Origin of the sequence: Pseudomonas nitroreducens, from assembly GCF_024170165.1 — a bacterium.
GTDB classification, from domain to species: Bacteria; Pseudomonadota; Gammaproteobacteria; order Pseudomonadales; family Pseudomonadaceae; genus Pseudomonas; species Pseudomonas nitroreducens_C.
On record NZ_JALJXP010000016.1, the window covers coordinates 113,387 to 162,178 of the forward strand.

The 48,792-nt window shown below is 65.6% G+C and carries 40 protein-coding genes and 1 pseudogene (1 of these 41 running past the window's edge); 16 read left to right on the top strand and 25 right to left on the bottom strand.

All coding sequences use genetic code 11. The annotated features are described in order from the left end of the window. From J2T47_RS25925 to J2T47_RS25935, 3 genes are all read right to left on the bottom strand, one after another. Positions 1 to 1,668: the 5' portion of a translocation/assembly module TamB domain-containing protein gene (locus J2T47_RS25925; RefSeq protein WP_253453233.1), read on the bottom strand. Its footprint begins 1,998 nt before the window's first position; 1,668 of the gene's 3,666 nt are visible here — the first part of the coding sequence; it begins with the start codon at positions 1,666 to 1,668; its stop codon lies beyond the left edge, outside the window. A 14-nt stretch (positions 1,669 to 1,682) separates the two neighbouring features. Further along, on the bottom strand, positions 1,683 to 3,410 hold the full coding sequence (locus J2T47_RS25930) for an autotransporter assembly complex protein TamA (RefSeq protein WP_437181016.1): 1,728 nt from the start codon (positions 3,408 to 3,410) through the stop codon (positions 1,683 to 1,685). 80 nt (positions 3,411 to 3,490) lie between these two features. After that, the gene (locus J2T47_RS25935; RefSeq protein WP_253453169.1) at positions 3,491 to 4,138 is read right to left on the bottom strand and encodes a GNAT family N-acetyltransferase; all 648 of its coding nucleotides are present in this window, start codon (positions 4,136 to 4,138) and stop codon (positions 3,491 to 3,493) included. A 129-nt stretch (positions 4,139 to 4,267) separates the two neighbouring features. On the opposite strand from J2T47_RS25935, the gene xthA reads away from it, so the two are divergent. Further along, positions 4,268 to 5,080 carry an exodeoxyribonuclease III gene (gene xthA, locus J2T47_RS25940; protein ID WP_253453171.1) on the top strand — a complete coding sequence of 271 codons (813 nt, stop codon included), beginning with the start codon at positions 4,268 to 4,270 and terminating at the stop codon, positions 5,078 to 5,080. A gap of 57 nt (positions 5,081 to 5,137) precedes the next feature. Here the strand turns inward: xthA and J2T47_RS25945 are convergent, their stop codons facing one another. Further along, positions 5,138 to 5,806 (bottom strand): hypothetical protein, encoded by a 669-nt coding sequence (locus tag J2T47_RS25945; protein ID WP_253453173.1) that lies wholly within the window; start codon positions 5,804 to 5,806, stop codon positions 5,138 to 5,140. 520 nt (positions 5,807 to 6,326) lie between these two features. On the opposite strand from J2T47_RS25945, the gene J2T47_RS25950 reads away from it, so the two are divergent. Beyond that, positions 6,327 to 6,563, top strand: a complete 237-nt coding sequence (locus J2T47_RS25950) for a hypothetical protein (protein ID WP_253453175.1) — start codon at positions 6,327 to 6,329, stop codon at positions 6,561 to 6,563. Between the two features lie 122 nt (positions 6,564 to 6,685). Here J2T47_RS25950 and J2T47_RS25955 read toward each other — a convergent pair whose 3' ends face one another. From J2T47_RS25955 to J2T47_RS25965, 3 genes are all read right to left on the bottom strand, one after another. Then, positions 6,686 to 7,309: a response regulator transcription factor gene (locus J2T47_RS25955; RefSeq protein WP_253453177.1), complete on the bottom strand. Its 624-nt coding sequence runs from the start codon at positions 7,307 to 7,309 to the stop codon at positions 6,686 to 6,688. 230 nt (positions 7,310 to 7,539) lie between these two features. Further along, positions 7,540 to 8,643, bottom strand: coding sequence for a hypothetical protein (locus J2T47_RS25960; RefSeq protein ID WP_253453179.1), 1,104 nt, complete (start codon positions 8,641 to 8,643; stop codon positions 7,540 to 7,542). A gap of 653 nt (positions 8,644 to 9,296) precedes the next feature. Further along, positions 9,297 to 9,539 (bottom strand): hypothetical protein, encoded by a 243-nt coding sequence (locus tag J2T47_RS25965; RefSeq protein ID WP_253453181.1) that lies wholly within the window; start codon positions 9,537 to 9,539, stop codon positions 9,297 to 9,299. A gap of 197 nt (positions 9,540 to 9,736) precedes the next feature. Here J2T47_RS25965 and J2T47_RS25970 point away from each other — a divergent pair, with 197 nt between their 5' ends. Beyond that, the gene (locus tag J2T47_RS25970; RefSeq protein WP_253453183.1) at positions 9,737 to 11,119 is read left to right on the top strand and encodes a substrate-binding domain-containing protein; all 1,383 of its coding nucleotides are present in this window, start codon (positions 9,737 to 9,739) and stop codon (positions 11,117 to 11,119) included. Positions 11,120 to 11,192: 73 nt separating this feature from the next. On the opposite strand, the gene J2T47_RS25975 is transcribed toward J2T47_RS25970, so the two are convergent. Beyond that, positions 11,193 to 11,591, bottom strand: coding sequence for a hypothetical protein (locus J2T47_RS25975; RefSeq protein WP_253453185.1), 399 nt, complete (start codon positions 11,589 to 11,591; stop codon positions 11,193 to 11,195). A 19-nt stretch (positions 11,592 to 11,610) separates the two neighbouring features. Continuing rightward, a complete protein-coding gene (locus J2T47_RS25980; RefSeq protein ID WP_253453186.1) occupies positions 11,611 to 12,507 on the bottom strand; it encodes a hypothetical protein in 897 nt (298 codons plus the stop codon). Positions 12,508 to 12,858: 351 nt separating this feature from the next. On the opposite strand from J2T47_RS25980, the gene J2T47_RS25985 reads away from it, so the two are divergent. Continuing rightward, positions 12,859 to 13,902 (top strand): TerC family protein, encoded by a 1,044-nt coding sequence (locus J2T47_RS25985; RefSeq protein ID WP_253453188.1) that lies wholly within the window; start codon positions 12,859 to 12,861, stop codon positions 13,900 to 13,902. Beyond that, positions 13,868 to 14,068, top strand: coding sequence for a hypothetical protein (locus tag J2T47_RS25990; protein WP_253453190.1), 201 nt, complete (start codon positions 13,868 to 13,870; stop codon positions 14,066 to 14,068). The genes J2T47_RS25985 and J2T47_RS25990 overlap by 35 nt, the downstream gene beginning before the upstream one ends. A 218-nt stretch (positions 14,069 to 14,286) precedes the next feature. Here J2T47_RS25990 and J2T47_RS25995 read toward each other — a convergent pair whose 3' ends face one another. Next, positions 14,287 to 15,516 carry an acyl-CoA dehydrogenase gene (locus J2T47_RS25995; RefSeq protein ID WP_253453192.1) on the bottom strand — a complete coding sequence of 410 codons (1,230 nt, stop codon included), beginning with the start codon at positions 15,514 to 15,516 and terminating at the stop codon, positions 14,287 to 14,289. Between the two features lie 167 nt (positions 15,517 to 15,683). On the opposite strand from J2T47_RS25995, the gene J2T47_RS26000 reads away from it, so the two are divergent. Beyond that, entirely contained in the window at positions 15,684 to 16,616 is a 933-nt protein-coding gene (locus J2T47_RS26000; RefSeq protein ID WP_081516660.1) for a LysR family transcriptional regulator, read from the top strand. 282 nt (positions 16,617 to 16,898) lie between these two features. On the opposite strand, the gene J2T47_RS26005 is transcribed toward J2T47_RS26000, so the two are convergent. The 8 genes and pseudogenes from J2T47_RS26005 to J2T47_RS26035 all read right to left on the bottom strand — a co-directional run bounded on the left by J2T47_RS26005 (position 16,899) and on the right by J2T47_RS26035 (position 27,200). Continuing rightward, entirely contained in the window at positions 16,899 to 18,026 is a 1,128-nt protein-coding gene (locus tag J2T47_RS26005; protein WP_192295091.1) for an acyl-CoA dehydrogenase family protein, read from the bottom strand. A 10-nt stretch (positions 18,027 to 18,036) separates the two neighbouring features. Next, positions 18,037 to 19,221 (bottom strand): acetyl-CoA C-acyltransferase, encoded by a 1,185-nt coding sequence (locus J2T47_RS26010; protein ID WP_253453194.1) that lies wholly within the window; start codon positions 19,219 to 19,221, stop codon positions 18,037 to 18,039. A 16-nt stretch (positions 19,222 to 19,237) separates the two neighbouring features. Continuing rightward, positions 19,238 to 20,008, bottom strand: coding sequence for a 3-hydroxyacyl-CoA dehydrogenase (locus J2T47_RS26015; RefSeq protein WP_253453196.1), 771 nt, complete (start codon positions 20,006 to 20,008; stop codon positions 19,238 to 19,240). Between the two features lie 18 nt (positions 20,009 to 20,026). Beyond that, a complete protein-coding gene (locus tag J2T47_RS26020; RefSeq protein WP_253453198.1) occupies positions 20,027 to 21,691 on the bottom strand; it encodes an acyl-CoA synthetase in 1,665 nt (554 codons plus the stop codon). Positions 21,692 to 22,222: 531 nt separating this feature from the next. Further along, a complete protein-coding gene (locus tag J2T47_RS29525) occupies positions 22,223 to 22,978 on the bottom strand; it encodes a methyl-accepting chemotaxis protein (RefSeq protein WP_401035584.1) in 756 nt (251 codons plus the stop codon). A gap of 102 nt (positions 22,979 to 23,080) precedes the next feature. Next, positions 23,081 to 24,370 (bottom strand): annotated as a pseudogene (locus tag J2T47_RS29530) (PDC sensor domain-containing protein); the annotation flags it as partial. Positions 24,371 to 24,452: 82 nt separating this feature from the next. Next, the gene (locus tag J2T47_RS26030) at positions 24,453 to 25,469 is read right to left on the bottom strand and encodes an AraC family transcriptional regulator (RefSeq protein WP_253453202.1); all 1,017 of its coding nucleotides are present in this window, start codon (positions 25,467 to 25,469) and stop codon (positions 24,453 to 24,455) included. 51 nt (positions 25,470 to 25,520) lie between these two features. Then, on the bottom strand, positions 25,521 to 27,200 hold the full coding sequence (locus tag J2T47_RS26035; protein ID WP_253453204.1) for an AMP-binding protein: 1,680 nt from the start codon (positions 27,198 to 27,200) through the stop codon (positions 25,521 to 25,523). A 501-nt stretch (positions 27,201 to 27,701) separates the two neighbouring features. Between J2T47_RS26035 and pbpG the strand changes: the two genes are divergently transcribed. The 4 genes from pbpG to J2T47_RS26055 all read left to right on the top strand — a co-directional run bounded on the left by pbpG (position 27,702) and on the right by J2T47_RS26055 (position 31,266). Next, entirely contained in the window at positions 27,702 to 28,634 is a 933-nt protein-coding gene (pbpG, locus tag J2T47_RS26040; protein WP_253453206.1) for a D-alanyl-D-alanine endopeptidase, read from the top strand. Between the two features lie 175 nt (positions 28,635 to 28,809). Beyond that, positions 28,810 to 29,349 carry a PaaI family thioesterase gene (locus J2T47_RS26045; protein ID WP_437181017.1) on the top strand — a complete coding sequence of 180 codons (540 nt, stop codon included), beginning with the start codon at positions 28,810 to 28,812 and terminating at the stop codon, positions 29,347 to 29,349. Positions 29,350 to 29,367: 18 nt separating this feature from the next. Further along, complete coding sequence (locus J2T47_RS26050) at positions 29,368 to 30,501, top strand: thiolase family protein (RefSeq protein ID WP_253453208.1); 1,134 nt, start codon at positions 29,368 to 29,370, stop codon at positions 30,499 to 30,501. A gap of 198 nt (positions 30,502 to 30,699) precedes the next feature. Next, complete coding sequence (locus J2T47_RS26055; protein ID WP_253453210.1) at positions 30,700 to 31,266, top strand: TetR/AcrR family transcriptional regulator; 567 nt, start codon at positions 30,700 to 30,702, stop codon at positions 31,264 to 31,266. Between the two features lie 287 nt (positions 31,267 to 31,553). On the opposite strand, the gene J2T47_RS26060 is transcribed toward J2T47_RS26055, so the two are convergent. After that, a complete protein-coding gene (locus tag J2T47_RS26060; RefSeq protein ID WP_253453212.1) occupies positions 31,554 to 32,360 on the bottom strand; it encodes an SDR family NAD(P)-dependent oxidoreductase in 807 nt (268 codons plus the stop codon). 337 nt (positions 32,361 to 32,697) lie between these two features. Between J2T47_RS26060 and J2T47_RS29285 the strand changes: the two genes are divergently transcribed. After that, positions 32,698 to 32,835: a PSPA7_2676 family Cys-rich small protein gene (locus J2T47_RS29285; protein WP_277873433.1), complete on the top strand. Its 138-nt coding sequence runs from the start codon at positions 32,698 to 32,700 to the stop codon at positions 32,833 to 32,835. Positions 32,836 to 32,917: 82 nt separating this feature from the next. On the opposite strand, the gene peaD is transcribed toward J2T47_RS29285, so the two are convergent. From peaD to ccsA, 5 genes are all read right to left on the bottom strand, one after another. After that, complete coding sequence (gene peaD / locus J2T47_RS26065; protein ID WP_253453213.1) at positions 32,918 to 34,051, bottom strand: quinohemoprotein amine dehydrogenase subunit beta; 1,134 nt, start codon at positions 34,049 to 34,051, stop codon at positions 32,918 to 32,920. 44 nt (positions 34,052 to 34,095) lie between these two features. After that, positions 34,096 to 34,419: a quinohemoprotein amine dehydrogenase subunit gamma gene (qhpC, locus tag J2T47_RS26070; RefSeq protein ID WP_015477047.1), complete on the bottom strand. Its 324-nt coding sequence runs from the start codon at positions 34,417 to 34,419 to the stop codon at positions 34,096 to 34,098. 1 nt (position 34,420) lies between these two features. Continuing rightward, positions 34,421 to 35,851, bottom strand: coding sequence for a quinohemoprotein amine dehydrogenase maturation protein (peaB, locus tag J2T47_RS26075; protein ID WP_081516648.1), 1,431 nt, complete (start codon positions 35,849 to 35,851; stop codon positions 34,421 to 34,423). Positions 35,852 to 35,927: 76 nt separating this feature from the next. Further along, the gene (gene peaA / locus J2T47_RS26080; RefSeq protein ID WP_253453215.1) at positions 35,928 to 37,499 is read right to left on the bottom strand and encodes a quinohemoprotein amine dehydrogenase subunit alpha; all 1,572 of its coding nucleotides are present in this window, start codon (positions 37,497 to 37,499) and stop codon (positions 35,928 to 35,930) included. Positions 37,500 to 37,696: 197 nt separating this feature from the next. After that, complete coding sequence (gene ccsA / locus J2T47_RS26085) at positions 37,697 to 39,877, bottom strand: cytochrome c biogenesis protein CcsA (protein WP_253453239.1); 2,181 nt, start codon at positions 39,875 to 39,877, stop codon at positions 37,697 to 37,699. A gap of 491 nt (positions 39,878 to 40,368) precedes the next feature. Here ccsA and J2T47_RS26090 point away from each other — a divergent pair, with 491 nt between their 5' ends. Next, entirely contained in the window at positions 40,369 to 42,042 is a 1,674-nt protein-coding gene (locus J2T47_RS26090) for an MFS transporter (protein WP_253453218.1), read from the top strand. 383 nt (positions 42,043 to 42,425) lie between these two features. Continuing rightward, positions 42,426 to 43,919 carry an aldehyde dehydrogenase family protein gene (locus J2T47_RS26095; RefSeq protein WP_253453219.1) on the top strand — a complete coding sequence of 498 codons (1,494 nt, stop codon included), beginning with the start codon at positions 42,426 to 42,428 and terminating at the stop codon, positions 43,917 to 43,919. 168 nt (positions 43,920 to 44,087) lie between these two features. Here J2T47_RS26095 and J2T47_RS26100 read toward each other — a convergent pair whose 3' ends face one another. Then, on the bottom strand, positions 44,088 to 44,747 hold the full coding sequence (locus tag J2T47_RS26100) for a glutathione S-transferase family protein (RefSeq protein ID WP_253453221.1): 660 nt from the start codon (positions 44,745 to 44,747) through the stop codon (positions 44,088 to 44,090). A gap of 308 nt (positions 44,748 to 45,055) precedes the next feature. Here J2T47_RS26100 and gabP point away from each other — a divergent pair, with 308 nt between their 5' ends. The 3 genes from gabP (at position 45,056) to J2T47_RS26115 (ending at position 48,611) form a co-directional block, all read left to right on the top strand. Next, positions 45,056 to 46,468: a GABA permease gene (gene gabP / locus J2T47_RS26105; protein WP_253453223.1), complete on the top strand. Its 1,413-nt coding sequence runs from the start codon at positions 45,056 to 45,058 to the stop codon at positions 46,466 to 46,468. A 63-nt stretch (positions 46,469 to 46,531) separates the two neighbouring features. Beyond that, positions 46,532 to 47,536 (top strand): GlxA family transcriptional regulator, encoded by a 1,005-nt coding sequence (locus J2T47_RS26110; RefSeq protein ID WP_253453241.1) that lies wholly within the window; start codon positions 46,532 to 46,534, stop codon positions 47,534 to 47,536. A gap of 838 nt (positions 47,537 to 48,374) precedes the next feature. Continuing rightward, positions 48,375 to 48,611: a hypothetical protein gene (locus tag J2T47_RS26115; protein WP_253453225.1), complete on the top strand. Its 237-nt coding sequence runs from the start codon at positions 48,375 to 48,377 to the stop codon at positions 48,609 to 48,611. Positions 48,612 to 48,792 lie beyond the last annotated feature (181 nt).

The window sequence follows — 48,792 nt, forward strand, 5'->3', positions numbered from 1 at the left end:
CGGCACCTGCAGCGTGCCGGCGAGATCGAGGCGACCGCTGACCTGCCCCATCAGCTGCGGCCACAGCTGGCCGAGACGATTCAAGGCAATGTCGAGGCGACCGGACAGCCGCTGGTCCAGCGCGGCCTGCCCGCTGATGCGGTTGTCGCCCAACTGCAGCGCCAGGCCATCGATCTTCCACGCCTGCCCCGCCGCCGTGGCGTTCGCCTTGAAGATGGCCGGCTGGCCCCGCAGACGCCCCTGCAGATCAAGGTTGGCGTCGAGGTTCAAGGCCTCGCCCTTGAGCGAACCCTTGCTGCGCAACGGCCCGCCAAGGCGGCCGGGCATCTCTTCCAGCCAGTAGGCCGGGTCCAGGTCGGACAGGTCGAGGGCGGCATCCCAGGTCACCGCGTCGGCGAACCCGACCTTCAGGTGCCCTTCGGCCTTGCCCTGCCCCGCCACCAGTTTCAGCGACGGCAGGAAGACTTCCGCCAGGTTGCCCGACACCGGGCTGGCCAGGGTGAAGTCACCGGCCGGCCCCTTGAAGGCGCCGTCGAAGTTTCCCAGGTAGGCACCGTCGCTGTAGCTGATTTCGGCCTTGAAGGTGTGCACGCTCACCGGCGGTTCGTCGATGACCGGGTACAGGCGGCGCCAGGGGAAGTCCAGCCAGTCGAGCTGGGCATTGGCGGCGAAGGCGTCCTTCCAGTCGAGGCGACCGGTCAGCGCCACGCGCTGGTCCTTGGCGGCGCTCAGGTCCAGAGCGGCGATGTCCGCACCCTCGGCGTCGACGCGCCCGCGCAGGGTCAGCACCACCGGGCTTTCCTCGGCGGGCAGCACGGCGGCGCCGGCCAGCTGGTAGCCGTCCTTGAGGTTGCCGCTGGCATTCAGGCGCAGCTGGTTCAGTGTCAGGGTATCGGGCAGCGAGGCGTCGGCCTTGAAACCATCGGCGATGACCAGTGCGGTGGCCGGCAGGTTCTCCGCCAGCGGTTGCAGGTCGCCCTCCAGCTTGCCGTTCAGATAGCCGCTGCTCTGTGCTTGCAGTTTGAGATGCCCCATCAGCTCGCCCCTGGCCTGCAATTGCAGGGTCCAGGGCTTCTCGCCCGGCGCGGGCAGGCCGAGCGTCCCCTCGGCTTCCAGCGGCCAGCCCTGCGTGGGTTTCAGCAGCCCCTTGAGCGACAGGCTGAGGCCATCGCGGGCGAGCTTCACCGAGTCGATGTGCAGGCCTTCGTGGTCCCAGTGCGCGGCCAGTTCGGCGTCGCGCAGCTGTTCCTGGCCATCGAGCAGGAAGCGGCCGATGCGGATGTCGCCCAGTTCCAGCGACAGCGGCAGGTTCAGATCGGGCAACTCAACGGGGCCGGAGGCTTCGCTCGGCTCGCTCGGCGGCAGGGTCAGCAGCACCTCATTGGCCACGACCTTGTGCAGGCACAGGGTCATGCGCAGCAGACAGGCCGGCGACCAGTCGATCTGCGGCTGGTCGAGCACCAGGTGGGTCGCGCCGTCGGTCCACTCCAGGCGTTTGGCACTGAAGCCACCGGCCAGGCGGCCATCGAATTCATCGACGCTCAGGCCCGGCACCCAGCTCAGCAGCGCCCGGCTGCCCGCCGGCGTGCCGATCAACGCCGCGACAGCGATCACCAACAGCAGAACCAGCCCGAGCAGGCCGGCCAGGCACCAGCGCAGCGTGCGCATCCAGCCCGCGCGGGTCACAGTTCAGGCCCCATGGAGAAGTGCAGGCGGATGCCGCCGTCCTCGTCCAGGCCGTCGGCGAGGTCCAGGCGCAACGGGCCCACCGGCGAAATCCAGCGTATGCCGATACCGACGCCGGTCTTGATCGAGGGGAAGTCCAGCGAGTTGAACGAGTTACCCTGATCGACGAAGGCCGCGATGCGCCAGCGCTCGGCGATGGGATACTGGTACTCGACGCTGCCGGCGACCATGTAGCGGCCGCCGATGCGGTCGCCGTCGGAGTTCTTCGGCGACAGCGTCTGGTAATCGTAGCCACGCACGCTCTGGTCGCCGCCGGCAAAGAAGCGCAGCGACGGCGGGATCGCGCTGTAGTCGTTGGTGGCGATGCCGCCGACCTGGATGCGTCCGAGCAACCGCTGCCCTCCCCAGAAACTGGTCACGCCCTTGGCCATGGCGTTGATATGGGCGACGTCGGCGTCTGCCAGCAGCCCTTCCTTGGCGCCTTTCACCTCGAATTGCAGGCGATAGCCCTTGCCCGGGTCGATCTTGTTGTCGGCTTCCAGGATCGAGTAGCCGATGCCCGGCATCAGGAAACTGCTCAGCCCCGAATCGTCGCCCAGCTTGTACTCCTCGCGCTGCCAGTTCAGCGAGACGACCCGTTGCCAGCCGCTGTCGAGCTTGTGGTGCCACTCACCGCCCAGGGTCAGCAGCTTGCTTTCGGTGTCCACCAGGTCTTCGTACTGGTAGCCGCTGGTGAAACGCAGTTTGTCGGTGAGCGGCGGGTCCAGCGGGATTTCGTACCAGGCGCCGACGTTCTGCCGGGGCGCGGACACCTCGGCCTCGAAGCCGAGGCTGTGGCCCTGGGGGTTGACCCAGTGGCGGGTCCAGGTCGCTCGCGCGCGCGGCCCGACGTCGGTCGAGAAGCCCAGGCCGAGGCCCATGGTGCGCGGCTTGCGCGCCTCCAGATGAACGTTCACCGGCACCACTTCGCCATCGGCGTTGGTCGGCGCGGCATCCACCCGCACGCCATCGAAGTAACCACTGGACTGCAGGGCCTGGTTGAGGTCGGCGATCTGTTCGGAGTCGTAGTCGGCGCCTTCCTTGAACGGCACCATGCGCTGCAGCAGGTCCTCGTCGAAGGGGAAATCGCCGGCGAATTCGACCTTGCCCAGGCGATAACGTGGCCCGCTGGCGTACACCAGTTCGATGTCCGCCACGCCGGCTTCGGGGTCGATGCGCAATTGCTGCTGGGTGAACTGGCCGCGGAAGAAACCGAAGCGCGAAGCCTGATTCTGGATCAGCCGCTTGGCGTCCTCGTAGGCACCATGATTGAGCTGCGCACCCGGCTTCAGCGCGTCGCCGCCGGGCACCCGGAAGCTCTTGAGCCTGGCTGCCGGGCCTTCGACGCGCACGGTGACGTTGCGCAGGTGAATGGGCTCGCCGGGACGCACGTTGATACGCAGCGTGGGCTCCTTGTCATTGGTCACCCGGCCACGGATGCGCGCCTGGTAGTAGCCCAAAGCCTGGGCGGCCTTCTGCGCCTGCTCCACGGCGTTGCGCCGGAATCTTTGCAGGGCCGCCTGATCACGCTCGCCAAGGCTGCCCACATAGGCCTCGATATTGGCCTTGAGCGCAGCGTTGGCGGGGGTGACACGAACGTCGAGATGGGCTTCGGCCGCCAGGGCTCTCTGCAAGCAGAAGGCCATTACCAGCAGCAGCCCAAGCAATCCTTGGACAACTCTCATGGCGCGAAATGCTAGCACGGGTTTTCCCCGTGTTGCCTTCCTTCAGGCCGCTGGAAGCGTCTGAGGATTCAAAGCACCGGCTATCCCGCAGAAACTTTCACTGCCTCGCGCCCCTGGGTGGGATGGAACAGCACATGCTCCCGAATCGGTCCCAGCGCCACCTCTCCCAGCTCCTCGTAACCGTGGCGCCGGTAGAACTCCAGGTAGCGGGCATTGCCCGTATCCAGCACCAGCCCCTGGGAACCACCGTCCTCGGCGCACCAGGCATGCAGTGCATCGAGCAACTGCTCGCCCAGGTGCTTGCCCTGGAACTCCGGGTGCACGCCGATCAGCGGCAGGATGTGGTAAGGCCCCGGCGGCAGGCAGCCGAGCACCGCGGCGTGGTAGTCCAGATAGCGCCGGGTGCAGCCCAGGCCGGTGGTGAGCAGCATGCGCATGCGCCAGAACCAGCTCTCGGTGACATCCAGGCGACGTTGTGGTGGAACCACCAGTGCAACGCCCACCAGACGATCCTCGATCAGCAGACCGATCGCCGGCAGCTCCTCGAGGAAGTGCTGGTTGACCAGCTCGCGGACGGTCGCCCGCACGCGCTGATCGAAACCGGCGCGGTCGGATTCGAACAGGTAGGCGAAGGTGGGTTCGTGGCGGTAGGCGTGGTAAAGCAGCGAGCGGACTTCACGGCTGTAGTTGCCGTCCAGCAGACGGACTTCGGCGAGGGTATCAGGCATGCGGACGCCTCTTCGGGTGAGCTCTTCTTATGGTTATGAGTCCAGCCAGAAAACCCTAGCAGCGCCGCGCCGGGGTCGCCAGGGCCGGCCTACCTGGGCTAGCATCGTGCTTTTGCCAGGGCGCCCAGGATGAAAATCGTCTCCTTCAATATCAACGGTTTGCGCGCACGTCCCCACCAGCTCCAGGCGATCATCGAACGCCACCAGCCGGACGTGATCGGCCTGCAGGAAACCAAGGTCGCCGACGAGCAGTTCCCCCGCGAGGAGATCGAAGCCCTCGGCTACCACGTGCACTACCACGGGCAGAAAGGCCACTACGGCGTCGCCCTGCTCTCCCGCCAGGAGCCGCTGGAGCTGCAACGCGGCTTCCCCAACGACGGCGAGGACTCCCAGCGCCGCTTCATCTGGGGCACCTTCAAGGATGCCGACGGCCAGCCGATCACCGTGATGAACGGCTACTTCCCCCAGGGCGAGAGCCGCGACCATCCGGTGAAGTTTCCGGCCAAGCAGCGTTTCTATGCCGACCTGCAGGACCTGCTGGAAACCCGCTTCCAGCCTGACCAGCCGCTGGTGGTGATGGGCGACATCAACATCTCGCCGGAGGACTGCGACATCGGCATCGGCGAAGAGAACCGCAAACGCTGGCTGAAGACCGGCAAGTGCAGCTTCCTGCCGGAAGAACGCGAATGGCTGGCGCGCCTGAAGGGCTGGGGCCTGGTGGACAGCTTCCGCCTGCAGAACCCGAGCGTGGACGACCGCTTCAGCTGGTTCGACTACCGCAGCCGTGGTTTCGAGGACACCCCAAAGCGCGGCCTGCGCATCGACGTGATCCTCGCCTCCGAGGCCCTGCGCGGCCGCATCGTCGAGACCGGCGTGGACTACGACATCCGTGCTATGGAAAAGCCCTCGGACCATGCGCCAATCTGGCTGCAGCTGAAATAATCAGCCTGCACGAAAAAGCCCGGCCAATGCCGGGCTTTTTCATTTCCAGGCAAGCGATCAGGCTTCTTCCGCACCGGTCCCGACCGTCTTGCTGATGGCACTGTAGGTCGTGTTGAAGCGAACGGTCTCGTTGAATCCCTTGACGATGGCGCCAAAGCGCTCCTTGGCGTCGAGCAGTTGCTTGAATCGGTCCGCCAGCTCGCCGCTCTGACGCTGCAGGCCAGCCTCGCGGTCGTCCAGCTCCTGAACCCGTGCACGCAGCTGGTTCTGCTGGCGGTCGATACTTTGCTGCTCCTGGTTCAGTACCTCGGCGCGCTTGGTCGTGGCGCGGTCGCGGCTGTCCACGGTCTCCGCCAGGGCCTGCAGAGCGCTGCTGCGCTCCACGAGCACGGCAGCGTTCTGTTCGGCGACTCGCTCGATACCGTGCCTTTCCTCCTGCACGCGCTGCTCCTGCTGGTTCAGCCGCTCCTCCCGCTCCGCCAGTTGACGCTCACGCTCCAGCGCCGCCAGACGGCGCTCCTCGAGCACTTCGCGCATCTTCACGATTTCCAGCTTCTGCTGCGACAGGTCGTGGGCCATGCCGGCCAGCGAATCGAGGGTGGACTGTACGTCGTGCAGGACGCCTTCGGTTTCGATAGCAGAGGACTGATAGGCAGTCACTGCGGACTCCACCACTGGACGAGGGGCAGCGGCGTCAGCTTGGGCAGTTTGGACTTGGGCGTTCATGATGGGGGCTTCCTCATGGAAATAGTGGGGATCTGGCTGGCTGGACATCACAGGTGGGCGGGGCTCGGCCGGACTTTCTGCGGGCAACAACAGGGGTTCGATCGGCCCGGCGGATTCCGAGCCAACCTCGGTCAACTCAGCGGGCGCTCTGCAGGCCGCCAGCACTGCTGGATCAGTTGCTTCGACACGGGAGGATTCGGATTCCCTCAGCCCCGAACAGGTTGACGCCAGCTCGGCAAGGTCCCGCTCGAGAGTTTCAAACGCATTGGCCGTTTTCGGATCAGCGGGGGCGGCGAAACGCAGAGACTCACGTCCCTGAAGGAGGCCGCTCTCCCACGACATGGTGGAGTGCGAAACACTCTCGGCAGCATTGGGCGGCGAGTCCGCCAGGCGAGACGGCCCAGGAACCTCCGTGCTGTCGAAAGATCGTGGTCTGGCTGCGTGTACGGCCGTTTGAAAGGCAGTCATGGAAGACGAGCCTTCCTCGTGATGTCCTTCGAAGCCCTTCGCATCTGAAGTCATGAAACGTCCTACCCTGAAGGTGGCCAGCCATACCTCACCGCGCTTCGCTCGGGCATTCGAACGAAATCTGGAGCTGGAGAGCGAAGCCGCGTCGAAATCAACGGCTGGTCGGCTGACTGGAATTTCCTATGGGCTGTCCCGCGCATCCAAGACGGCGGAAGTGCAAGACAGGTTGCAGATGAAATTCTTACAACCTGAAGCCTTCATGGATGTCAGTAATTTCCTGCACGCGTGAAGGAAAACTATGCAGATGCTCTGACCGAAGCGGCGGGATTCCTTTTCAAGCCGCGCCATCGACAACCGGAGGAACCAGCCAAGGCATCACTAATAGTGCGAAGGAAAGGCCGCCCCGGCAGGCTATAGGAGGCCTATTTCCTCACTGAAGCTGAACAATTCATCCAGCGAACCGGCGGACAACTTTCGCATCAGCTGCCTTTTGTGCTGGCCGATGCTGGCCCCAGACAGCGCGAGCGCCTCGGCCAGCGAGGCCACTGAGCGCCCTCGGTGCAAACCATGGAGCACAGCGATCAGATGAGTCGGAAGGACCAGCGCAGTCTCGACTCTCGGGTCGCCCTCCAGCGGCAGCGGCCCATGCTCGGGGAATACCTTGCCGCCAGCGAGGACCGCATCGACAGCCCTTCCGATCAAGGTCGAGCGATCGTCCATGAGAAGAAACCCGGAAACACCGACTCGAATCGCTCGTTGAATATTCAACGCAGAGCCCAGGCTGGAGCAAACCAGTACGGGCGTCGTTGGCTTGATCCTGCCATCACGACGTAGCAGGTTGACCAGCTCCATTCCATGGATGTCTGCCAACTCAAGTGTCACCACCAGAAGATCGCAATCACCTGCGTCCATATGATTCAGGGCCTGCCGAGCGAACTTGAAATGCCGGTCGCACTGGTGCCCTTGCTCGCGGAGAAATCGACGGAGCGTAATGTAATCGCGGCGTGACGGCTCGATGAGCACTATGCGGGCCATGCTCCTCCTTACTGCAAAGGACCCGCGGGCTGCATCCAGGATGGCTTGGCGCCAAGGACCACAGCAGCAGACGCCCCGTAGAGGAACGCTGGACTCCGATGTCCTCGGAAGTCCGGGCCGGCAAAACGGGGACACTGGATATTCTGTGGCTTGGATACGCCCATTGCGCCGGCACCCACTGAGACAAGCGCTATTGGCCGCAGCATCTACCGACGCAGCGACCACCCCGGTTATTCGGTTGCCACCTTGGAGATCGCCGACAGGGTACTGTTGAACTGTACCGTCTCATTGAAGCTCTTCACGATGGCACTGAACTTATCCTTGGCGCTCTGCAGTTGCTTGAGTCGCACGTTCAATTCTTCGTTCTTGCGCTTGAGCAAGCTTTCACGCTCGTCCAGATCATTGACTCGGTTGCGCAAGCTGACCACTTGCTCGTCGATGCGTTGCTGCTCCAACTGGATAGCTTCAGCCCGCTTGATCGTGGCCTTGTCTCTTAAATCGACTGTCTGGGCCAGTTCCTTGAGTGCTTCGCTGCGTTCTGCCAACAGTCGGCTATTCTCGGCGGCCATTCGATCCAGGTTGGTCTTGGCCTCCTTGAGATGACTCTCCAGTTGCTGCAGGCGCTCCTCCTTGTCTCCAGCCAAGCGCTCGCGCTCCTGTAGCTGCTGGTTCAACTCCTCCAACTCTTCCTGCAGACGCACAGCAGCCTGTTTCTGCTGAGTCAGCCCCTGGGCCATACCCGCAAGCGAGTTCAAGGTGCTCTGGACATCGGAAAGCACATCATCCGGGTCCGCCTCGTTCTGCGGAACGCTCAGCGCGGCGGCAACCTCCTGCAACTCCGCAGAAGTAACGGGAGCCGTGTCTCGCACATCGGCTTCAGGTAACTCAACGTACACTTCGGTCATAACTGTTTCCTTCTGGATAAAGTGTCCCTGAAGCGCTGCCTCTTCAGAGTTGCTGTCGCTTGCCTGGCTTACTGCGACTGCAGGTGATGCGTATGGGGCCTCCGATTCGGCCTGGACTCCGGCTGGTTCGGCCGACGCAATCGGGACCTGATCGTGAGTACCGCTGGCCGCTGCCAGCACAGCCAAGGCATCTTCCAGGCTTGCGATGACGGGTTCGAAAGCAAAGGCGCCATCGTCAGGTGCGCTCGCTTCCCGATCATCTGCCGGGAGGCCGGCCGTGACCTGACCGAGTGGCCGAGCCAGCGTTCCAGAGTCCCCTTGCATGGCTGTCGCCGGCGTACCCGATTCATGTTCATCGGCAACTACCACAGGGCTCGGCCGCTCGGCGGCGGCCTCGCCAGCAGGCGCGTACACTGAGGCAACTTGCACCACAGCTTCCGACGCGGCTGCGTCAGGGGCTCCCTGCTCGGAGGGATCGAGCGCGCCGGGCACTGGCGGTAATGACAGTTCTGCAGCGGTGGGAGATACGACTGCCTGCGACTCGGCGTGCTGCACTCTCTTCGAGTGGGGGCCTTCAGTGGCAGCGACTCCATGCCGCTCATCCCTGCGTAGAGTCTCCGAAATGCCCATCACCTGAGGCCTGGCGCTATCCGTTGCGGCATCGGGACCGCACGCCTGGGCGGGCGTGCCGCCGGTCGACGGAGAGTCACCCAGCCTGCTGGATCCGGGCAAAAGGCTCGCCCAGGAACGAAATGCTTGTGGAGGCAGCCTGATGCCCTGGAATTTCAAGTCCCGAGGAACCGGCAGATTCAGCGCGCTTCGCCGCCACGGACGCCCCCAGGCAGCAGCGGAGGTAATCTGAAGTGCCAGATCAACGGGTTTGAAGCGATGCCCAGGATCGACCGGGGCTGGCGCACTATGGTTTTGAGTCATGGTCACATTCCGGCGGGACGTTGAAACGGCGCAAGTTTCGCTCGACCGGAGCGCTGGTGTTATCAGCCTTTGCCTATGCCTCTGAAGAATTTTCCCATCACGTGATCCCGCGCTGGGCATAGCCGCCTGCCCCACCGGCAAAGGTACGATCAGTCATGGTTCCAACGACTCGAGTTCCTTGTCGCCACACGGCCTGCGCTCAGACGGCGCAGGAGGCCGGCCAGGTCCAATACCATCGTCAGGACGAACAGCGGTCCCCCCAGGAAGAGCATCGAAGGGGCGAGCGCAATGGCCTTGTCCGGTGCGATGACCAGAAAGCCGGACAGGAGGGCGACCGAAAGTATGAGCACCAGCTTTATCAGAATCGACGCAAAATCGAAGATGTCGTCCATTTCGTGCTCCGGCACATCAGGTTCAAGCGGCTTGTATAGCCCCGCCCGAAAGGCATGGAAATCGGAAATATCCTGCTATCCACCCGTCAAGTCTGAAGGCAGCTACAAGCGCCCGCCCCTGCAGACAAGCGTCATATCGATGCAATGATTCCGACTTAATCTGCCGCGCCAACGATGTCTCAAATGGAAGTTGACCCATGCAGTACAAGTCGAGCCCCAGCGACGCCCAACCCTGGCCTGTCACCATCGCCTGGCTCACCATCGCGTTCATCTGCTACGCGTTCCCCTGGTCGGCCTTTGCCGCCCTGCCCTCGTCCCAGGGCGGTGAGCCGGTACTGCGCATCCAGGGCTCCAACACCATCGGCGCGCACCTGCTGCCGGAGCTGGTGAAGGGCCTGCTGGTCAGCGAAGGCTTCAGCGAGGTCAGCGCCAAGCCGGGCAAGGCGGAAAACGAGCAGCGCATCATTGGCCGCACCGCGGACGGCAAGGAGGCCATCATCGACCTCGCTGCCCACGGCTCCAGCACCGGTTTCGTCGCGCTGAAGGACAACACCGCCGAGCTGGCCGCCGCCTCGCGCCCGATCAAGGATGCCGAGGTCGCGGGCCTGTCGGCGTCGGGCAACCTGCGCAGCGCCAAGGCCGAACAGGTAATCGGCATCGACGGCCTGGCGATCATCGTCAACGCGGCCAACCCGCTGGACGAACTGACCAGCGATACGCTGGCGAAAATCTTCTCGGGCGAAGTCAAGACCTGGGAGGAACTCGGTGGTCGCGGCGGCGCCATCCGCCTGTACTCCCGCGACGACAACTCCGGCACCTTCGATACCTTCAAGGAACTGGTGCTCGCCAGCCACGGCAAGGCGCTGGCCAGCGGCGTGCAGCGTTTCGAGTCCAGCGACCAGTTGTCCGCCGAGGTAAGCAAAGACCCGCAGGGCATCGGCTTCGTCGGCCTGTCGTCGATCCAGAAGTCCAAGGCACTGCGCATTGCCGATGGCGATTCCCAGGCCATGCCGCCCTCCACCACCCTGATCGCCACCGAGGACTACCCGCTGTCGCGCCGCCTGTTCCTCTACATGAAACCCGAGGAGCCGAACCGTTGGGCCCGCGCCCTACTGCAGTTCGCCCAGGGCGACAAGGGCCAGGCGCTGGTCAGCGCCAGCGGATTCGTCGGCCAGCGCGTGCAGGCGGTGAAGATGGCTCCGCGCGCCAGCATGCCGGAGAACTACCAGGCCCTGGCCCGTGACGCCGAGCGTCTGTCGGTGAACTTCCGCTTCCGCGAAGGCAGCGCCACCCTGGACAACAAGGCCCAGCGCGATATCGACCGCCTGCTCGCCTACCTGCAGCAGAACGGCAAGATGAACAAACAGGCGGTACTGGTCGGCTTCGGCGATCCGAAGCAGGACCCGGCCCGCGCCGAACTGCTCTCCAAGCTGCGCGCCATGGCCGTGCGCCGTGAACTGGCAAAGGATGGCGTGATGTTCCGCGAGATCAGCGGCATGGGAGACGCCTTGCCAGTGGCGGCCAACAGCGACAACGACGGTCGGGTAAAAAACCGCCGCGTGGAAGTCTGGGTTTACTGACTACCGGGCCGCCAGATCGCGCCATTCCATGAGGCAATGAAAAGCCCGGCCAATGGCCGGGCTTTTCATTGCCTCATGGGATCGAGCTCAGTGCTTGGCCGGCACCAGCAGTGGCTGCACCGAAGCGTCGAAATTCCCAGGCGCGTTCCAGCGCGAAACAGGCAACCGGCGATTGGTGATTGCCGATCAACTGATTACGCCCCAGGTAGAACCACCCCTGCCAGCGCTCCGGAAAGCGCTCCGTGGCGCGGCGCGCGACGGCTGTCGAGATCGCGTTGAAATAGGTATCGGCGCTGACCTGTTCGAGCAGTGCCAGCGCCTGGTCAACCAGCAGGCAGTCGAATGCTTCCAGGATCCGGGCAAATATCTGCCACAGACTCTGGCATTCGAACGACAGCGAGCGCAGCTCATTGGCGTGCTGCATCGCCTGGGCGAAACCGGACATCACCGGATTCTGCAAAGCTGCGGTCATGATCGATCTCCCGCTCCCGTCAGCGCTTCGCCGCGTTCAGCAACTGCGCAACTTGCGGTTGGAAGTACGCGACCGGAACACGGTAGTCGTTGCCCAGCAACTTCCCCCGGCCGTACCAGAGCACGCCCTTCTGGGTGAGGACCAGGCCCTTGTCGACGGAGAAGTCGTAATGCACACCGGTGTTGCTGATGAACTCCAGCCGGTCCGCGTCTGCGTGGAGCAGCTGAAACTTCGCGTCGGCCCCGGGCATCCTGGCGGGAACGAGTGCCAGATAGGAAGGTGCCAGGCGACCGAACAGCTCTCGGGCACGCTCCTGATACTGGGATGGCGACAGACCAGGTTTGCCTTGCAGGTCCCGGGCGATCAGAGCGAAGACTTCAGCGTTGGCTCGCGACTGAGCGATTCTGATTGGCAGCATGCGTGACAGTAACTGAGTGTCGAGCTGCCGAGCAGCAGGCGATTCTTCCGTCGCCTTGTCCGCGGACTTGCCGGCGGAGGGAGCGGCCTTGTAGAACTCTTGAGGATCAGCCGCGGTCAGCACAGCAGCGGCCTGGAAGGCCGCACAGGCAGTGGCCTGGGCAGCCCTGTCGGTATTCACCAGCAGCGCGCTGGCATCCTGACTCTGGCGTGGAATGCGGTCGACATTGATCCCCATTCCGGCCAACCGCGCATTGACTTGAATCTGAGAGACTTCGCCCCGGGCCAGACCGCAGATCAACGGCATGAACTCCATGGCGCGCTTACCCTGGAAGGATGGGGATAACGACAACACCGCGTCCTCGATGAACAGCAACGTGGGCACCTTGACCCAATTGACGGGAGTGGTGGCCTTCGCCTGCGGTACCTGCGAGGGGAAATTGCAGCCGGCAAGCGTTGCGCCAATGAGCAATGCGGCAGAAAGGGCTTTGAGTCTCATGATTGAACCTGGTGGAAGGAATGGCATGGACGCCGGGCCAATGGGCGTTCGGCTACTGGTTGCGCCATGCTAGGTTTCCGCTGTCCTGGGCACGTTCATCGAACCCTGAGACGAATGTAGGAATATTCCTGATAGCTACTATTTCAGTGCGAGTTACCTGTACGGGTGTGGACTAGACTTCCCACAAGCAGCAGGCGTGCCTCCCTGCCAATGTAGGAACTTGTTACGTTCCATCGCTTGCCTGCGGCGCCCGCTCTGCTATTTTCCCGCCAGTGACGCCGGGCCCCTCTGACGGTTGCCAACCGCCATGTCGGAGTCACTTTTCGACAACGACACTAAGGGAGGGGCCACATGACAGCTCTGCACGCCTTTTTGACCGAACCATTCCTCGGAACCGCCACCTGGTTCTGGCTGGCCTTCCTGGCCATCGTGATTCTTCTGCTGGTACTCGACCTGGGCGTCCTGCAACGCGACCACCATGAAATCGGTGTGCGCGAAAGCCTGATGCTGTCCGCCGGCTACTTCGCCTGCGGCCTGGCCTTCGGTGGCTGGGTCTGGTACGAGTTCGGCGCTACCAGTGCGGTGGAGTACTACACCGGTTTCCTCGTCGAACAGTCGCTGTCCATGGACAACGTGTTCGTCATGGCGATGATCTTCGGCTTCTTCGGCATCCCCCGCCGCTACCAGCACCAGGTCCTGTTCTGGGGCATCCTCGGGGCCATCGTCATGCGCGCGCTGATGATCGGCCTGGGCGCCGCGCTGGTGAAGGAATTCGAGTGGATCATGTACGTGTTCGGCGCCTTCCTGCTGTTCAGCGGCGTGAAGATGCTGTTCAGCAAGCATGACGCCGAGCCGGACCTGGCCAACAACGCGGTGCTGAAGTTCCTGCGCAAGCGCATCCGCATGACCGACACCATCCATGAGCACCACTTCTTCGTGAAGATGCCGGATGCCTCGGGCAAGCTGGTGCGCTACGCCACCCCGCTGTTCCTGGCGCTGATCCTGATCGAACTGGCCGACCTGGTGTTCGCCGTGGACAGCGTGCCGGCGATCTTCGCCATCACCCAGGACCCGTTCATCGTCTACACCTCGAACATCTTCGCCATCCTCGGCCTGCGCGCCCTGTACTTCTCGCTGGCGGCGATGATCCACCGCTTCGTCTATCTGAAATACGCCCTGGCGCTGGTCCTGGTGTTCATCGGCACGAAGATTTTCCTCCACGGATTCATCGGCAAGGTTCCCGCAGCCCTGTCCCTTGGCGTAACCTTCGGCCTTTTGGCGGGTGGCATACTGCTATCCTTGCTCAAGACCCGCCGATCCAGCGAGGAACCGCTGGAAGTCGTCAGCCAGGAGAGGATCCATGCAAGCGCTGGAGGTGAGGATCGAAGCCGTTGAGTTTCGCGGCCGGGCCTATTGGCAGGTCCGTCTCGGTCGTCGCGCGCTGCGCTTCCCCCATGAGGCCGCCGCGCGCGCCTTCGCCGCCCAGTTGCACACGCGGCGGGAATGGCTGATCGAGCAACGGGCGAACGCCGATGGGCCGGAACCGGCTCCCTCGCCATGAACGAACAAGGCCAGCGCAAGCTGGCCTTGTTCATGGGGGCGGCTGTTCGCGAGCAAGCTCGCTCCTACGAAAAGCCGGCCCACGTCTCTACAGCAGGCGCCCTCCTGTAGGAGCGCGCCCTGCGCGCGATCGCGGGCATGGCCGCGCCTACAAAAAGCGTCACGACCCGCCCATGAAAAAGGCCCGCATCAGCGGGCCTTTTTCATGGGAGCTTGCGATCAGTGGCTGCTGCGCAGCGCGTCACGCGGTACGTACTTGCCGATTTCGAACTTGCCGATAGCCGCGCGGTGCACTTCGTCCGGGCCGTCGGCCAGGCGCAGGGTGCGCTGCATGGCGTACCAGTAGGCCAGCGGGAAGTCATTGGAGACGCCCGCACCGCCGTGCATCTGGATGGCGCGGTCGATCACCTGCAGGGCAACGTTGGGCGCCACCACCTTGATCTGGGCAATCTCGCTCTGGGCGATCTTGTTGCCGGCGGTATCCATCATGTAAGCGGCATTGAGGGTCAGCAGGCGGGCCTGGTTGATCTCGATGCGCGAGTTGGCGATGTGGTCGATGTTGCCACCCAGACGGGCCAGCGGCTTGCCGAAGGCGGTACGGCTGACGGAACGCTTGCACATCAGTTCCAGCGCGCGCTCGGCCATGCCGATGGAGCGCATGCAGTGGTGGATACGGCCCGGGCCGAGGCGACCCTGGGCGATCTCGAAACCGCGACCTTCGCCCAGCAGCACGTTCTCGTAGGGCACGCGGACGTTCTCGAAGAGCACTTCGGCGTGGCCATGCGGGGCGTCGTCGTAGCCGAACACCGGCAGCGGACGGAGGATCTTCACGCCGGGGGCGTCGGTGGGCACCAGGATCATCGAGTGCTGCTGGTGACGCGGCGCGTCCGGGTTGGTCAGGCCCATGAAGATCATGATCTTGCAGCGCGGGTCGCAGGCGCCGGAGGTCCACCACTTGCGGCCGTTGATGACCCACTCGTCACCATCACGGACGGCGTTGGCTTCCATGTTGGTGGCATCGGACGAGGCCACGCCCGGCTCGGTCATGGCGAAGGCGGAGCGGATCTCGCCGCGCAGCAGCGGCTCCAGCCAGGTGCGCTTGTGCTCTTCGCTGCCGTAGCGGACCAGCACTTCCATGTTGCCGGTGTCCGGTGCGGCACAGTTGAACGGCTCGGAGCCGATCAGCGAGCGGCCCATGATCTCCGCCAGCGGCGCGTATTCCATGTTGGTCAGGCCGGCACCCAGCTCCGAGTCGGGCAGGAACAGGTTCCACAGGCCTTCGGCCTTGGCCCTGGCCTTGAGGTCTTCCATGATCTGCGTGGGCTGCCAGCGGTCGCCCTGGGCCACTTGCTCCTCGAATACCTTCTCGGCGGGATAGACGTAGGCTTCCATGAACGCGGTGAGGCGCTCACGCAGATCCTGAACCTTGGCGGAATAAGCGAAATCCATGGGGGCTAACCTTCTGGCGGCGGTTGTTTGTGTGGTGATGATGCTAGAACAGCGAAAGGCATTTACCCAGCCTATTATCCGAATCAATGAACATTCATAACCCGTATGGACCTGAGCGTTCGTTCGGGTATGATCGGCCGCAGAACAAATACAAGCGGAGCCCTGGAATGAACCTCAGCAAGGTCGATCTGAACCTGTTCATCGTCTTCGACGCGATCTACACGGAAGCCAACCTGACCCGCGCCGGGCAGATAGTCGGCATTACCCAGCCCGCCGTCTCCAACGCCCTGGCCCGCCTGCGGGAAACCTTCAACGATCCGCTGTTCGTGCGGACCGCGCAGGGCATGGTGCCCACGCCGATGGCGCAGAACATCATCGGGCCGGTGCGCAACGCGCTGCAGTTGCTGCGCGTCTCGGTGCAGGAGAGCCGCACCTTCACGCCGACCCAGGCGAGCAAGACCTACCGCATCAGCATGACCGACCTCACCGAGGCCATCGTCCTGCCGCCGCTGTTCCAGCGCCTGCGCCGCCTGGCGCCGAACGTGCACATCGAGAGCTTCCTCTCCAAGCGCCGCGAGACCACCAAGGAACTGGCCGCCGGCCGCCTGGACTTCGCCGTGGATGCGCCACTGAACACCGACCCGCAAGTGCGCCACGTCAAGCTGATGGAAGACCGCTACGTCTGCGCCATGCGCCAGGGCCACCCACTGGCCAAGGACAAGCTGAGCCTGGACGAGTACCTGTCGGTGGCGCACATCCAGATTTCCAGCCGCCGCAGCGGCCTGGGCTACGTGGACCTGTCGCTGGGCAAGATGGGCCTGCAGCGCAAGATCGCCCTGCGCTCGCAGCACTACCTGATGGCTTCGACCGTGGTGCAGCAGACCGACATGGTGGTCACCGTACCGGAGCGCTTCGCCCGCCACCACGGCCTGCATTTCGTCGACCTGCCGGTGAACGACGTGCCCAAGCTGGAAACCCACCTGTACTGGCACGAAAGCACCGACCAGGACCCGGCCAACCGCTGGATGCGCGAGCAGATCATCGAGCTGTGCCAGCAGGTGACGGCGCGGGAAGCGCGCGAGGCGGCGGAGCGCGCCTGATGCTTCGAGCGATGCCCATCGATGGGTATCGCTGCGCTCCGCGCCATCCTGCGGTCGCCACTCCCGGACGCCGCGCTCCTACCGGGTGAACCCGGCGTCCGAATGACTTGCAGGAGCGAGCTTGCTCGCGAATCGCCCAGCCGCAAAAGCCCCTGTGAGCATTGTTCGCGAGCAAGCTCGCTCCTACGAAAAGCAATCCTTCCCGCCAGATAAGCCACCCGCAGACCCCGCCCTGCTGAAGTGCCTGTCCAACGAACAGGCCGGGGTCTGCCGGCGAACCATTTACAGGCTCCGCGCGATCACCAGCCGCTGCACATCGCTGGTGCCTTCGTAGATCTGGCACACGCGCACGTCGCGGTAGATGCGCTCCACCGGATAGTCCTGCAGATAGCCGTAACCGCCGAGGGTCTGGATCGCCGCGGAGCACACGCGTTCGGCCATTTCCGAGGCGAACAGCTTGGCCATGGAGGCTTCGGTCAGGCACGGCAGGCCGGCTTCGCGCAGGCTGGCGGCGTGGTGGACCATCTGCCGCGCCACGGCGATTTCGGTGGCCATGTCGCTGAGGCGGAAGGCCACCGCCTGGTGCTGGATGATCGGCTTGCCGAAGGTCTCGCGCTCATGGGCGTAGTCGCGGGCGTATTCGAACGCCGCACGGGCCATGCCGACGGCCTGCGAGGCGATGCCGATGCGCCCGCCCTCCAGGTTCGCCAGGGCGATGGCGTAACCCTGCCCTTCCTCGCCCAGCCGGTAGCTGGCCGGGATGCGCACATCATCGAAGGCGATCTGGCAGGTATCGGAAGCGTGCTGGCCGAGCTTGTCCTCGACGCGCACCACGCGATAGCCGGGCGTATCGGTGGGCACGATGAAGGCACTGATGCCCTTCTTGCCCGCCGCTGCGTCGGTCACCGCGAAGACGATCACCAGGCCGGCATGCTTGCCGGATGTGATGAACTGCTTGCTGCCGTTCAGCACGTAATGGTCGCCGTCGCGGCGCGCACGGGTCTTCAGGAAGCTGGCGTCGGAGCCGGCCTGCGGTTCGGTCAGGGCGAAGGCGCCGATCATCTCGCCACGGGCCAGCGGCACGAGGAACTGGCGCTTCTGCTCGTCGTTGCCGAACTTGGCGATGGGCATGCAGCCCACCGAGTTGTGCACGCTCATGATGGTCGAGCAGGCGCCGTCGCCGGCGGCGATTTCCTCCAGCGCCATGGCGTAGGCCAGGTGGCCGGTCTGCGCGCCACCCCACTGCTCCGCCACCAGCATGCCGAGGAAGCCGAGGTCGGCCATTTCCTTGATGGCTTCGGCCGGGAAGCGGTGTTCGCGGTCCCAGTCGGCGGCGAAGGGTTTCAGCCGCTCCTGGGCGAACTGGCGGGCAACATCGCGGATCTGGATATCTTCTTCGCTGGGAATCATTTCTCGCTCCTTAGGCCAGGCGCTCGACCGCGATGGCCGTGGCTTCGCCGCCGCCGATGCACACCGAGGCCACGCCACGCTTGAGGTCGTACTGCTTGAGCGCCGACAGCAGGGTCACGATCACCCGCGCGCCGGAGGCGCCGATGGGGTGGCCGAGGGCACAGGCGCCGCCGTGGACGTTGAGCTTGTCGTGGGGAATGTCCAGGTCGCGCATGGCGGCCATGGCGACCACGGCGAAGGCTTCATTGACCTCGAACAGGTCGACGTCGCCCAGCGCCCAGCCGGTGCGCTGCATCAGGCGTTCGACCGCGCCCACCGGGGCAGTCGGGAACAGGTTCGGCGCGTCGGCGTAGGACGAATGCCCACGGATCGCCGCCAGCGGCGTCAGACCGCGCTTCTCGGCTTCGGACAGGCGCATCAGCACCAGCGCGGCGGCGCCGTCGGAGATGGAGCTGGCGTTGGCCGCCGTCACCGTGCCGCCGTCACGGAAGGCTGGTTTCAGGGTGGGAATCTTGTCCAGTTTCGCTTTGGGCGGCTGCTCGTCCTCGCTGATGGCGCGCAGCTCCTTGCCAGCCTTCACGGTGACCGCGACGATCTCGTCGTGGAAGCGGCCTTCGCTCATGGCCTTCTGCGCGCGGGTCAGCGAGGTGATGGCGTAGTCGTCCTGCTGCTCACGGGTGAAGCCATATTTCTCGGCGCAATCCTCGGCGAAGGTACCCATCAGGCGGCCCTTGTCATAGGCGTCTTCGAGGCCGTCGAGGAACATGTGGTCGAGCACCCGGCCGTGGCCCATGCGGTAGCCGCCGCGGGCGCGATCCAGCAGGTACGGCGCGTTGGACATGCTCTCCATGCCGCCGGCCAGGGCGACGCGGGCGCTGCCGGCGAGGATGGCGTCGTGGGCCATCATCGCGGCCTTCATGCCCGAGCCGCACATCTTGTTCACCGTGGAGCACGGTGTGCCGCGCGCCAGGCCCGCGCCCAGCACGGCCTGGCGCGCCGGCGCCTGACCCTGCCCGGCGGCGAGCACGCAGCCGAGCACGGCTTCGTCCACGTCTTCGGCGCCCAGGCGGGCGCGTTCGACGGCTGCGCGGATCGCTGCCGCGCCGAGGGTAGCGGCATTCACATCCTTGAAGTCGCCGAGGAAGCCGCCCATGGGGGTACGGGTGGCGCTGACGATGACGATGGGATCGTTCATGACTCTGACCTCCTGCTTACTTCGCGGCCATGCGGATGGCGCCGTCAAGGCGGATGACCTCGCCGTTGAGCATGCTGTTCTCGATGATGTGGCGGGCCAGCGCGGCGTACTCGTCCGGGCGACCGAGACGCGGCGGGAACGGCACGCTGGCGCCGAGGGAATCGCGCACTTCCTGGGGCATCGCGGCCATCATCGGCGTCTCGAAGATGCCGGGGGCGATGGTCATCACGCGGATGCCCGAGCGCGCCAGTTCGCGGGCGATCGGCAGGGTCATGCCGACCACCGCGCTCTTGGAAGCGGAGTACGCGGCCTGGCCGATCTGCCCGTCGAAGGCGGCGACCGAGGCGGTGTTGATGATGATGCCGCGCTCGCCGCCGGCGTCCGGCTCGTTGCCGGCCATGGCTTCGGCCGCCAGGCGCAGCATGTTGAAGGTGCCGATCAGGTTGATGTTGATGGTGCGGGTGAAGCTTTCCAGCCCGTGCACGCCGTTGCGGCCGATGACCTTTTCCGCCGGCGCCACGCCCGCGCAGTTGGCCAGGCCGTGCAGCGCGCCGAAGGCATCCAGCGCAAGTTGCACGGCGGCTTTGCCATCCGCTTCGCTGCACACATCGGTGCGGATGAAGCGCGCATTCGCCTCGCCCAGTTCGGCGGCCTGGGCCGCGCCGGCTTCGGCGTTGATATCGGCCAGCACCACCTTGGCGCCGGCGCTCACCAGCAGTTTCGCGGTGGCTGCGCCGAGGCCGGAACCGCCGCCGGTGATGAGGAATACCTTGTTCTGGATCTGCATGAAGTCTCTCCGCTGTACTTAGTGAGCCGCCGCTTTCTCGGCCGCTTCGCGTTGTTTGGCGATCTCCTGGTTGCGCAGGAGGAAGCGCTGGATCTTGCCGCTGGGGGTCTTGGGCAGCTCGTCGACGAACTCCACTTCCCGCGGGTAGCTGTGCGCCGACAGTCGCTTGCGCACGTACTGTTGTAGTTCCTCGGCCAGCTCCGTGCCCGGCCGGTAGGACGAACAGAGCACCACGAAGGCCTTGACCAGTTCGGTGCGCTCCGGGTCCGGCTTGCCGATCACCGCCGCCTCGATCACCGCCGGGTGCTCGATCAGCGCACTCTCCACGTCGAACGGGCCGACGCGGTAGCCGGAGGTGGTGATCAGGTCGTCGGCGCGGCCGACGAAACTGATGCTGCCGTCGGCGTTCAGCTCCACGGTGTCGCCGCTCAGGTAGTAGTCGCCGACGAAGGATTTGGTCTGCATGCCCTGGTAGCCGGCGAACCACATCAGCGGCGACTGGCGGCGGTCCATGGCCAGCACGCCGGGCTGGCCGGCGGGCAGTTCGTTGCCCTGCTCGTCCAGCACCACCACGCGGTGGCCGGGAATGGAGAAGCCGGCAGCGCCCAGGTGCACCGGGTGCTGCAACTCGTGGTGGTTGGCCAGCACCATGCCCAGCTCGGTCTGGCCGTAGTGGTCGTGGATGGTCACGCCCAGCTCGCTGGCGAACCAGCGGATGACTTCCGGAGTCAGCGGCTCACCGGCGCTGCTCACCGCGCGCAGGCGGCCCTTGAGCGGTTTCGACACGGCCTCGCCGGCAGCGATCAGCAGGCGATACGCAGTGGGCGAGCCGGCCAGGTTGGTGATGGCGTACTTGCGCACGATGCGGCAGGTGCTCTCCACCGTGAACGCGCCTTCGTAGAAGGTGATCGGGTGCCCCATGGCCAGCGGCCCGGTGACACCGTAGTAGAGGCCGTAGGCCCAGCCCGGATCGGCGAGGTTCCAGAACGAGTCCTCCTCGCGCAGCCCCACCGCATCGCGCATGTAGCCCACGAACGCGACTATGGCTTTGAGCGGCACGGCCAGCGGCTTGGCCAGCCCGGTGGTGCCGGAGGTGAACATCAGCAGGAAGGTGTCTTCACCGCTGCGCAGCACCGGTTCGAAGTCCGGCGAATGACGCTCCAGTTCTGCCCAGAAGCTGTAGTCGCCGTGACGGATGCCCTGCCCCTTCGGGCCACCGACCGTCACCAGCGTGGGCGCCTCGGGCACCTCGTCGAGCTTGCTGCGGTTGGCGCCGTCGGTGACCACCACCTTGCTGCCGGCCAGCTTGACCCGGTGCTCGATGGCCTTGGGGCCGAAGGCAGTGAACAACGGCTGGTAGACCGCGCCCAGGCGCCAGGTACCGAGCACGGCGATCAGCAGCTCCGGGGTGCGCGGCAGCATGCCGGACACCACGTCGCCGGGGCGTACGCCGAGGCCATGGAGGAAGCTGGCGAAGCGGCCGGAAAGCTCCTTGAGCTGGGTGAAGGTGTAGGAGGCGCTGTCGCCGTCCTTGCCCTCCCAGAACAGCGCGACACGGCCAGGGATGGCGTGGCGGTCGCAGCATTCGACACAGGCGTTGAGGGCATCGAGGTTGCCGGCCAGGAAGGCATCGGCAGTGGCACGGTAGTCGAACTCGGCCGTGGCGGCGGTATGGGAACGCATCGCGGAACTCCTGGGTTTGTTCTTGTCTGGAGTCCCCTGATGTTCCCGCCGCGCTGGCGCGCGGGCAATGTCGAAAGCCGCCAATCTGGATGAGCGGATTGGACAGCCGTGGTGTGGCTTGAGGGTTGGTGCCGCGCTGTCTGCGATGGGTTGGTTGGGTGCCGTGCGGTTCGCGAGCAAGAACTAGGCGTCCCCCTCGCTCCTACAGGTTTGCACCGTACGCTCTTCGTAGGAGCGAGCTTGCTCGCGAACCCGACCTGGCACCGCCGTCACCGGCTGATCGCGGGCGTAGCCCGCTACTGCAGGGATGTTTCGGCGTTTGGACGGGCCCTCTCCCCAGCCCTGGCTGCGCGCCCCGCTCCGAAGGGAGAGGGAGCCGTATGGTGCGAGAGGAAAGTACAGCGTCAGTCGGCAAACGATGGAGCAGGAAGAACGCCTATCTTCTCGGTCGCTCCCAACAGTCCCCTCTCCCTTCGGAGCGGGGCGCGCAGCCAGGGTTAGGGAGAGGGGCTTTTCGCCTGTAGCAGAAGGTCAAACGCGGAACTGATCCATCAACCCCTGCTGATGATTGGCCAGCTTGTTCAGCGACTGGCTGACCTGCGCCGATTCCTGCGCCTGGCTCGACAGCGATTCGGTCACGTCACGGATGCCGGCCACGTTGCGGTTGATCTCCTCGGCCACCGCGCTCTGTTCCTCGGCGGCGCTGGCGATCTGCAGGTTCATGTCGGTAATCACACCCACTGCGTCGCCGATACGCTTCAGTGCGGCAACCGCCTGTTCGACCTGGCTCACGCTGTCCTGCGCCTGGCGGTGGCTGTTGCTCATCGCGCCGACCACATCGCGGGTGCCGTTCTGCAGGCCTTCGATGACCTGGCGGATTTCCTCCACCGAGTCCTGGGTGCGCTTGGCGAGGTTGCGCACCTCGTCGGCGACCACTGCGAAACCGCGGCCGGCTTCCCCGGCGCGGGCGGCTTCGATGGCGGCGTTGAGCGCCAGCAGGTTGGTCTGCTCGGCGATGCCGCGGATCACCTCCAGCACCGAGCCGATCTGCTCGCTGCTGGCGGCAAGGCCTTCCACCTGGCTCATGGCGCTGCTCATGTCGCTGGCCAGTTCGTCGATCAGGCGGGTGGTGTTGTCGATCACATTGAGGCCATCACGGGTCGCGCCGTCGGCGCCGCGTGCGGCATCGGCGGCCATGGCGGCGCTGTTGGCGACGTCATGGGCGGTGGCGCTCATTTCCTGAGAGGCAGTGGCCACCTGGTCGACTTCGCGGAACTGCTGCTGCATGCCGGCGCTGGTCTGGCTGGCGATTTCCGAGGACTGGTCGGCGGTGGCCCGGGCGTCCTGCACCGAGGATTTCACGTCGCGGATGATCGGCTGCAGCTTGTCGAGGAAGCGGTTGAACCAGCCGGCCAGTTCGCCCAGCTCGTCCTTGCCGGCGTAGTCCAGGCGCTTGGTCAGGTCGCCTTCGCCACTGGCGATGTTGCGCAGCATGGCGGCGACATTGAGGATCGGACGGGTCACGCCGCGGGCGGTGAGCCACACCAGCAGCAGGCCGACGATGGCGGCAGCAAGGCCGAACAGGGTCTGCCACAGCGCGCCGCTGGAGTTGCGTTCATCCAGTTGCTTCTGCAGTTCCAGCGCCGGAGCCAGCAGCACGTCCTGCGGCACGTCGAGCACTACCGCCCAAGGCTTGGTGGCATCCGGGATCGGCAGCAGCGGCTCGAGCACGCGCAGCTGGCCGTCCTGTTCCAGCACCTGCGGACGACCGCCGGCCTGCAGGGACAGCAGCTCGGCGGCCTGGCCGGGAATGGCCTTGGCCAGCGGCTGGCCGAGCAGCGCTTCATCGCTGCTGTAGCCGGCGAGCAGGCCCGCCGGGCTGACGATGCTGACGCTGCCGGCACCGTCGTAGAGCTGGCTGTCGCCGTCGACTGAGAGCTTCTGCAGGCGGCTGAGGCTGATGTCGATGCCGATCACCGCGATGACCTTGCCCTGGTCGATCAGCGGGAAGGTCACGGTGGTCATCAGCACCTTGGTGCCCGAGGCGCTGTCGAAATACGGGTTGAGCACGCAGGCCTTGCGGGTCTGCAGCGGGCACAGCTGCCAGGTGTTGAACGGGCTGCCGTCGAGCATGGCCGAGGTGTCGGCGATCATGTCTTCGGTGACCGCAAGACCGGTCATCTCGCCGGAGGCCTTCTGCGCCCAATAGGCGCCGAAGCGACCTTTCTCATTACTGCCGGCGTCGGGCTGGTCATGGAAGTCGGCGTCCTGGCCATCCAGCGCATCGGGCTCGAAGACCACGTAGAGGCTGAGCAGGTTCGGGTTGCTCTTCAGGCCGTCGCGCACCAGTTGGTTGAGGTCCTTGCGCACGCTGGCGGCGTCCGCGCCGTGCTGGGTGCTCTGCTCGCGCAGTTGGGCGACCTGGCGGGAGAACTGGTTGCCGAAGTGGTAAACGTCGGTGAAGAAACGCTGGATGATCTCTGCCTGCTGCTCGCTGCGCGCCTGCATCCGCGACTTGGCCGCGTCCTTGAGCATGTCCGCGTTGGCCGCCTTGATCAGCTGCGCGTCGTGGTTCATCCGGAACAGCGAGAGGCCGACCAGCAGGCAGACGATGCAGAGCAGGCAGAGGCCGGTCAGCAGCGTGATCTTCCACTGGATCGAAAGGCGGGAAAGGGGCATGGCGTGGCGTCCTTGAGCAACAGGCAATTCTTTGAGGATTTATCGGCTTGTAAGGCGGCTACTTGAGCCGGGGCCTTAAATTTCAGGGCTCCTGGCGGATCAGCGCGCGGTACTGTCCGGGCGTCGATCCGGTCCATTTGCGGAAGGCCTTGTAGAAGGCACTGGTGTCGGCGAAACCCAGCTCCTCGGCCAGGTCGGCGAAGTTGCCGTCGCCGCTGTCCAGCCGGGCGATGGCGAGGTCGCGGCGCAGCTGGTCCTTGAGCGCCTGGTAGGACTGCCCTTCCGCCGCCAATTTGCGGCGCAGGGTCGAGGGCGCCATGTAGAAGTGCCCGGCGAGGGCGTCGAGGTCCGGCCAGCGTTCGAACTTGAGGCTGCGCAGGTAGGCCTTGGTGCGCGCGGCGAGGCTCTGCGGGTCGCGGTAGCGCACCAGGATGTTCGCTGGCGCGCCACCGAGGAAGCGCCGCAGCTCGCGTTCGTCACGGCGCACGGGGAGATCGAGCACCTCGGCATTGAACAGCAGGCGCGACTGGCGGCGGGCGAAATTGAGGTTCTCGGTGAACATCACCCGGTAGTCGGCGATGAAGTCCGGCTGCGGACAACGCAGTTCGATGGCCAGCACCGGAATCCGCCGCCCCACCAGCCAGCAGGCCAGGCCGTGCAGCATCAGCCACAGGGTGAAGTAGCAGAAGGCGCGCGGCGCCGGGCCTTCGGGTTCGTCGAGGACGATGGCGGCCAAGCCTTCCTGGCGCGTCAGGCGCGGGCTGAAGTCGTCGAACACCAGGCCCATGAAGCGCAGCGCGGCGTTCATCGCCGCTTCCAGGGTCGGCTCGCGCACCGCCGCGGCGGTCATGAAGTTGAAGCTGCCGGACTTCATGCGTCGCGCGTTCATGCCGAAGAATTCGTCGTCCATTTCCTTCGCCAGGCGCAGCCAGAGCCGCGCGTAGGCCTGGCTGGAGACCCGCGCGTAGGGTTTGCCGAACAGCTCCAGGGCGATGCCGGCGCCGGCCAATAGCGGACCGTCGTCGCGGCCGGCGCGACGAAACTCGGCCAGCGCTTCGCTGACCAGGCGGATGGAGATGGTGCCCTTCTCTACGCCCATGGCGCCCCGGCAAGCCGGGCGCGCGCCAAGGCGCAGGCCGGCGTCGAGCGATCAACCACGCTGGCTGCGCACCTCTTCGATGCTGATCTCGCGCATGCGGAACTTCTGGATCTTGCCGGTCACCGTCATCGGGAACTCGTCGCAGAAGCGGAAGTGGCGCGGCACCTTGAAGTGGGCGATGGCGTTCTTGCAGAAGGCGCGCAGCTCGTCCTCGGCGACGCTGTGGCCGGGGTGGAACTTGACCCAGGCCACCAGTTCCTCGCCGTATTTCTCGTCGGGGATGCCGATCACCTGGGCGTCGGCCACGGCGTGGTGGGTGTAGAGGAATTCCTCGATCTCGCGCGGATAGATGTTCTCGCCGCCGCGGATGATCATGTCCTTGCTGCGCCCGACGATGCGCACGTTGCCGGCTTCGTCCATCTCGGCGAGGTCGCCGGTGAGCATCCAGCGCGCCGGGCTGATGGCCTCGGAGGTCGCCTGCGGGTTGTTCCAGTAGCCGAGCATCACGCTGTAGCCACGGGTGCAGAGTTCGCCGATGGTGCCGCGCGGGACGATGCGGCCGTCGGCGTCGATGATCTTGCTTTCCAGGTGCGGCTGGGTGCGACCGACCGTGGTGACACGGGTTTCCAGGTCGTCCTCCGGGCCGGTCTGCAGCGACACCGGGCTGGTCTCGGTCATGCCGTAGGCGATCTGCACCTCGGCCATGTGCATTTCATCGATGACCCGGCGCATCACTTCGATCGGGCAGGTGGCGCCGGCCATGATGCCGGTGCGCAGGCTCGACAGGTCGAAGTCGCGGCGGGTCGGGTGGTCCAGCTCGGCGATGAACATGGTGGGCACGCCGTACAGCGCGGTGGCCTTCTCTTCCGCCACTGCCGCCAGGGTCGCCTCGGGCTCGAAGCTGGGCGCGGGGTAGATCATGGTGGAGCCGTGGGTCAGGCAGCCGAGGTTGCCCATCACCATGCCGAAGCAGTGGTACAGCGGCACCGGGATCACCAGGCGGTCGTGCTCGGTGAGGCCGAGGCTGTCGCCGACCATCAGGCCGTTGTTGAGGATGTTGTAGTGGCTGAGCGTGGCGCCCTTGGGGAAGCCGGTGGTGCCGGAGGTGTACTGGATGTTGATCGGCTCGTCGAACTGCAGCAGAGCCTGGCGCTCGGTGAGTTCGGCGGCGGCGATGCCACGCCCCAGTGGCTCCAGCTGGCTCCAGCGCAGGAAGCCGGATGGCGCGCTGTCGGATAGGCTGATCACCCCGCGCAGCTCCGGCAGGCGGTCGCTGGACAGCTCGCCCGGGCGCCCCTGCCCCAGTTCGGGCAGCAGGTCGGCGAGCATGCCGTGGTAATCGGAGGACTTGAAAGAGTCGGCGCATACCAGCCAGCGGCAGCCGGACTGCTTGAGCGCGTAGTCGAGTTCGTTGACCCGGTAGGCCGGGTTGATGTTGACCAGCACGGCACCGACCTTGGCGCTGGCGAACTGGGTGATGCACCACTGTGCACAGTTGGGCGCCCAGATGCCCATGCGGTCACCGGGGCGCAGGCCGAGGGCGAGGAAAGCGCGGGCGATGCCATTGACCACCTCGGCCAGCTCGGCCCAGGTGTAGCGCAGGTTCTGGTGACGCACGACCAGCGCCTCACGCGCAGCGAAACGCTCGACGGTGGCGTCGAAGGCAGCGCCGACGGTCATGGCCAGCAGGGGTTTGTCCTGCGGACCGCGGGTGTAACTCAGGTGGTTCATGGCTTTCCCTTGTTGTGCTTGTTCTGGGATCAACGCTGAACGATCGGCCCGGGCAGCGGTGTCAGACACCGGGGACCAACCTGCCCGCCGGACTGACTGGCCGGTCGCGGGCTGCGAAGCATGTTTACGTTAACGTAAAGGTAAACGCAACCCTGACTATCGGCGACAGGCCGGGCCGGGCGTCTCCGCTCATTGGAGGATAGTCAGTCACAAAGCGTGCCATCCGTCCTGAACGCCATATACGGCGGGGCTTTGAGAAGGTTTTAAGCCGATCTGAGGGAAGCGCTTGCGGTTGCATTTCGCAACAGCTCAGGCAAGCTGCCGCGCCGCGACTGCCAGCACGGCTTACGGCTTCTGCGCAGCGGGCAGCGCCGCGTCTCAATCTGTCGCAATCTGAGACGCCCCGCGCCGCGTGCGCTATGGCGGACCTTGCATTAGAATTCGCCGAAAATGCCTACATGGATGTAGATACATTCCCACTCACGCTTGCGAATCCCGTCCATGACTAGTCGTCGTTCGATACTGAGCCTGCTGTTTGCCTGTGCCGCTGTTGTCTGTTCATCGAACACTTTTGCTGCCTCCACCGCCAAGGCGGCTTCCCCCAGGGAGCTGGTGCTCGCTTCCGGCAGCGCCCTGGTGGTCGACCTGGAGAACGGCAAGACCCTCTATTCCAGCAATCCCAACCTGGTAGTGCCCATCGCCTCGGTGACCAAGCTGATGACCGCCATGGTCACGCTGGACGCCAAGCTGCCGATGAACGAGCTGATCCCCGTGGACATCTCCGAGACCGCCGAGATGAAGGGCGTGTTCTCCCGCGTCCACCTGGGCAGCATGATCAGCCGCCAGAACATGCTGCTGCTGGCCCTGATGTCCTCGGAGAACCGCGCCGCCGCGAGCCTCGCCCACAACTACCCGGGCGGCTCGAAGGCCTTCGTCGCGGCGATGAACGCCAAGGCGAAATCCCTCGGCATGACCAGCACCCACTACGTCGAGCCCACCGGCCTGTCGATCCACAACGTCTCCGACGCCAACGACCTGATCCGCCTGGCCAAGGCCGCCTACACCTACCCGCAGATCCGTCAGCTGAGCACCACGGCCACCAGCGACGCGCGCTTCAGCAAGCCCAGCTATTCGCTGAGCTTCTTCAACACCAACCCGCTGGTGCGCGCCGGCAAGTGGGACATCCGCCTGACCAAGACCGGCTTCACCAACGACGCCGGCCACTGCCTGGTAATGGTCACCATGATGAATGGCCGTCCGGTCGCCCTGGCCCTGCTCGATGCCTTCGGCAAGCGCACCCACGTGGCCGACGCCGCGCGCATCCGCCGCTGGGTGGAAACCGGCGTCGCCTCGCCGGTGCCCGCCGTCGCCCTGCAGTACAAGGCCCAGCGCAGCCAGGCGCGCGCGGCCAACATCACGGCCACCGCCGAGTAAGCTCCTCCCCCGCGCTGGCGGAGTCCGCTCCGCCAGCCGCCCTCCTCGTCCCCTCTCCTTTCTCTTCATCTGCTTGTCGCTTCAGTCCTGCTGGATGGCGCTTCCGCCACTTATATGCCGATCATCATTCAATGCTAGTATGACGACCGTAATATTCGATTGCCGGAGCCTTGCGATGACCGAACTGACCCTCACCCGTGAACAGAAGATGGCCGCCTGGGAAGCGGCGGCCGCGCAGATGCGCCAACGCCTCGCCGAGCCCGGCGTGGTGTCGTTGCAGGAGTTGCGCGGCAAGACGCCCCGGGAATTCTTCGACGGCATTGGCGCTGGCGAGCTGCCCGCCCCGCCGATCAATGCGCTGATCGGCTTCGTTCCGCTGGAATGGGGCCAGGGTCGCTTCATCTTCCAGGGCACCCCGGACATGCGCCACTACAACCCACTGGGCACCGTGCACGGCGGCTATGCGGCCACCCTGCTGGACTCGGCCATGGGCTGCGCGGTGCACACCATGCTCGAACCGGGGCTGGGCTACACCACCACCGACCTGCGCATCAGCTATATCCGCGCCCTGACCCGCGACACCGGGCCGATCCGCGCCGAAGGCACCCTGGTGCACATCGGTCGCTCCACCGCCCTGGCCGAAGGCCGCCTCTACGACGTGGATGGCCGGCTCTACGCCACCGGCTCCACCACCTGCCTGATCCTCGGGCGCTGATCCCTCAGGAGACCGACCATGACTTCTGTCGTCATCGCGGGTTATGCCCGCTCCCCGTTCCATTTCGCCAAGAAGGGCGCGCTGATCGACGTGCGCCCGGACGACCTCGCCGCGCAGACGGTGAAAGGGCTGGTTGCGCGCAGCGGCCTCGACGCCCGGCTGATCGAGGACCTGATCATGGGCTGCGCCTACCCCGAGGCCGAACAGGGCATGAACCTGGCGCGCATCACCGGCTTTCTCGCCGGGCTGCCGGAAACCGTGGCCGGCGCCACGGTGAACCGCTTCTGCGGCTCGTCCATGACCTCCATTCACTTCGCTGCCGGGCAGATCCAGCTTGGCGCGGGGGATGCCTTCATCTGCGCCGGCGTGGAATCCATGACCCGCGTCCCCATGGGCGGCTTCAACCTCTCGCCCAACCCGCGCCTGCTGGCGGAGTTCCCCCAGGCCTACATGCCCATGGGGCAGACTGCCGAGATAGTCGCCGAGCGCTTTGGCATCTCCCGTGCGGACCAGGAAGCCATGGCCGTGGACTCCCACGCCAAGGCCGCCCGCGCCCGCGAGCAGGGCCTGCTGGCGGCGGAGATCGTGCCCATCGACACGCCCAATGGGGTGGTCAGCGAGGACGGCTGCATCCGCCCCGGCACCAACCTGGAAGCGCTGGCGCAGCTCAAGCCGGCCTTCGGCGGCAGCGTCACCGCCGGCACCGCCTCGCCGCTCACCGATGGTGCGGCCGCCGTACTGGTGTGCAGCGAGGACTTCGCCCGCGCCAACGGGCTGGACATCCTGGCGCGGGTAAAGGCCGTCGCCGTGGTCGGCTGCCCGCCGGAAATCATGGGCATGGGCCCGCTCTACGCCACCCGCAAGCTGCTCGATCGCGCTGGATTGCGCATGGCCGACATCGACCTGGTGGAGATCAACGAGGCCTTCTCCAGCCAGGCGCTGGCCTGCCTGCGCGCTCTGGAGCTGGATAGCGACCGGGTCAACCTGCACGGCGGCGCCCTGGCCATCGGCCACCCACTGGGCGCCACCGGCGCGCGCATCACCGGCAAGGCGGCGGCGCTGCTGAAGGACACCGGCGGGCGCTACGCCATCGCGACCCAGTGCATCGGCGGCGGACAGGGTGTGGCGACCTTGCTCGAAGCCGTTCGTTAATCGTAGGGCGGTACGCCCTACGACGATCCTTGTAGGAGCGCGCCATGCGCGCGATCGCGGGCATGGCCCGCTCCTACAGGGGGGTGACTCTGCCCGCGATCATCCTTGAGCGCATGCCCTGTCTGCCCTGAATCACCTACCGCGCCCGCCCTGCGTTAGAATGACATCCAGCATTCCATGATCCGCAGGAGACCGGTCATGCGTTACTCCGAAGACCACAAGGCCCAGACCCGCGAACGCATCATCAACGAGGCGGCGCAGCGCTTCCGCAGCGAGGGCGTGGACGCCACCGGCCTGCAGACGCTGATGAAGGCGCTGGGCCTGACCCACGGCGGCTTCTACGCGCACTTCAAGTCCAAGGACGAGCTGGTGGAGATCGCCCTGCAGCAGGCCGCCGAGCAGTTGCGCCCGGTCGTCGACCAGCAGTTCGAGAAGGCCGATCCACTGCCTGGTTTCATCGACCAGTACCTCTCCCCCGGCCACCGCAACACGCCCGGCAAGGGCTGCCCGCTGCCGACCATTTCCGCCGAACTGGGCGCGCGCGGCCATGCCAGCAGCACCACCGACACCATTGTCCAGGCGCGGATCGACGCCATCGAAAAGGCGCTGCCGACCGAGCATGCCGAAGACGAGAGCGTGGCCCTGCTCGCCACCCTGATCGGTGCGCTGGTGCTGTCGCGCAGCGTGGCTGATCCGCAGCTGTCCGACCGCATCCTGGAAAGCACCCGCCGGCACCTGAAGCGCGAGATCGGCGCGGCGGAGTAAGCCTCCCAAAGCCGGCGCATGTGGCGCTTTCGCAGGGCGCATAACGCACCAGCGTTGTCCGCCGTTCAAGGGCCGGCGGACAACCTGTTCCAGGTTATTCGCCCTACGCTCCTGCTAGCGCTGGAGTCTGACTGTAGGAGCGAGCTTGCTCGCGAATCGCCCAGCACCGTGCCTTGCGGGTTCGCGAGCAAGCTCGCTCCTACGAAAAGCGTCCACGCCATTTCAAACCCGCATAAAAAAGCCCCGGCACAAGGCCGGGGCAAGCTTTTCGCCACTCAGTTACCCGATCAAGCCAGCGCCACGCCATAACGCTGCGCCGGGGCGCTGCGCGACAGGTTCGGCGCCATCTTCAGGCGCGCGGCGGTGAAGGCTTCGAATTCGCCCGCATCCGGCAGCGCCGGCAGGGTCACCACTTCACCCTGGGCCAGGCCGGCCAGGGCGGCATCGACCATGTGGTTCACGTCCATCAGCATTTCCGCCGGCAGTGCGGAGATATCGGTGCCGGCGCGGTCCCAGATCTCGGTGCGGGTGGCGCCCGGCAGCACGGCCTGGATGCGCAGACCCAGCGGTGCCAGTTCCTGCTGCATGGACTGGGTCAGGTTGAGCACGAAGGCCTTGGTGGCGCTGTAGCTGCCGTTGAACAGTTCCGGTGCCAGGGCCAGCACCGAGGCCACGTTGATGATGGTGCCGCGACCGCGCCCGGCGAAGGCCTTGGCAGCAGCGCCGGCCAGCCGCGCGGTGGCGATGACGTTGAGTTCGATCATGCTTTCCAGCCGGTCCAGGTCGGTTTCCAGCAGCGTGCCGTTGAGCGCCACACCGGCGTTGTTCAGCAGCAGGCTGAGGCTGGCGTCCTCGGCCAGGCGGGCCTCGATGCGGGCGCGGTCTTCGCGGCGGGTCAGGTCGGCCTTCAGCACATCCACCGAGACGCCGTATTCCTCACCGAGGCGCGCGGCCAGGGCCTCCAGGCGTTGCTGGTCGCGGGCCACCAGCAGCAGGTCGTAGCCCTGGGCGGCAAGGCGCTGGGCGTAGGTGGCGCCGATGCCGGAGGAAGCACCGGTGATCAGTGCGCGGCCCAGTTCGGATTTGGCATTCATGGTTCTTTCTCCAGGGAGGCGCTCGCCCCGCTTGCAGGATTGGGTGGGCCGGGTGGCCGTCTGGAATGTCCGGCCACTTGAATTATGGCCGTCATCTGATTGCGAATATTATGCCTATCATATTATCTGTCAAGGCCCTCCCTGCGGTGCTGACGAACGGCCAGGAAGTCGCTGGCAAGCCTTGCGCGGCGGGCGGCGGACGCCATCCGGCAGTTTAGGTTGCCCATTCCAGAGCGCCCGCGAGAGGCTCGCGGACGTCTCCACACAAGAACAATCCCGGAGCGTCACCTGCACCTTGCTGCCTGTCTACGCACCGGAGCGATCCGGAGGAGGACACATGCGATTGCGCTGCTTTTTCCTGGGATGTGTTTGGGATGAAGGGAATCTGACCGAAGTCGGCCGCGTGCCGATGCTCTGCCAGCGCTGTGCGCGCTGCGGTGCACAGCGGTATCTCAGTCCCGAGCCGGAAATCTGAGGCCGGCCCAAAGAAAATGCCCGGAGCACCTGCGTGCTCCGGGCATTCTGCTGTCGCTGCGTGAAGGTCAGCGGGCCACGAATCAGTTGGCCACGAACGCCTGGCTGGTGGTGATCGCCATGTCGCCGCCGGGCAGCTTCAGGTCGCCGATGCGCTCCAGGCTGTCGGCATCGAAGATCGCCACGTCGTTCAGGGTGCCGGTCAGGTACAGCTTGTTGCCGGCCTTGTTGGTCGACAGGCAGTAGTAGGAGTGGTCCAGGTTCGCCGCCTTGACCAGCTTCTGCTCCTTGATGTCGTACTTGGCCAGGCGGTTGAGCACGCCGTAGATGATGTTGCGGTCCTTGGCCGAACGGATGCCGCTGAAGTACACCTCGGTGACCGGGCCGAAATCCACGGTCTCGGTCTTGCCGGTGGCCAGGTCGATGTTGAAGAAGCCATACAGGAAGTCCGCCGTGGCCGGGTCCTGCTTGGCGTCCTTGAACTTCGCCGTGGTGTAGAGCAGCGAGAAGTCACGCGGGTAGGTCTGCTGGTTCCACACGTAGAGCACATCTGGCGGCGCGTAGTTGGGACGCTTCCAGTTTCGGCTGGGGATCACCACGTCGAACTTGCCGGTCTTCACGTCCACCTTGTAGATGTCCGGGCCCGCCACGTAGAGGGTGCCGTCGTCGCCGCTCTGCATGATGGTCAGCTGGCGCGGCGCCGGGAAGGTGCGCACCGGCTTGGCGTCCATGCCGTCGGCGACGGAATAGACCTGCAGGCGCGGCTGCTGCACCTCGTAGTGCTCGGCAAGGATCAGCGTCGGGTTGGCGATGGCGTAGATCTCCTTGCCGTCATGGCTGACGGTCATGGAGAACATCGCCCGCGCGTTCTCGCCCGGCTTCTGCGCGATGGTGGCGTGGAACACCGGTTTGCAGTCATCGAGCTGGATGCCGTAGATGTCCGCGTAGTGGTTGCTGAGGATGTAGACGGTCTTGCGGTCCGGCGACAGCTGGGTCATGCCCGGGCCGTAGGCGCCGGGGATGGTGCAGGTCTTGAACAGCTTGTCGGTCTGCATGTCGATGACGTGCAGGTTGTTCGGGTAGTTGGTGCTGATCAGGTACTCGTGGCCACTTTCCAGCGCCTTGCTCACGTCTGCGCCGGCGTCGGCGGCGAGAGCTTGCAGCGCGCAGGCCAGCGAGAGGCCGCCGAGCGCGGCGGCGAATGCTTTTCTGGACATGCAGGGTTTCCTCTTGTTCTTCTGGTCCATGCTCTTTGGGCCGATCATTTGTCGTCCGGGAATACGGTGCCGAGGTTGCGCCAGTTCTCGGCCGAGGCCTGCGCATCCTTGTTCCAGTCGGGATAGGTGCTCATCATGTCCGGCACCTGGGCCGGCCACCAGCAAGGGTCGGAGCAGCCGTAGAGGTCCGCTTCCATCGGCTGGCAGAGCGAGGACACGCCGCCGAACACGTCGACTTCCCAGCCCGGGTCGGTGGTCGCCGCGCAGCCGGCCACGGAGTTCATCGCCACCACGTCCTCGATGCGATCCTCGGCGGCGGCCTGTTCGAGCTTCTGTGCTTTGGTGTTGATCGCTTTCAGATGTTTCATGTCAGTGCGCCTTCCGCGGAGTGATGTGGCGGTCGATGAAGCTGGGGTTGGAAGCCATGATCCGGCTGTAGACCTCGATGCCGAAGTCGACCCAGTCCCTCATCAGTTCGCAGTAGTGGTAGGTGGGGTGTGCCGGGTCGCCGTAGCGCGCGTAGCTCTCGTGGTAGCAGCCGCCGGAGCAGAGGTTGCGGATATGGCAGCTGGCGCAGCCGGTGTCGGTGCGGTCCAGGCGCTGGGAGAGGAACTCGTTCAGCTCGGCCTGCTTCACCCCTTCATGCACGTTACCGAAGGTCGGCAGCGAAGAACCGGTGAAGCGGTGGCACAGGTTCAGCTCGCCCTTGTGGTCCACCGCCAGCATCTTCAGGCCGGCACCGCACGGCAGGGCCTTCTTCTGCCCTTCGTGGATATCGGTGATCAGCTGGTGCAGGTTGGAGAAGCCGATGTTGCGCCCTTCCAGCGCCTCGTCCAGGTAACGGCGGCCGAGGGCCTTCATGCCGGCGAAGACTGCCTTCAGCTCATCGGTGGTGAGGTTGTAGCTGCTGATGTCGCCCGAGGTGACCGGGGCGAAGCCGACTTCGGCAAAACCCATCTCGTTGAACAGATGGTTCCAGATGGTCTCGACGTCGGTGACGCCGGTGGTCAGGGTCACCCGCGCGCCAACCGGCCGCGCGGTATAGCGCGACAGCAGCATGTCGGCCTTGCGCCGCACCACGTCATAGGTGCCCTGCCCGCCCACGGTAATGCGGTTGCGGTCATGCACCGTCTTCGGTCCGTCGATGCTGATGGACAGACCGAAGCGATGGGCGTTGAGCCAGTCGACGATTTCCTCGGTGAGCAGCGTGGCGTTGGTGGTCATGACGAAGTCCACCGTCTTGCCCAGTTCGCCGAAACGACGCTCGCAGTACGCGACCATGTGCTCGATCAGCGGGCGGTTGGACAGCGGTTCGCCGCCGAAGAACACCACGGTGTAGCGCTGCTCGTCGGGGGATTCCTGGATCAGCATTTCCACCGAGGCCTCGGCGGTTTCCGCGCCCATCTTCTTGCCGGCGGAGGGTTTGTCCAGGTCTTCCTTGTAGCAGTAGGTGCAGCTGAGGTTGCAGCCGGTGTTGACGTTCAGCACCACGGTGTTGAGCGCGGTGCGGTCAACCTTCTTGATGCCGATTTCAGGGGTCAGCGGCGAGCCGTCGCTGACCAGCTCCAGCGCGATCAGCTCGCGCAGGGTCTCGTCGATATCCTCGGCAGCGAAACGCCCGGCCAGGCGCTGGGTCAGCTCGTCCGGCGAGCAGGCATGCCCGCGCAGCGCGTCGATGATCCCGCCGGTCAGCTCGTCGCTGGCGAACAGCGAGGAGCTGGGGATGTGGAACAACAGGCGGTCGGCGTCGACCTGCACTTCATGCAGGTTGCGTTCGACCAGATTCAAGATGGCGCCCATGGCGACCTCCCGGAACTTTCTTGTTATGCCCACCCTCGGGTGGGCCTCACGCGCTCAGTTCATCCGATACCGACGGTTACGGGATCGGCGGGTTGTTCCAACGCTGCACGGTGACGATCATGTGCCCTTCGCCCTTGTGCGGCTGGCCGGCGTCGTCCACCGCGGCGATCACCTTCAGGTTGCCGGCGTTGTTGGTCATCATCTTGCGTTCCGGGTTCGGGCCGGCGTCGCCGGGGGTGAAGATGCCGGTGGCGGCGTCCATCGCGCCTGCGAACTTCACGTCCTGGTCTTCCTTGGCGCGATCATCGAAAGGTTCGACCGACCACTGCGCCGGGAACACGCCGATGCGGAACGGCTTGCCGTCGGCGCCCTTGCCCCAGGCCTCGGCATCGAAGCTGCCCTGGACCTTGGGCGTGGAGCCGCCATTGCCGCCGATGCGGGCGATGGAGAACTCCGGCACCACCTTCACTTCGGCGATGTCCTTGTAAACCGCGAGGCTGCCGCCCTTGGCGGTGCCGACGCTGACGTCACGCTCGCCAACAGCAGCGCCATCGCTGGTCTTGACCTTGACGGTCACGCGCTCGGGCGTCTCGGAGACAACCGACAGCACCTCCACGCCCTTGCCGAACGACGGCTTGCCCTTCAGGCCGGTGCCGACCACGCTGACTTCGGTCTCCGCACCCGCCTTGATGTAGGCCGGCTGCACGCCCAGCACATGGCTGGTGCCGTCCTTCGCCGCGACGAAGTCCAGGCCGCGCTCATCGTGGGCCTTGTCGAACATGCGGCCCTGCATCTGGCCATTCAGTGCGGCGAACACCTGGCGCATGGTGACGTCACCGACGGTGACCGCGCCGCGCCACTCGTAGCCGTTGTAGAGCACTGCGCTGCCCTCGCCGCTGAACGGCGAGCCGTCGGCGTACTGGCCCTTCACGCTGACCTTGAAGGCGTCGTCGCCGTCCTTGCTCACGTTCATGCTGCCGGCCAGGTCGCCCTTGCCCGGCATGTGCCCGGCGAAGCTCCAGGCACCCGCCAGCGACTCGGCCTTGGGCCGGTTCTTCTGCCAGTCGGACCAGGCCTTGCTGTCCAGCGGGTAGCGCTTGGCCAGTTCCGGGACCATCTCTTTCTTCGCCAGGTCGAACCAGTCGCGGTCGCGGGCCAGGGCCTGGTATTCCAGCGACGGCCAGCGGCCGAGGTGGAAGTTCACCAGTTTCTCCCACTCCGCCGCCGGGCGGCGCTGCAGGGCGATGCGCGCACCGGAGTGACAGCGCGCGCACATCTGCTCGAAGTTCGTATCGAATTTCTCGACGGTGTTCAGCCGGCGCTCGAGGGCGTAGCGCACGCCTTCGGTCTCGCTGGGCGCCAGGCCCTGCTTGTCGGCGAGGAACTTGACCACCGAGCGACGTTCCTCGTCGGTGATCTTCAGGCCGTACATCACCTGCATGCGGGCGATGCTCATCAGCCAGCCTTCGGGGGTCTTGCGCTGGTGGCTGATGCGGCTGAGGGAATTGTTGCCTTCGGGCGTGTGGCACGCCTGGCACTTGGCGTTGATGATCGCCTGGCCTTCGGGTGCGGCCTGGGCCGTCTGGTGGAGCGCAAGGGCCAGTGCGGCCAGGGTTCCGGCACCCAGATAGTGCCGAAGTCGTGTCATCTTCAAGGTCAGGCCTCCTCGGTATTCTTGTTGGTTATTCGCGCCCACCGATGGGCTAAGAGCGAGCTCTTGAAAGCGGTTTTGCAGGTTGTGTGCCACTACTGCGCAAACCCCGCCGAATCAGGCTTTCGGCGGACTTTGCAGGCACGCCCGGCAGAGGACACCGGGCTGGCGTCGTCACATTTCGCGATTGCTGTCTAACTCTGAGACAGGGCCCGTGAGACACCCTGCGAAGCAGTATGGTCCGGCTGGCGCAAAGCGCCGCCCGCCGGCAGCAACAAGGCGCCGAACAGCATGGTCAGCAGGCCGACCCAGACCAGCGAGAGGAACGGGAAGCGCCGCACCACCACCACGCTCTCGATGTCGTCGCCGGGCTGTTTGAGCAGACGGGCCGAAGCCGGCACCCAGATCTGCAGGTCGCCGCTCCAGCCGCGGACAATGAACGGATGCAGCACGTAGCCGCGGTCCGAGGCGAAGCGCGCGTAGTGGTAGTCGAGGATTTCGCAGAGCTGGCGCACCGGGCCCTGGTAGGCCGGCGGGTTGCCGCGGCTGTCCTGGAACAGCGCGTGGCCGGCCAAGGTGCGGTCACCGTCACGCAGCTCCACCTTGGCCACCGCGTGGTAACCGGAGAAATCCGGGCGGCTGGCATCCGGCGAGACGCGCATCTGCAGTCCACCGATCACCGCGTGCCACTGCTCGAAGGAAGTGCCCGGCGGGATGCTGATCTGCTGGTAGCTGTTCAGCGCCGTGGCGGCCAGCCCGCCCACCAGCGCGATCACCGCACCGCCGTGCACCAGCGCCAGCCCGCCGCTGTAGCGCAGGTTGCCGAGGCGCCGGCTACGCCACATCGTCAGTAGGCCCCAGAGCAGGCAGCTGCCCATCAGGAAGGCGCCGCCCAGCAGCGCCGCATCCAGCCACGGCAGCACCCGCACGATGTTCTGCGAGAGCATGCCGTCGCCGTTGTAGCTGTCGTTGAGCCAACCGCCGTGCCAGCCGGTCCAGAGCATCACGGCCGCCATCAGCAGGGTCGCCAGCAAAGCCAGCCGGGGTCGCCCGCAACGGCGCAGGAAGCTGTAGCCGCCCATCAGGCCGAGCGCCGCCAGCAGCGGCACCACCCAATGCGCCAGGCTGTAGCCGTTGACGTCCCACTGGTCGAAGGCGCGGCGCAGGCTGTCCATCTCGGCGGTGGTGGCCCAGGCGGTCAGGGTTTCGAAGAACGGCTTCAGCTCGCTCGGCCGCTCCATCCCCAGCCACTCGTAGAGATGCGCCTGGAGCAGCGCACCGAGGGCCAACAGCCCGGTGCCGGCGAACAGGTAGATGGCCACGTCCAGCGTCCAGTCCGAAGCGCCACGACGTCGCCCTGCCCCCTTGCGCGAGCGCCACCCGGCCAGCAGGTAAAATGCCGCAAGCGCCAGCAGGATCGCCGCCAAAGCCAGGTGGCTGAGCCAGGAAGTGGTGCCGATGTAGCGGTGCGAGCTGGCGAGCACCGTGCTGCGGGTCACCGCCATGGCACCACAGGCCATGGCCGCCGCCAGCAGGCTGAGCGCCGGCAACAGGCGTGCGTAGGAGCCATCCGCACGCCAGCGGCGGGCACCGTGCAGCACCGCGCCGAGCAGCGCCCAGATGATGAAGGCCGAGGTCTGCACCGGGTCCCAGTGCCACAGCTGGCCGTAGGTGAAATCCTCCATGGCCCAGGCCATGCCCACGCCTATGCCGGCGCTGAGGATCAGCCAGGCGCGGCGGCTGTAGCGCGGCATCACCCAGGCGTAGGCGTGGCCGCCCCGCCCCAGCGCTTCCAGCGCGGCACCGGCAGGCGCCAGCACCCAGGCGTAGGCGCAGAGGATCAGCGGCGCATGCAGGGACATCCAGAAGGTCTGCAGGTGGGCGTTCATGCCCTGGCTCGGCTGCGCCGCCAGCCAGTCCGCCGGCGTCGCGCTGAAGGGCCCGAGCCAGGCGGCGGTGGCGACGTACCAGGCGGCGATCAGCGCCATGCCGCGCCCGGCCCAGCCCGGCAGCGAGGCTCCTTTCAGGGCGATGGCCATGCAGAAGGTGCCCAGCAGCAGCACCGTGCCCTCGTCACCGCCCCAGAGGTTGGAGAACTTCAGGTAGGCCGGCAGCGCCGCGCTGCTGTAGAGCCACGCGTAGCGCAACTGGAAGTGGTCGGCGACCAGGTGCAGCCCCAGCGCCAGGCAGGCACCACAGAGCGCGCCGACAGCCAGCGGCCAGGCCGGCGCGCGCCACTCCTGGCGGATGGCGCCAAAGACAATCAGTCCCGCCAGCCCCCAGAGCAACGCGTTGCCCACGCCGGGCAGCAGCCACAACAGCAGGCAGGTCAACGCGGCGGCCAACCCCGCGATCCACGGCAACGACAGGTGCATCCTCTTCAAGCCAGGCCTCCTTGTGCAGCGCCGACGTGGCGCAGGGCGAAACCCCGAGCGCTTCACGTTGCGTGCCAGTCGGAAAAGTCCTTGCGAAACAGCAGGCTACGCGCACTCCGCAGCCAAGGACTCGTGGCAGATCGCGACAGCTGTAGCAGTCTGAGACAGCCCTGACCGTTATAGACGATGGTCTAATTGCACGTCTCTCTCGCGAGGAAGTGCCCATCAACGAGGCGCCAGCCAGACACCTTGCCTCGACCGATCTGTCCAGAACAGGCGCCAATCCGCGCCAGCCGTGGCTTTGCCGGGTTCGGCGAGTGGCCGAATACGTGAGAACGATTATGCTTTCAGGTGACCTTGCGGCCTTTCGCAAGGCCGCCTGTTTTCAAGCTTTGCGCAATCCGTACGACCTGACATCAGCCCTGGGCTCGAGTGCGGTAACGGAAAATCGAGGGACTCCGGCCCAAAACAACAACAAGACGGAGACGAACATGGCGCAGACATACAGCCCGGCCGCGGGCAACGCTCCTCACAGCGGGATCACCAAGGAGGAGCGCAAGGTCATCTTTGCCTCGTCCCTGGGTACGGTGTTCGAGTGGTACGACTTCTACCTCTACGGCTCCCTGGCGGCGATCATCGCCAAGCACTTCTTCGCCGGGGTCAATGAAACCACTGCCTTCATCTTCGCCCTGCTGGCCTTCGCCGCCGGCTTCGCGGTGCGGCCCTTCGGCGCCATCGTGTTCGGCCGCCTGGGCGACATGATCGGGCGCAAGCACACCTTCCTCATCACCATCATCATCATGGGCGTCTCCACCGCTATAGTCGGCCTGCTGCCCGCCTACGCCACCATCGGCGTAGCCGCGCCGATCATCCTCATCACCCTGCGGCTGCTGCAGGGCCTGGCGCTGGGTGGCGAGTACGGCGGCGCGGCGACCTACGTCGCCGAGCACGCGCCCAAGGGCAAGCGCGGCTTCTTCACCTCGTGGATCCAGACCACCGCGACCCTGGGCCTGTTCCTCTCGCTGCTGGTGATCATGGCCTGCCGCACGGTGATGGGGAACGAGGCGTTCGAGGCCTGGGGCTGGCGGATTCCCTTCCTGCTGTCGATCCTGCTGCTGATCGTCTCGGTGTACATCCGCCTGCAGCTTTCCGAGTCGCCGGTGTTCCTGAAGATGAAGGAGGAAGGCAAGGCGTCCAAGGCGCCGCTGACCGAATCCTTCGGCCGCTGGGACAACCTCAAGGTGGTGATCATGTCGCTGCTCGGCGGCACCGCAGGCCAGGCCGTGGTCTGGTACACCGGGCAGTTCTACGCGCTGTTCTTCCTCCTGCAGACGCTGAAGATCGACGCGCAGACCGCCAACCTGCTGATCGCCGGCTCGCTGCTGCTGGGCACGCCGTTCTTCGTGTTCTTCGGCAGCCTGTCCGACCGCATCGGCCGCAAGAAGATCATCATGACCGGCTGCATCCTCGCCGCCCTGACCTACTTCCCGATCTTCCACGGCCTGACCCAGTACGGTAACCCGGACGTGTTCGCCGCCCAGGAGAAGAACCCGGTGACCGTGGTCGCCGACCCGAACGCCTGCTCCTTCCAGTTCGATCCGGTGGGCAAGGCGAAATTCGTCAGCTCCTGCGACATGGCCAAGAGCCTGCTGGCCAAGCGCGCCATCCCTTACGAGAACCTCAAGGCCGAGAGCGGCGCGATGGCCCAGGTGCACATCGGCGACAAGGTCATCGCCAGCTTCGAAGGGGCCGGCATGCCGGCGGCGGAGTTCAAGGTGCAATCGGAAGTCTTCACCGCGCAGCTCGCCGCCTCGCTGAAGGAGGCCGGCTACCCGGAGAAGGCAGACCCTTCGAAGATCAACCACCTGATGATGCTGGTGCTGCTGACCGTGCTGGTGATCTACGTGACCATGGTCTACGGGCCGATTGCCGCGTGGCTGGTGGAACTGTTCCCGACACGCATCCGCTACACCTCCATGTCGCTGCCCTACCACATCGGCAACGGCTGGTTCGGCGGCTTCCTGCCCACCGTCGCCTTCGCCATGGTGGCGGCCACCGGGGACATCTACTACGGCCTCTGGTACCCCATCGTCATCGCGGTGATGACGGCCATCCTCGGCATCCTGTTCCTGCCGGAGACCAAGGATCGGGAGATTACCGACTGACGGGTTGTGCCTCGCCAGAGAGCCCCTCTCCCTAACCCTCTCCCTTAAGGGAGAGGGGACTGTCCTGAGCTGCCGGACATCCCGAAGCTCGCCGGCTGACTCTGTGGAGCTGTCGGACGCCGGACGGCTCCCTCTCCCTTCAGGGAGAGGGCTGGGGAGAGGGAGCGCCCAGCTCCGAACTCTCATCTGAAAACAAGCCAGGATCGTCTCAGCCGCTGTCGCACAATGCGACAGCGGCTGTATTTCCGCTTGCCGAAAATTTCATTTAAATCCTTTAAATTCAATAAATTGAGATAAACCACCAGCCTTGGCACAGCCGTTGCGATGTTCGCCTCAGCACCTCCCGGACCGGGAGCACGAACAGACAACAAGAGGCCACCGCAATGCTCGCTTCCCTGCCCATCAAGCCCGAATCCCGCGCCTTCCTGCAGCGCGCCCCGAAGATGCTGATCGGCGCCGACTGGACCTCCGCCAGCGACGACGCCCTGATGGACCTGCGCAACCCGGCCACCGGCGAAGTGCTCTGCCAGGTGCCGGCCGCCACGCCCGCCGACGTCGACCGCGCCGTGCGCGCCGCGCGCCAGGCCTTCGATGACTCCGCCTGGAGCCGCACCCGTCCGCGCGAGCGGCAGAACCTGCTGTGGAAGCTCGCCGACCTGATGGAACGCGACGCCGACCTGCTGGCCGAGCTGGAGTGCCTAAACAACGGCAAGAGCGCCGCCGTCGCCCGCGTGATGGACGTGCAGCTGGCCATCGACTTCCTGCGCTACATGGCCGGCTATGCCACCAAGATCGAAGGCACTACGGTCGACGTGTCCATGCCGCTGATGCCCGACGGCGAATTCCACGGCTACATCCGCCGCGAAGCCATCGGCGTGGTGGGCGCCATCGTCGCCTGGAACTTCCCCCTGCTGCTGGCCTGCTGGAAGCTCGGCCCGGCGCTGGCCACCGGCTGCAGCGTGGTGTTGAAACCGGCCGACGAAACCCCGCTGTCCGCGCTGAAGCTCGCCGAGCTGGTGCTCGAAGCCGGCTACCCGGCCGGCGTGTTCAACGTGGTCACCGGCACCGGTATCACCGCCGGCGCCGCCCTCTCGCACCACCCGCTGGTGGACAAGCTGACCTTCACCGGATCCACCCCGGTGGGCAAGGAAATCGGCAAGGCAGCCATGGACAACATGACCCGCGTGACCCTGGAGCTGGGCGGCAAGTCGCCGACCATCGTCATGGCCGACGCCGACCTTGCCACCGCCGCCGCCGGCGCTGCCCAGGCGATCTTCTTCAACCAGGGCCAGGTCTGCTGCGCCGGCTCGCGCCTGTACGTGCAGCGCAAGCACTTCGACAACGTCATCGCCGACATCTCCGGCATCGCCAACGGCATGAAGCTGGGCAATGGCCTGGACCCGAGCATCGACATGGGCCCGCTGATCTCCGCCAAGCAGCAGAAGCGCGTGTTCGACTACATCGAACTGGGCCGAGGCAAAGGCGCCACCATCGCCTGCGGCGGCGAACAGTTCGGCCCCGGCTACTTCGTCAAACCCACGGTGATCGTCGACGTCGACCAGAAGAACCCGCTGGTGCAGGAGGAAATCTTCGGCCCGGTGCTGGTCGCCATGCCCTTCGACGACATCGAGGACGCCCTGCGCCGGGCCAACGACAGCCCCTACGGTCTGGGCGCGAGCATCTGGTCCAACGACCTGGCGGCGGTGCACCGCATGGTGCCGCGCATCAAGTCCGGCTCGGTGTGGGTCAACTGCCACAGCGCGCTGGACCCGGCGCTGCCTTTCGGCGGCTTCAAGATGTCCGGCGTCGGCCGCGAAATGGGCGCCGCCGCGATCGAGCACTACACCGAACTGAAATCGGTGCTGATCCGCCTGTAAGTGATGTAGCTGACCTGTAGGAGCGCGCCCTGCGCGCGATCGCGGGCGTGGCCCGCTGCTACAGGTTCACGCCGGTATCGAACCAACCTGTCTACCTCGCCCGCGCGGTCCCCCTGCGCGGGTCTTGCATCCCCCGGTCGCGGCAGCGCACGGGGGATTTTTTTGCCCTCAATCCCGATCCGGCGCGCCCAGCGGGAACAGCGGCCGGTGCGGTCGCGCCTCCTCCACCGCGCGGGCGAAGGACGGACGCGCCAGCAAGCGCGAGCGGTAGGCACGCAGCGTCGGGTACTGGTCGCCGATGGGATGGGTCCAGTCCGCATAGAACAGCGACGGAGCCGCGGCGCAGTCGGCGAGGCTGAAGCTGTCACCAGCCGCCCAGGTGCGCCCGGCCAGCTCCTCCTCCAGCCAGGCATAGGCCAGTTCCAGCTTGCTCACCGCATGGGCCAGGCCTTCGGCGCGCTTGCCTGCTTCGCCGCTCATGGCGCCCAGAACGGCATGCTGCACCGGAGTCATCACGTGCCAGTCGAAGAAGCGGTCGAGGAAGCGCACGTCCAGCGCCTTCAGCGGATCGTCCGGCAGCAGGCGCACCGGGCCGGGATGCTTGAGGTGCAGGTACTCGATGACGATGCTGGTCTCGGCGACGCTGTGCTCGCCGTCCAGCAGCACCGGAAACTTCGCAATCGGCCACAGGCGCAGCCAGTGCGCGCCGTTCTCCGGCTCATCCGGGCCGAGGCCGCGGAACTCGAAGGGCGTGGCGTTCTCGTAGAGGGCGATCAGCACCTTCTGCGTGTAGGAGGAAAACGGATGGCCGAACAGGATGAGGGACATGGCGGGTCACCTGAGGCAGACGAAAGTACTCAGCCTAGACCCGAATGCCGGCGGGCGAAGCGAGCATGACCGCCGATCCGATCGGGCCGCCGCGCAAGGCCGTTCGATGCGTACGGAACCCTCGTTCCAGAGAGGCCCATCGCCACCATGCCAGCAGCCGTCCATGTCGTTTTTGGTCATGCCCACGGCGATTTCGAGCAACTCGCCGCCCACCCGGTGCCTTAGCTTGAGCCCCGCGTGAAGCGCATTGCCGCACCCGGCCACGCGTCACCGCGCCCTGGATAACAATTTCAATAAAAGGCCGACAGATGAGTGCTCCCAGTGCAAAAGGCGCCAATGGCGATCTGGTGCAGGGCTTCAAGCCCCGTCACGTAACCATGCTCTCCATCGCGGGAATCATCGGCGCCGGCTTGTTCGTCGGCTCCGGCCACGCCATCGCCGCCGCCGGCCCCGCCGCCATCGTTGCCTACGCGCTCTCAGGACTGCTGGTGGTACTGGTGATGCGCATGCTCGGCGAGATGGCCGTGGCCAGCCCCGATACCGGCTCCTTCTCCGCCTACGCCGACCAGGCCATCGGCCGCTGGGCCGGCTTCACCATCGGCTGGCTGTACTGGTGGTTCTGGGTGCTGGTCATCCCCATCGAGGCCATCGCCGCCGGGGTGATCCTCAACAACTGGTTCCCGCAGGTCGAGACCTGGGTGTTCGCCCTGTCGATGACACTGCTGCTCACCGTCACCAACCTGTTCAGCGTCGCCAAGTACGGCGAATTCGAATTCTGGTTCGCCATGCTCAAGGTGGTGGCCATCGTCGCCTTCATCGGCCTCGGCGCCGCCGCGCTGTTCGGCCTGCTGCCGGGGCGCGAGGCCAGCGGCCTGAGCAAGCTCATGCACGAGCACGGCGGCTTCATGCCCAATGGCTGGACGGCCATCTTCAGCGCGCTGATCACTACACTGTTCAGCTTCATCGGCACCGAGGCAGTGACCATCGCCGCCGCCGAATCCAGCGACCCCAGCCGAAACATCGCCAAGGCCACCCGCTCGGTGATCTGGCGCATCAGCGTGTTCTACCTGCTGTCGATCCTGGTGATCATCTCGGTGGTGCCGTGGGACGATCCGCGTCTGGTGGAGATCGGCTCCTACCAGCGCGCGCTGGAGCTGCTGCACATCCCCAACGCACAACTGCTGATGGACCTGGTAGTGCTGGTCGCCGTGGCCAGCTGCCTGAACTCCTCGGTGTACATCGCCTCGCGGATGATCTATTCCCTGAGCCGGCGCCACGATGCGCCGGCCTTCATCCAGCGCACCTCCGCCGCCGGCGTGCCGCGCGCGGCAGTGATCGCCAGCACGCTGATCGGCATGTTCACCACCCTGCTCAACTTCTTCGCGCCCGGGCGGCTGTTCGAGTTCCTGCTGGCCAGCTCCGGCTCCATCGCCCTGCTGGTCTACCTCGCCATCGCCGTGTCGCAGCTGCGCATGCGCGGCATCCTGCGCCGGCGCAACCACCAGCTGGTTTTCCGCATGTGGCTGTTCCCCTGGCTGACCTGGCTGGTGATCGGGATCATCAGCTTCATCCTCGCGGTGATGTTCATCATGCCGACGCACCGCATCGAGGTGAGTTCGACCCTGGCGCTGACGGTGATCATCATCCTGCTCAGCCAGACCAGCCGGCGCAGTTCGCCCCACGCCCCATCCGCCCTCGGCCGTCGCGCCGTGCGCGGCTGAGCCGGTCACCAACCCACGCAGACGAGGTGCCGATTGGTCGAACGCCGCCAGTTCAGTGGGGCCATGCAGGGCCGCAACCTGCGCTACCTCGACGGAGATTCCAGGGAGCCCGGCCGCCTCGCACGGGTGGGTTTCCTGCTGCTGGAACACTTCTCCCTGCCCGCCTTCACCCAGGCGCTGGACACACTGGTCACGGCCAACCTGATCCGCACGCAGACCTTCGCCACCGAGACCTTCAGCCTCGACGGCGAATCCGTCACCAGCGACCTCGGTCTGGTGATCTGCCCCGGCGCCACACTGACGTCGGCGCAGCTCGCCGAGCTGGACCTGCTGGTGGTCTGCGGCGGCCTGCGCACTCACCTGCGCGCCATCCCGGAGCTGACCCGCCTGCTACAGGCAGCCGCCGACAAGGGCATCGCCCTCGCCGGCCTGTGGAACGGCGCCTGGTTCCTCGGCCAGGCCGGCCTGCTGGATGGCTACCGTTGCGCCATCCACCCGGAGAACCGCGCGGCGCTGGCGGAAATCGCCCGGCACAGCGAAGTCACCAGCGAGAGCTACCAGGCCGACCGCGACCGCCTCACCGCCGCCAGCCCGACCGGTGCCTTCAACCTGGTGCTGGAGTGGATCAACGCCCGCCATGGCCGCGAACTGGTGGACGCCATCGTCGACATCCTCGCCTTCGAGGAATCGCGCTTCCGCCGCACCCGCCCGGCACTGCACGAGAAGCTCAGCGAGCCGCTGCGCGAGGCGATCAACCTGATGAGCGCGAACATCGAGGAGCCGCTGAACCAGGACCAGCTTTCACGCTACGTAGGCCGCTCGAAACGGCAGATCGAGCGGCTGTTCCAGGAGCAACTGGGCACTACGCCGGTGCGCTATTACCTGGAGCTGCGCATCACCGAAAGCCGCCGCCTGCTGCAGCATTCCAGCCTGCCGATGTACGAGGTCGGCCTGGCCTGCGGCTTCGTCTCGCCCAGCCATTTCAGCAAGTGCTACACGTCGTTCTATGGCTACTCGCCGTCAAAGGAAGCCCGCTTTGGTTGCGTGAAGGCGCAGCGAACCGTGTAGGACAGACGTTGGGCTGTTCGCGAGCAAGGACTGGGCGTCCCCCTCGGTCCTACAAAGAGCCCTTACGCCCCCCAGAAGTTAGCTCGGTTCGTAGGGCGCATAACGCGCCAGCGTTATCCGCCGCAAGGTAATCGGCGGATAACCCGTTCCGGGTTATGCGCCCTACGTGTCTGGCTTTGGCTTTGCAGAAGATTTCCAGCGAAACATCCGCGCATGCCGACTGCCCCGTTCAGGAGGCCTCGTTGAAGCGGAGTTTCAGGGGTTGAGCGGCATGGATGCCGCGAGAGCGGCGATGGGCCAGGGATGGCCCTTCGACGCGTGCCCCTGAAACTTCGCTGCAACGAGGGAATTTTTCGCCTAAGCGAAAAACCGGATGTCCGGGGCAAGACCTTTGCCTTCTTTGGGTCGTTTGCCAAAGAAGGTCGCCCGAGGGGGCGAAATAGAAAGCCTGAGCGCACACCAAAGCGGCGCAGGAACACCCAAGCCAAGGCAGCAGAACGGCAGCACCGGAGCAAAAGAAAACGCCGGCGCTACCGGCGGATCGCGGGCATGGCCCGCTCCTGCACGACGGAGCCGGACGCGTCCGATTGACACCCGCTACCCGAGTCCCTACCGTTGCCCCGCTGCCCCAGATGGGCAGACGGGATTGGCGTCCCGTTCAAGAGAAGGTGCATGAACCTTGGTTCAGCTCCTCGCATGGTTGCACCCGCGTTATGGGAGGGCCGTGCAGGGCATCTTCGGATGCGCCGTTTTCTCTTGACGGTACGCCAACCTGTACGGTCCGCCCACCCTGATTGGCGTCGGGGCGCGGTCACTCAAATCTCAAGAGATGCAATCCATGACCTTCGCCGCACCCACCCTGCTCCACCTGAACGACGACATCACCGCACTGTCATTACGGGATGCCGCCGACGGCCGCCATCACGCGCTGCGCCAAATGCTCGGTTTCCTCTCCGGCATTGGCGATCATGGGAATCCTTCTTCGGAGGTGCTGGCCGGCGTCTTCTCCTGCCTGCAATACCTCGCGGACGACTCTGCCCATCTCTACACCGCTGCCGACAGACTGCGGTCGTAGGATGGGTGGAGCGGCGCTGGAACACCCAATCCAACGCAACAAACCTGCAATACCAGAGCAAGACAAAACGCCGGCCCTGCCGGCGGGTCGCGGGCATGGCCCGCTTGTATGGCGTTAGGGTAGGAACCTGTCGGGGGTGGAGGGACAAGACCCGCTTCTGCAAGCCAGACGGTAGGAGACT

Excerpts from the sequence above, each read along its gene's own strand:
- J2T47_RS25930 (WP_437181016.1), bottom strand. The coding sequence starts at position 3,410 with ATGAGAGTTGTCCAAGGATTGCTTGGGCTGCTGCTGGTAATGGCCTTC.
- J2T47_RS25935 (WP_253453169.1), bottom strand. The coding sequence starts at position 4,138 with ATGCCTGATACCCTCGCCGAAGTCCGTCTGCTGGACGGCAACTACAGC.
- xthA (WP_253453171.1), top strand. The coding sequence starts at position 4,268 with ATGAAAATCGTCTCCTTCAATATCAACGGTTTGCGCGCACGTCCCCAC.
- J2T47_RS25945 (WP_253453173.1), bottom strand. The coding sequence starts at position 5,806 with ATGAACGCCCAAGTCCAAACTGCCCAAGCTGACGCCGCTGCCCCTCGT.
- J2T47_RS25950 (WP_253453175.1), top strand. The coding sequence starts at position 6,327 with ATGAAACGTCCTACCCTGAAGGTGGCCAGCCATACCTCACCGCGCTTC.
- J2T47_RS25955 (WP_253453177.1), bottom strand. The coding sequence starts at position 7,309 with ATGGCCCGCATAGTGCTCATCGAGCCGTCACGCCGCGATTACATTACG.
- J2T47_RS25965 (WP_253453181.1), bottom strand. The coding sequence starts at position 9,539 with ATGGACGACATCTTCGATTTTGCGTCGATTCTGATAAAGCTGGTGCTC.
- J2T47_RS25970 (WP_253453183.1), top strand. The coding sequence starts at position 9,737 with ATGCAGTACAAGTCGAGCCCCAGCGACGCCCAACCCTGGCCTGTCACC.
- J2T47_RS25975 (WP_253453185.1), bottom strand. The coding sequence starts at position 11,591 with ATGACCGCAGCTTTGCAGAATCCGGTGATGTCCGGTTTCGCCCAGGCG.
- J2T47_RS25980 (WP_253453186.1), bottom strand. The coding sequence starts at position 12,507 with ATGAGACTCAAAGCCCTTTCTGCCGCATTGCTCATTGGCGCAACGCTT.
- J2T47_RS25985 (WP_253453188.1), top strand. The coding sequence starts at position 12,859 with ATGACAGCTCTGCACGCCTTTTTGACCGAACCATTCCTCGGAACCGCC.
- J2T47_RS25990 (WP_253453190.1), top strand. The coding sequence starts at position 13,868 with ATGCAAGCGCTGGAGGTGAGGATCGAAGCCGTTGAGTTTCGCGGCCGG.
- J2T47_RS25995 (WP_253453192.1), bottom strand. The coding sequence starts at position 15,516 with ATGGATTTCGCTTATTCCGCCAAGGTTCAGGATCTGCGTGAGCGCCTC.
- J2T47_RS26000 (WP_081516660.1), top strand. The coding sequence starts at position 15,684 with ATGAACCTCAGCAAGGTCGATCTGAACCTGTTCATCGTCTTCGACGCG.
- J2T47_RS26005 (WP_192295091.1), bottom strand. The coding sequence starts at position 18,026 with ATGATTCCCAGCGAAGAAGATATCCAGATCCGCGATGTTGCCCGCCAG.
- J2T47_RS26010 (WP_253453194.1), bottom strand. The coding sequence starts at position 19,221 with ATGAACGATCCCATCGTCATCGTCAGCGCCACCCGTACCCCCATGGGC.
- J2T47_RS26015 (WP_253453196.1), bottom strand. The coding sequence starts at position 20,008 with ATGCAGATCCAGAACAAGGTATTCCTCATCACCGGCGGCGGTTCCGGC.
- J2T47_RS26020 (WP_253453198.1), bottom strand. The coding sequence starts at position 21,691 with ATGCGTTCCCATACCGCCGCCACGGCCGAGTTCGACTACCGTGCCACT.
- J2T47_RS29525 (WP_401035584.1), bottom strand. The coding sequence starts at position 22,978 with ATGCAGCAGCAGTTCCGCGAAGTCGACCAGGTGGCCACTGCCTCTCAG.
- J2T47_RS26030 (WP_253453202.1), bottom strand. The coding sequence starts at position 25,469 with ATGGGCGTAGAGAAGGGCACCATCTCCATCCGCCTGGTCAGCGAAGCG.
- J2T47_RS26035 (WP_253453204.1), bottom strand. The coding sequence starts at position 27,200 with ATGAACCACCTGAGTTACACCCGCGGTCCGCAGGACAAACCCCTGCTG.
- pbpG (WP_253453206.1), top strand. The coding sequence starts at position 27,702 with ATGACTAGTCGTCGTTCGATACTGAGCCTGCTGTTTGCCTGTGCCGCT.
- J2T47_RS26045 (WP_437181017.1), top strand. The coding sequence starts at position 28,810 with ATGACCGAACTGACCCTCACCCGTGAACAGAAGATGGCCGCCTGGGAA.
- J2T47_RS26050 (WP_253453208.1), top strand. The coding sequence starts at position 29,368 with ATGACTTCTGTCGTCATCGCGGGTTATGCCCGCTCCCCGTTCCATTTC.
- J2T47_RS26055 (WP_253453210.1), top strand. The coding sequence starts at position 30,700 with ATGCGTTACTCCGAAGACCACAAGGCCCAGACCCGCGAACGCATCATC.
- J2T47_RS26060 (WP_253453212.1), bottom strand. The coding sequence starts at position 32,360 with ATGAATGCCAAATCCGAACTGGGCCGCGCACTGATCACCGGTGCTTCC.
- J2T47_RS29285 (WP_277873433.1), top strand. The coding sequence starts at position 32,698 with ATGCGATTGCGCTGCTTTTTCCTGGGATGTGTTTGGGATGAAGGGAAT.
- peaD (WP_253453213.1), bottom strand. The coding sequence starts at position 34,051 with ATGTCCAGAAAAGCATTCGCCGCCGCGCTCGGCGGCCTCTCGCTGGCC.
- qhpC (WP_015477047.1), bottom strand. The coding sequence starts at position 34,419 with ATGAAACATCTGAAAGCGATCAACACCAAAGCACAGAAGCTCGAACAG.
- peaB (WP_081516648.1), bottom strand. The coding sequence starts at position 35,851 with ATGGGCGCCATCTTGAATCTGGTCGAACGCAACCTGCATGAAGTGCAG.
- peaA (WP_253453215.1), bottom strand. The coding sequence starts at position 37,499 with ATGACACGACTTCGGCACTATCTGGGTGCCGGAACCCTGGCCGCACTG.
- ccsA (WP_253453239.1), bottom strand. The coding sequence starts at position 39,877 with ATGCACCTGTCGTTGCCGTGGATCGCGGGGTTGGCCGCCGCGTTGACC.
- J2T47_RS26090 (WP_253453218.1), top strand. The coding sequence starts at position 40,369 with ATGGCGCAGACATACAGCCCGGCCGCGGGCAACGCTCCTCACAGCGGG.
- J2T47_RS26095 (WP_253453219.1), top strand. The coding sequence starts at position 42,426 with ATGCTCGCTTCCCTGCCCATCAAGCCCGAATCCCGCGCCTTCCTGCAG.
- J2T47_RS26100 (WP_253453221.1), bottom strand. The coding sequence starts at position 44,747 with ATGTCCCTCATCCTGTTCGGCCATCCGTTTTCCTCCTACACGCAGAAG.
- gabP (WP_253453223.1), top strand. The coding sequence starts at position 45,056 with ATGAGTGCTCCCAGTGCAAAAGGCGCCAATGGCGATCTGGTGCAGGGC.
- J2T47_RS26110 (WP_253453241.1), top strand. The coding sequence starts at position 46,532 with ATGCAGGGCCGCAACCTGCGCTACCTCGACGGAGATTCCAGGGAGCCC.
- J2T47_RS26115 (WP_253453225.1), top strand. The coding sequence starts at position 48,375 with ATGACCTTCGCCGCACCCACCCTGCTCCACCTGAACGACGACATCACC.